Raw genomic sequence first — 56526 nt, 5'->3', positions numbered from 1 at the left:
CACTTCGACGTCATGCAGGCCGAGAACCTTGATCGGCTGGCGGATGATGACCTGCTTGCGGTCGACCGAGAAGCCCTGCTCGGAGGCGATGTTCGCCGCGTCACGGGTGGTGACCGAACCGTAGAGGTTGCCGCCGTCCGAGGCCGAACGGATCACGACGAAGGTCTCGCCGTCGAGCTTCGACGCCAGAGCTTCGGCTTCTTTCTTGGTTTCGAGGTTGCGTGCCTCGAGCTGGGCCTTGCGCTCTTCGAAAGCTTTGATGTTGCCTTCGTTGGCGCGCAGCGCCTTGCCCTGCGGCAGCAGGTAGTTGCGGCCGAAGCCGTCCTTGACGGTGACGACGTCACCCATCTGGCCGAGCTTGGCCACGCGTTCGAGAAGGATCACTTCCATCGGTCGGTCTCCTTATTTCACGGCGTAGGGGAGCAGGGCGAGGAAACGGGCGCGCTTGATTGCGCGGGCCAGTTCACGCTGCTTCTTCGCCGAGACGGCGGTGATGCGGGCGGGGACGATCTTGCCGCGCTCAGAGATGTAGCGCTGCAGAAGACGGGTGTCCTTGTAGTCGATCTTCGGCGCGTTCTCACCCGAGAACGGGCAGACCTTGCGACGGCGGAAAAACGGTTTTGCCATGGTGTCTACTCCTGTCTACCGATCAACGGCGCTCGCGACGGTTGTCGCGCTCGTCGCGTTTCTGCATCTGGACCGAGGGGCCCTCTTCGTGCTCGTCGACCTTGATGGTCATGACGCGCATCACGTCGTCGTGCAGACGGGCCAGACGCTCCATTTCCTGCACGGCGGCCGACGGGGCGTCGGTGCGCAGGTAGGCGTAGTGACCCTTGCGGTTCTTGTTGATCTTGTAGGCCATGGTCTTCACGCCCCAGTACTCGGAATCGACGACTTTGCCGCCGTTGTCCGACAGGACCGTGGAGAAATGTTCGACAAGGCCTTCGGCCTGCGCGTTGGACAGATCCTGACGCGCGATGAGGACATGCTCGTAAAGCGGCATGCGAACTCCTGTATTTCGAGGCGGCTTCAACGTTGGGCGATGATACTTCCGCATCCCAACACGAGAGGCTCCGCCGGTTCATAGCAAACGCGGAAGATGCGGCCTTATACGGGATGGGCGCAGGGATGCAAGGAAAAATCCGGGGGCCTGCGGGGCGCATTTGCGCCCTGCCCTGCCCGGCTCAGTCCAGCTCACCCGCGGCGAGGATGGGACCGGGCAGCGGGCCATGTTCGCTCGCCAGGGATTCCTGAACGATCACCACGGCGGGCGCGTCCCCGTCGACATCGACCGAGAGCGTAACCGGCTTGCGCCCGTCCCATTCGGCGATTCCGGTCAGGCTGGTGACGATGTTCTTGTAGGTCACCGTGCGCCCGGCATTCTCGCCGCGCAGGATGTCGACCGTGGCGGAAGGCTTGTAGCGCACGAGCTGCACCATTGCGGGCGTCTCCAGCGCGTCGACCGGGGTCAGCTCGATCTCGTAATGATCGCCCTCACCGGTGATCTTCAGATCGACCTCGGGATGGACATCGGTCTCGCGCAGGATCGCATTGTTGAGCGCCGCTTTCTGCGGTCCGACCAGCGTCTCGCGGCCGGCGATGATCATCTGCGGCGTGTAGACCGTGCGCTCACCGGCGGCGATCGCATAGGATTTCTGGCGCGCGGAGAATTCCGGCTTTCCGAAGGGATCCTTCCAGCCGAGGTAGTCCCAGTAGTCGACATGCAACGCCAGCGCGATCACGTCGTCGCGGTCGGCAAGCTCCTTGAGAAGCGCGTCCGCCGGCGGGCAGGACGAACAACCCTGCGAGGTATAAAGCTCGACCACGACGGGGTTTTTCTCCTCGTCGTCATTCGGGTCGGGATTCGCGGGCGCAGCCTTGGCGGAGGGCTCGGATTTGGCAGGCGCCATCTGATCGAGCAGCGCCCCGGACGCATCGAGACGCATCCCAGGCGGCGCATCTGCCGCCCCTTGCGCACAAGCGATTACCGCGGAGCTGACCAGCCCCACGGCACATGCAGCTCCGATCGCGGTCAAACGTCCTGCGCGCACTCGAAAAATTCTCCTCAATTCGCCGTCTTTATACTTAGCGTTTCTGCTCTGGCCATGCCTAATCAATGTTTTGAGAGTTTTCTTTCTGTCCGAACGCGCAAAACGATATAAATCAAACGTATCCGGCTCGGGATTGGATCAAAGTGACGCGAGGTCGCCTGAGAGGCCGCTTTTGTGTGCAACGGTATACAAAAAATGGTCCGACCCTCTTGAACGGATCGCGCGCTTGGGGCAAACACACGCCAGCGACACCCTTAGGACCCTTGAAGGGAGGCCATTCTCATGCCCATCGTTACCGGTAAGGATACCGCGAAGACCCGCCGCGAACTCAGCGTCGGCTCGAAGACCTATGCTTATTACTCGATCCCCGCCGCCACCGAGGCTGGCCTGGGTGATTTCTCGAAGCTGCCCGCCTCGCTGAAGGTGGTTCTGGAGAACCTTCTGCGGTTCGAAGATAACGGCTTCACGATCTCGACCGACGACATCAAGGCCTTCGGCGAATGGGCCGAGAAGGGCGGCAAAAACCCGCGCGAGATCGCCTACCGCCCCGCCCGCGTGCTGATGCAGGACTTCACCGGCGTTCCCGCCGTGGTCGACCTCGCCGCGATGCGTGATGGCATCAAGGGTCTGGGTGGCGACGCGCAGAAGATCAACCCGCTCGTGCCCGTCGACCTCGTGATCGACCACTCGGTCATGATCGACGAGTTCGGCAACCCGCGCGCGTTCCAGATGAACGTTGACCGCGAATACGAGCGCAACATCGAGCGCTACAAGTTCCTCAAGTGGGGCCAGACCGCGTTCGAGAACTTCCGCGTGGTTCCGCCGGGCACCGGCATCTGCCACCAGGTGAACCTCGAATACCTCGCCCAGACCGTCTGGACCGACAAGGATCAGGACGGCACCGAAGTCGCCTATCCCGACACGCTCGTGGGCACCGACAGCCACACCACCATGGTCAACGGCGCGGCCGTTCTCGGCTGGGGCGTGGGCGGTATCGAAGCTGAAGCCGGCATGCTCGGCCAGCCGATCTCGATGCTGATCCCGGAAGTCGTGGGCTTCAAGCTGACCGGCGCGATGGTCGAAGGCACCACCGGCACCGACCTCGTGCTGAAAGTCGTCGAGATGCTTCGCGCCCATGGCGTGGTCGGCAAGTTCGTCGAATTCTACGGCGACGGCCTCGACCACCTGCCGCTGGCGCAGCGCGCGACCATCGCCAACATGGCCCCCGAATACGGCGCGACCTGCGGCTTCTTCCCGGTCGATGACGAAACCCTGCGCTATCTCGAGCAGACGGGCCGCGACAAGGACCGCATCGCGCTGGTCGAAGCCTATGCCAAGGAAAACGGCATGTGGCGCGACGCGGATTACGCGCCGATCTACTCCTCGACGCTCGAGCTGGACATGAACACCATCGTTCCGGCGATCTCGGGCCCGAAGCGTCCGCAGGACTATGTCGCGCTGACCAAGGCGGCCGACGCCTTCGAGAACGTCGTGGCCGATTATCGCGGCATCGACATCTCGGAAGACGCCAAGGACATGGCCGACGAAGGCCCGGCCGCGACCAAGTCGGTCTCGATCGGCAAGACCGCCAAGGTCGAAGGCGAGGATTACGAGCTGCGCGACGGCTCGGTGGTGATCGCCTCGATCACGTCCTGCACCAACACCTCGAACCCCTACGTGCTGATCGGCGCGGGCCTCGTGGCGCGGAAAGCGCGTGAACTGGGCCTCAACCGCAAGCCCTGGGTGAAGACCTCGCTGGCACCTGGCTCGCAGGTCGTGTCGGAATACCTCGAAGCCGCTGGCCTTCAGGAAGACCTCGACGCGGTTGGCTTCAACCTCGTGGGTTACGGCTGCACCACCTGTATCGGTAACTCGGGTCCGCTCCAGCCGGAAATCTCGAAGGCGATCAACGACAACGACCTGATCGCGACCTCGGTGCTCTCGGGCAACCGGAACTTCGAAGGCCGGATTTCGCCTGACGTGCGCGCCAACTACCTCGCCTCCCCGCCCCTCGTGGTGGCCTACGCGCTGGCTGGCGACATGAACATCGACCTGTCGAGCGAGCCGATCGCCCAGACGCCGGATGGCAAGGACGTCTACCTGAAAGACATCTGGCCGACCGACAAGGAGATCGCCGATCTCGTCGAGAAGGTCGTCACCCGCGAGAAGTTCCAGTCGAAATACGCCGACGTCTTCAAGGGCGACGAGAAGTGGCAGGCTGTGGAAGTCGAAGGCGGCGAAACCTATGACTGGCCCGCCAGCTCGACCTACATCCAGAACCCGCCCTACTTCAAAGGCATGTCGCCGGAAGCAGGCACGATCTCGAACATCAAGGGCGCGGGCATCCTCGCCGTGCTGGGCGATTTCGTGACCACCGACCACATCTCGCCGGCGGGTTCGTTCAAGCCCGACACCCCGGCCGGGAAATACCTGGTCGAGCGTCAGGTCGCGCCGAAGGACTTCAACAGCTACGGTTCGCGCCGTGGCAACCACGAAGTCATGATGCGCGGCACCTTCGCCAACATCCGCATCAAGAACGAGATGCTGGACGGCGTCGAGGGCGGCTTCACCAAGGGCCCCGACGGCGAGCAGACCACGATCTTCGACGCGGCGATGGCCTATGAGAAAGCCGGCAAGCCGCTGGTGATCTTCGGTGGCGAGCAATATGGCGCAGGCTCCTCGCGCGACTGGGCGGCGAAGGGCACCAACCTGCTCGGCGTCAAGGCCGTGATCGCGGAGAGCTTCGAGCGTATCCACCGCTCCAACCTCGTCGGCTTCGGCGTGATCCCCTTCGAGTTCACCGAAGGCCAGACCCGCAAGGATCTGAACCTGACCGGTGAAGAAGAGGTCTCGATCGAAGGTCTGGAAGGCGAAATCAAGCCGCAGTCGATCGTGCCCTGCACCATCACCTACAAGGACGGCACCACCAAGGAGATCAAGCTCAAAAGCCGGATCGATACCGCGGTGGAGATCGAATACCTCAAGAACGGCGGCGTGCTGCACTACGTGCTGCGCAACCTCGCCAAAGCCTGAGGCTGACGGTCACAGAATTGGAGAAGGCCCCGCGAGCGCGGGGCCTTTTTCGTTCGGGAGGAGCGATCCGACTTTCGCCCGGGCGGCCAGCCCGGGCCGCGCCCGACCTCCCCCCCCCGGGAGGTCGCGACTGCACTGCACCACTGAGACTAGGCCGTCGGGGTGATGGAGAAATAAAGTTCCCCCGCCCACATCTCACGGGCGCCCACCCGAGGTCGGGCGCGGCCCTCAGCGCGCGATTCCCGCCATTCGCCCGGTCTGTGCTATACTCGGCCTCTCACGAAGGGAGGACGACGCGATGAACAGACGCGAGATGTTGGCCCTGACAGTCGGAGCGATGACGGCGGGAGGCGCGTTGGGAGGCTCGCGGCCCGCGAGGGCGGAGGCGGTGATGGGCGATGGCGGGCTCTACCGGCAGCCCTTCTTCCACGAAGGGTTCCTCGATCTGGGAGAGGATCTTCAGGAGGCTGCGGATCAGGGCAAGGGGCTGATGGTGCTCTTCGAGCAGCGCGGCTGTCCCTATTGCCGCGAGATGCATCTGGTGAATTTCGCCAAGCCAGAGATTACCGGGCTGATCGAGAAGAGCTATCTGGTGGTGCAGCTCGATCTCTGGGGCGCGCGCGAGGTCACCGATTTCGACGGCGAGGCCTTGGAGGAGCGCGCGCTGGCGCAGAAATGGGCGGTGAACTTCACGCCGACGCAGGTGCTGATCCCCGCCGCGAATGCGGGCGCGCAGAGCCTGCGCGAAGCCGAGGCATTCAGAATGCCGGGCTATTTCAAGCCCTTCCATCATCTGGCGGGACTCGAATACGTGGCCAGCGGCGCCTATGCCGACCAGCCGTTCCAGCGCTTCCTGCAGGACAAGTTCTCTGAACTCAGCGCTAAGGGCATCGACCCGGACGTCTGGTAAGGCCCAAATGAAAACGGCCCGCGCGATTGCACGGGCCGTCTCAAACCGTCACACGGGCTCAGCTTACGCGAGCGCGAGGTTACCTGCCGACTGGCGGCCGTCACGGCCGGTTTCCAGATCGTAGGTCACTTTCTGACCGTCATCGAGACGCTGGATGCCAGCGCGCTCAACGGCGGAGATGTGAAGGAAGATGTCCTTGCCGCCATCGTTCGGTGCGATGAAGCCATAACCCTTGGTGCTATTGAACCATTTCACGGTGCCTTCGGCCATCGTGAGTCTCCTATTAAATTATGCTGCCTGCGAAATGCGTCAGCTCGGCGTAGTCAGTTCTTGAAAGCAAACTGAAGCCGTAAGGAGACAGTGCATCTGGGAATCAAACGTAGCGAGAGAAGACATAAGGCGAACGGGCGAAAATTGCAATCGTCAAAGCGGGCGCGCCTCCTTGCGCACCCAATATCTTCGACGGCGACGCGCGGCTTCTCGCCGACGCCGGTCCGGGCGAGAAATCGAAGAGATTTTGGACCTTTGCCAAGGCGCCCGCGTTACTCCCTAGCGAACACAGAGATCTTCAGTCGCTGAAGACCCAGGAGGACCCCCATGACAGCAGCTCCGCTTGGCCCCGGCCAACTCAACGCAATCGACCATGGCGGCTCGGGTCGGCCCGTGGTCCTGATCCACGGCTGGCCGCTCTCGGGCAAGGCGTGGGAACGGCAGGTCCCGGCCCTGCTCGACGCCGGCCACCGCGTCATCACCTATGACCGCCGAGGCTTCGGTCTGGCGGAAAAACCCACTGAGGGCTTCGATTACGACACGCTCGCCGCCGATCTCGATGCCCTCATCACGGCGATGGATCTGCATGACGTGACACTGGTGGGCTTCTCGATGGGCGGCGGCGAGGTCGCGCGCTACATCCGCAATCACGGCGAAGGCAGGCTGCGCGCCGCTGTGTTCGCCTCCGCCGTGACTCCCTATCTGATGCAGAGTGACGACAACCCCGACGGCCCGCTGACCAAGGAGGCCGCCGAGGAGATGGAGCAGGGCCTGCGTGATGGGCGCGAGAGCTTCTTCCCGCAATTCGTAGAGACTTTCTACAGCGCCGGCGGCGAGCTCAAGGCCTCGGACGAGGATTGCGAAAAGGCGGTAACGCTGTGCAACCAGTCCGACCAGAGCGCGGCGCTCGGCTGCATGGAAGCGTTCGGCACGACCGATTTCCGCGCCGACCTGGAGGCCGTGCGGGTGCCGGTTCTGGTGATTCACGGCGACAGCGACGAGATCGTTCCGCTCGAAGGCTCGGCCGCGCGGACCTACAAGGCGATCCCCGACAGCCAGTTCTTCACGATCAAGGGCGCGCCGCATGGCTGCAACGTCACCCATTCGGAAGAGTTCAACATCGCGCTGATGGAGTTCCTGAAGTAACGCACCCCGGGCTTCGGCCTTCTATCAGTCCGGCCCGCGATCCCTTGCGGGCCGGGTTTCTATTGTCTAAAATGTTCATGTTTTGTTTTCACCACCCCTCTCTGTCGCTGCGACCCGATGACCACGCCCCACCCTTTCCCCCTGCGCGAAGGCCGCACCCATGAGGTCTGCGGCATGGGCACCACGAGCTTCGCCTGCGCGGTCTGCGCCAGCACCACGGGGCCGATCCTCTGGGTGAACGAACGCCATCGCCGCGAAGGGCTCAATCCGCGCGGTCTGGTGAGCTTCTTCGACCCGGCGCGGCTTCTGCTGGCGCGCGGCAAGGACCAGACCGACACGCTCGCGGTGATGGAAGAGGCGCTGCGCGACGGCTCGGTGCCGCTTGTGATCGGGGAATTGCCGCGCGAGATCGGGCTGACGGCGGGGCGGCGGCTGCAACTGGCCGCCAAGGAGGGCCGCGCGACGGGGCTGTGCCTGATCCTGCCCGATGGCGGCTCGAACGCGGCGGAGACGCGCTGGCACGCGATGCCGATCTACGACAAGCTGCTGCGCGAGGGCGTGGACTCGCCGCGTCTGCGCTGGCGGCAGCTGAAGAACAAATCCGGCCCCTGCCGCGCCTGGGAGGTGGAGTGGAACGCGAAGACCCGCACGCCCGAGATCCTGTCGGTCAATGACTGCGCACCGTCGAGCGTACCGGTGTAGCCCTATGCCTCAGAGGTCGAGCTTGTCCTCGATCGCGCCGATCTGGGCGACCGGATCGACGGGCCACTGGCTGATATTCTGCAAGCCGCGATCTTCCAGCACCTCGCTTCCCGGATGATCTGCCAGCCATGCCTCGATCTGTGCATCGCGTGCGCGCAGAAGAGCTGCGAATTGCGGACGATAGAGCGTGACCATCGCGCTCAGCCAAAGGTTCACCGCCCAGTTCGGATGCGCCAGTTCGATCGCGAAATGATCGAGCAGCCGGATCATGTCTTCGGCGCGATAGAGGCATTCGTCCGTCACCCAGCGATTGGTGGTGAAAATGCGGATCGCCCGGCCCTTCGCATCCACGCTGATCGCGCCGATATGGACGAAGCGCGCGGACCTGTCCTCGGGGATTTTCGCACCGGGCAGATCCCACGGCTCCAACTCCGGAATGATCCCTTCGGGGCGCATGAACAGGTGGAAATGCCCGTTCTCTTCCTCGGCCATCTCGCGCGCGTCATGGGCATGGTAGAAATAGTGGCAATGCGTCTCGGTATCGAAGACATCGCCCTGCGGGTAGCGCGACCAGACAAGGAAATCCCCCTGCCCGCGCAGCACTTCCGAGACGACGCTCATTCCCGATTTCGCCAGCACCGTCTCGCATTCGAGAACGGTCTCGGCCGCGTCATGCATCTCTTCCAGTCGGGCACGAGGCAGCCCCTCGATCCCCGGATCGGCGATGCGCAGCGTGGGCGCTGGCGTCGCCGGGTTGGCACTGTCGGGTGACATCTCGGAGGATGTTTCGGGTCGAGTCATCGGTCTCTCCTCATGCGAACGGGGCCAGCCTAGGCGCTGACCCCGTCCTTGTCATCGCGGCATCTGCGCTCAGAGCGGCTCCATGCCGAGCATCTCACGCACAGCCGGTTCACGCGAGGTCTTCAGACCAATCTGGCGGCCTTCCTGCACGGCGATCTCGTTCGGAACGCCTTTCGAGGCACGGTAGAGCGCCCACATCGCGCCCACCCGGTTCGCGCTCTCGCAATGCAGCAGGATCGGGTAGTTCGCCGGGTCTTCGACGATCTTCGCGAATTCGGCGACCTGTTCCTCGGTCGGCGCCTTGGTCGGCACGGAGATCTGGATATAGTTCATCCCGGCCCTCTGCACGAGATCGCCTTCGTTCGGCGCGCCCTCGTCAGGCTTGAGCAGACTCACGACGGTCTTGAAGCCGAGCATTTTAAGCATCGGGATGCCCGTCGGGTCGATGAAGCCACCGGTGCCGACATAGGGCGTCGCGCGCAGGTAGTTGTCGACGATCGGGGGCATCTTGTCGCCATAGGGCGCCTGCGTGGCCTTGACGGTAGTGTCATAGGGCCCGCTGGCCATCGGTGCCGCGTCGTTGCCCGCATCCGCAGCCTTTGCCGCCGAGGGCGCGCAGGGGTTCGCCGCGGCGGGCGCGCAGGGGTTGGCCGCCGCCGGAGCGCAAGGGTTGGCCGGAGCGCAGGGGTTCGCGACCGCCGGCGCACAGGGGTTGGTCGCCTGCGCGCTGGAGGTGGCGGGAACCGCGGCGCTCATCGCGACCGCCGTCACCGGCACCATCGCGGCGCGCAACAGGCTCTTGCGTTTCTTGTGCAGTTTCATGGACTTTGTCCTCCCTAGGCTATCGTCCGTGTTAATACTGGTTACCCACGCGCGTTTGCTGATGTCAGGGCGAACTCGTCGGCCTCGTCATCCGGGGCGCATACCTCTTCGGCGGTGAACGGACCGCCACGCGACCGCTCGAGGATCGTGCCGAGGCGGAAGCCCACAGCGGCGATGATGATCAGCGCCAGCAGGATCACCCATTCCGGCAGCCCGAAGAGCTGCGGCAGGGTCTGCGCCGTCGGCCCCTGACCTGCGAGGTAGAAATCCTTGATCGGGTCGAACACCCAGGCGAAGACCGAGGTGCCGAGCACCATGCCGATCGCGAAGACCACCGCGTCGATCCGGCCCGAGGCCACACCGACCACGGAGGTGCCCGGGCAGTAGCCGCCCACAGCAAATCCCGCGCCGATGAAGACACCGCCCAGCAGGATCGCCCAGAAGAAGAGCGTCGGGATGAAGACCGCGGCCGGGCCCATCCAGCCCATCGTCCGCAGCACGTAGAGCCCCACGGCGCAGACGATCACCGCGGTGAACATCACCTTGAAGACCGAGAAGTCGCGCAGCGTGAACTGCCCCGTCAGCTTGCGCGGAGAGCCGAAGCCCGCAGCTTCCAGCGCATAGCCGAACAGGATGCCCGACAGGAGCCCCGAGGCTATGCCGCTATCGTAAAGAGGGATACTCATTGCCAGATCCTCCGCATCATCATCGAGACGGCGAAGCCCGCCGCGAAGAAGCCGATCAGGAAGACGAAGCCCGCCACGGCGAGCGTCGCGCTGCCCGACAGACCCAGACCCGAGGTGCAGCCGCGCGCCAGACGCGCGCCGAAGCCCACCAGCGCGCCGCCCAGCAGCGCATAGACGAGGCGATTGCCGGAACTGGTGCGCGGCCCGCGCTCCACCTTGACCGAGATCCGGCCCGCGCCTTTCGCGCCGAGCCACGCCCCGATCAGGACGCCCACCACTTCCCAGGTGATCCAGCTCAGAAGCGGGCTGCCTGCCGCCATGAAAGGACCGAAATAGGAATTGCTGGCGGTCGCCTGCGGGGCGATCCAGTCATTGGCCTGCGCCGCGAAGCGGGTCACGAAGCCGGATGCGCCGAGCCCGTGCCCGGTCACGATGAAGGTCAACAGCAACGCGAGGCCGAGCGCAGTGCCGGCGGCGAGCGGTGACCAGAATGGTTTTGGAGCGTCTCTCATGAAAACCTCCGATCCTCCCATAATCATATTCAAAGATGATGATACAACACACCCGAACCGTTTCAACATTTTTAACCGCTGCAAGGCGGCAAATGACATATTGTCGGAAGGCACCCTACCCGCCCGCCAGAGAAAACCACCGAAAGCCAAAGCCTTGCCCCAATCCCCCGCCTCCTTCACCGCGACGATTGATCGCGACGGTCGCTGCGAATTGGCGCGGTCGGGGGGGCGGCTTTTTCCCTATTGGAGCTTCACCAAACCGGTGATTGCGGCTCTGGCGCTGATGCTCGAGGCCGAGGGGTGGCTCGACCTGCGCGCGCCGCTCGACCTGCCGGAGCTGCCCGGTCGCATCACCCTCGCCCGTCTGCTCGACCACAGCGCGGGCCTGCCCGATTACGGCACCCTGCCCGACTATCACGCCGATGTCGCCGCCGGACGCGCACCGTGGCCACGCGATCTGCTGGTGGCACGGGTTTTGGCGCAGCACTCGCGCGACGAGTGGCGCTATTCCAACCTCGGTTACATGCTCGCCCGCGAGGCGATCGAACGGGCAGCGTGCCGGAGCCTCGCGGAGCTGGTACGAGACCGGATCGCTGGACCGTTGGGGCTTGAAAGCGTGCGGCTCGCGGAGGCGCCTGCCGATTTCGCAGAACTTCACTGGCCCGAGGCGCGCGACTACCATCCCGGCTGGGTCTATCACCGCACGCTGATCGGCACGGCGGGCGATGCGGCGCGGCTGTTGCGCGGGCTGAGCGATCTGCTCTCGCAAGACGCATTCGCCCGCATGACCGCCTGTCGCGAGCTGGGCGGCGCGCTGCCGGAGCGACCTTGGACGCGGCATGGCTACGGGCTGGGGCTGATGTGCGGCGACTGGGGCGAGACGCGCGTTTTCGGCCATTCCGGCGCGGGGCCGTTCAGCGCCAACGCGGTCTATCACTGCCCCGAGACAGGCCGCACCGTCGCCGCCTTCACGCATGGCCCCTTCGAGGGGCCGGCGGAGATCGCAGTGGCAAAGCTCGTGGTGGGGCGGTGAGGGCTGCGCCCGACCCTGGGTGGGCGCATGCGCTCCCTAGGTGGATTTCCGTTTATCGCTCCACCTCTCCCTAACTTGCGTTCGCGCGGCTCCGGTGCAGATGCGCCCTCCCGGAGGGAGGGTTGGGCGCAGCCCGGGCTGACCGCCCGGGCGAAGGCACGGTTTCAGACGCGTCCGAAGCCTCCGGCGCATACCTTCGTCGCCAAAAAGAAAGGCGGCAACCTCCGTCGCCGCCTCTCCCAAGATACCGGGAAATCTGATCTCACACGCCGCTGTCGAAGGGCTCGAACGCCTCGGCGCGGGCACGCTTCCAGCGCTTGAGATAGCCGAAGCGGTCGTCATCCTCGCGCAAAAGGAACCCTTCGGGCATGTAGTGATAGATCTCGTCGCCCACTTTGAAATCCCGCTCGCGGTCGCGCACCAGCAGGTGATGCGGCAGGAACTGGCCCGGATGGGTGAGGCCCGCAGCCCCCGTCATTTCGGCCAGCGCCTTCATCGTGTTGCGGTGGAAATTGGCCACGCGGGTCGCCTTGTCCGGCACCACCAGCGCGCGCTGACGGATCGGATCCTGCGTGGTGACGCCGGTCGGGCAGCGGTTGGTGTGGCACGACTGCGCCTGAATGCAGCCGATCGAGAACATGAAACCGCGCGCCGAATTCGCCCAATCCGCGCCGATCGCGAGAACCTTGGCGATGTGGAACGCGGTGACGACCTTGCCCGAGGCCCCGATCTTCACCTGATCGCGCAGCCCCGCACCGCGCAGCGTGTTGTGCACGAAGCTGAGCCCTTCCACGAGCGGGAAGCCCATGTGGTTGGCGAATTCCAAAGGCGCGGCACCGGTGCCGCCTTCCTTGCCGTCGACGACGATGAAATCGGGCGTGATACCGGTCTCGAGCATCGCCTTGACGATGCACATGAACTCGCGGCGATGCCCGACGCAGAGCTTGAAACCCACTGGCTTGCCGCCCGACAGTTCGCGCAGTTCGCCAATGAATTCCATCATCTCGATCGGCGTCGAGAAGGCCGAATGCGAGGCGGGCGAGATGCAGTCGCGATCCATCGGGATGTCGCGTGCCTCGGCGATCTCGGGGGTGATCTTTGCGGCCGGGAGCATGCCGCCGTGGCCCGGCTTCGCACCCTGGCTCAGCTTCAGCTCGATCATCTTGACCTGCGGGTCCTGCGCGCGCTTGGCGAATTTCTCGGGGTTGAAGCTGCCATCGTGATTGCGGCAGCCGAAATAGCCCGAACCCACCTCGAAGATCAGATCGCCGCCCTCGCGGTGATAGCGCGAGATACCGCCCTCACCGGTGTCATGCGCGAAGCCGCCCATCTTCGCGCCTCTGTTGAGCGCCATGATCGCGTTCGCCGAGAGCGCTCCGAAGGACATCGCCGAAATATTGTAGATCGACGCCTTGTAGGGCTGTTTGCAGGTCTCGCCGCCGATCTCGACGCGGAAATCGCTATCCTCGATGTGGCGCGGCTTCACCGAATGGGTGATCCACTGATAGCCCGATTCCGAGACACGCATCCGCGTACCGAAGGGCTTGGCGTCCTCGATATCCTTGGCCCGCTGGTAGACGATCGTGCGGGTGGCACGCGAGAACGGCACCTCCTCGTCGTCGCCTTCGATCAGGTATTGCCGGATCTCGGGGCGGATCTCCTCGAAGAAGAAGCGCAGATGGCCGAGGATCGGATAGTTCCGGGTGATGGCGTGGCGGCCCTGGATCAGGTCGTAGATGCCGACCAGCGTCAGGAAACCGAAAAGGATCGCGGCGACCAGGAACCAATCTGTCAGGATCAAGCCGGAAAGCGCGAAGAGCGTCAGCAGGGCTGACAGGACGAGCGGAGAAAACCGTATGAAACGCGTGAACATGCCCCCTCCCGCGGGGTTTTTTGTCTTGTGTTCGCTTTGCCCGCCCACTCTAGCGTGCGCGGGTTCTATGTCGAAGAACAATTACGCCCGCAACCCCGGATCGGACCAGATAGCCGCCTCGAGCGTATCTAGGCCGTCGGTCAGCGCGGCGGGGCCCGGTTGCAGAATGAGGGTCGATTTGACCTCGTGCAGCCGGTTTCGCGCAACAGCCGGAACGTCCTGCCAGCCTGGCCTTGCGGAAACTTTCTCGGGGCGGAATTTCTTGCCGCACCAGGAGCCCACGATGACCTCGGGCGCGGCTGCGATCACTTGTTCGGGAGCGACGATGCGATCCTTGGCTTTGCCCTCTTTCGCCAGCTCGGCGAAGACATCGCGACCACCCGCGATCTCGATCAGCTCCGACACCCAGCCGACGGCAGAGATCAGCGGCTCGTTCCATTCCTCGAACCAGACGCGCGGACGGCTCGGGCGCGGCTTTGCGGCGATCTCCGCCAGACGCGTCTCGTAGCCTGCGGCCAACAGTTCCGCCCGCTCGGTGCAGCCCACCAGCGCGCCCACCGTGCAGATCATGTCGAGGATGCCGGCGACCGAGCGCTGGTTGAACGCGTGCACGGCCACGCCCTCGCGCACCAGCCCCGCGACGATGTCGGCCTGAAGGTCCGAGAACGTCAGGACGAGGTCCGGCTCCAGCGCAAGGATCTTCGGTAAATCGGCGGAGATGAAAGCGGAGACGCGCGGCTTTTCCTGCCGTACCCGTTTGGGCCGCACCGCGTAGCCCGAGACGCCGACGATGCGCGCGTCCTCGCCCAGAAGGTAGAGCGTCTCGACCGTTTCCTCGGTCAGGCAGACGATGCGTTCAGGAGGAAATGCCATCAGATCCCCAATGTGGAAAGTGGTTGAAAAACCGGGCCTTCCGACGTGATTTTAAAGTGCGCGCGGATGTGAAAGACCTGCGCCAGAAGCGTCTCGGTCAGGACCTCGCCGGGCGGTCCATCCGCCACAAGCCGCCCGCGATCCATCACCCAAAGCCGGGTGCAATGGCGCGCGGCCAGCCCCAGATCATGCAGTGAGGTGACGACGGCGCCGCCCGCCTGCGCGTGGGCGCTGAAGACCTGCATCGTCGCGATCTGCGCCGCCGGATCGAGCCCGGCAATGGGCTCGTCTGCGAGGATCAGCGGGCTTTCCTGCGCGAGCGCCCGGGCGATCAGCACCCGCGCCTGCTCGCCGCCCGAAAGCTGCGTGGCGGCGCGGTCTCGGTAAGTGTCGAGCCCCATCCGGCGCAGCGCTTCTTCCACCGCCGCCGCCCCGCGCGTCGCGTGATCGCGGCCATGCGGCAACCGCCCCAGCGCGACAAGATCGGCAACCGACAGCCCCCAGGCGATTTCGCGCGCCTGCGGCAGCCACGCCGCCGCCCGCGCCCGCGCCATCGGATCGAGCGCCGACAGCGAGCTGTCCCCGCGATGCGACAAGAGCCCCATCGCACCGCGCAGCAGCGAGGTCTTGCCCGCGCCGTTGGGCCCGATCAGCCCGATCAGCTCGCCCGGCGCGACCTGCGCCGAGACGTGATCGACGACCGGGCATTCGCCCCGCAGAACGATCAGGTTTTCCAGCTTCAGCATCAGCCCTCGCGCCCCATCTTGCGGATCATCGACAGGAAGAACGGCGCGCCGACCAGCGCGGTCAGCACCCCCAGTTTCAGGTCGCGCTCAGGCGCGATCACCCGCGTCGCGATATCGGCCAGCGTCAGCATCGCCGCCCCGCCAAGCGCCGAAGCCGGAAGCAGCCGTGAGGGCCGCGCGCCCACGGATTTGCGCAGCAGATGCGGCACGACGAGGCCGACGAAGCCGATCGCACCCGCGACCGCCGTGGCCGCACCGACCATGAGCGCGGTCCCGAAGACGACCTGAAGCCTCAGTTTTTTCAAAGAGATACCAAGCGAAGCTGCAGCATCCTCCCCAAGGCTCAGCGCATCCAGCCCGGCCCCTGCGCGCAGCAGGATCAAAGCGCCCACGATCAGGAACGGCAGTGCCAGGGCGACATGGGTCATCGACCGATCGGCAAGCGAGCCCATCATCCAGAACACGATCTCGGCCGCGGCATAGGGCGACGGAGCGAGGTTCAGCACCAGCGCGGTCGCCGCCGCCGCCAGCGCGGAGACGGCGATGCCTGCAAGGATCAGCACCAACGCCCGGCCCTCGCGCCCGGCAAGGATCAAGATCAGCGCGACGGCCACGCCCGCGCCCGCCAGCGCGGCGAGCGGCAGGGCCAGGGCGAAGAGCGCGTAGAGCCCGGTCTGGATCGCGATGACCGCGCCAAGCGCCGCCCCTGCAGAGGTGCCGATCAGCCCAGGCTCGGCAAGCGGGTTGCGCAGGAAGCCCTGCATCGCGGCGCCAGACAGCCCCAGCGCGGCGCCAACGCCGATACCGAGGATCGCGCGCGGCAGGCGCAATTCGCGCATCACCAAGCCCGCCGCGCCATCGCCGGAAATGAGCGCGGATATCCCGTCGAGCGGCGAAATCCCCGACGGTCCGATCAGCAGCGACGCTGCGAAAAGCACCGCGCAGAAGGCTGAGAGGAGAATGAGGATCGCGCGATAACTCATTGCGTCAACTTCTCTTTCTCGATCTTGCGCCCAAGCGTCGCCAGTTGCCCTACCGCATTCAGCATCGCCGGTGCGCCGCAGGTCCAGCTCGCATCGCGCAGGCCCCGCACGACCGGAAGATCGCGCAGCACCGGGTGCGCCAGCACCTCCTGCGCGCGGCTCGTGCCGGTGCCGCCTTGCGAGCCCCCCACGACCACCAGATCGGGGCGATCCATCACCAGATCCTCCAGAGGCAACCGCCCGCCCCAGTCGAGCCCCGGCCCGCTGACGACGTTCTGAAATCCTGCCATTTCAAGGATTTGCCCTTCAAGGGTTCGCGGCCCGTAGCCATAGCCCGAGGGCCCGATGATCGCAGCTTTCAGCCCCGGCGCGGGTGTCTGGATCGCCGCCAGCCGCGCATCGAAATCCGCGAGCATCTTCGCCGCGCGACCGGGATGGCCAAGAAGCTTCCCCATCGTCTCGATCCGGCCGCGGATCTCGGGCAGCGAGGTGCCGGGCGGCAGTTGCTCGACCCGGATCCCGAGTGTGCGCAACATGCGGATCGTGTCGGGGTTCGACCAGGTATCGGCCAGCACGAGATCGGGATGGAGAATGGAGATTTCCTCGGCGCGCCCGAAGTTTACGGGAACGTCTTCAGCCTGTTTCCAGTGCACCGACATCGACGGGTCGGTCGCGAAATGGCTGACCGAGACGATCTGCGACGGATCGGCCAGCGCCAGCGCCAGCTGATCGGTGCAGAGGTTCATGGAGACGACCCGCCGCGGCACATCTCCCGCAGGCTCTTCCGCCCATGCGGAGGAGGTCGCCGCCAGGGCGGCGAAAAGGGCGGCGCAAACCGCCCCTTTCAGATCAGAACCGCGCACGCAGCCCCACATAGGCGGCGCGACCCGAGGTGCCGTAGCCCGGCCAGAGCTGGTAATCGGTGTCGGTCAGGTTCTCGATGCGCAGATAGGCCTCCTTCTCGTTGCCCAGATCGTAGGTCATCTGCGCGTTCAGCAGGCCGTAATCGGGCTGGCTCTGACGATCGGTGACCACACGCATATCGGCGGCGAGCGTGATCTTGTCGGTCACCTGCGCGTCGATGCCCGCGGTCAACGTATGACGCCCGAAGGCCGAGTTCCACGTCGATCCCGACGACAGCCCGTCGGGGTTCTTCCAGTCGAGATAGGTGTAGCCGAGGCTGTAGTTGATCTTGCTGGTGATCGGCCCTTTCAGCCCCAGCTCCAGCCCCTGCCGCTTCGCGGTGCCCGAGGTCTGGTAGTAGGTGCCGTCGTAGTCGATCAGGTCGTCCACCTCGATATGGAACAGCGTCGCGGTCAGCTTATGCGCACCGAAGTCACGCTCGACGCCGAGATCGTAGCTCAGCGATTTCTCAGGCTTGAGGTCGGGATTGCCTACGTAGCCGCCATAGAGTTCATAACCCGACGGCGCGCGGAAGCCATTGCCGATCGACGCCCGGTAGAGCGTCGCGGCGTCGGCCTGCCACGTCACGCCCAGACGACCCGTGGTGTTGCCGCCGAAATCCGAGTGATCGTCGTGGCGCGCGGAGGCGGTCACGTTCACCCCGTCCATCGGCGAGAAAGCGTATTCACCGAAGATACCCGTATCCGCCGTCAGGACGTGGCCCGAGACATAGGTGCCTGTATAGGTTTCCAGCGTGCGATCCGCCCCGAAGGTCAGCCGCCCCGGCCCGAGATCGGTCGAGGCTTTCCAGTCGAGTTTGCGGCGCTTGCCCTCGTAGCCATAGTCATAGACCGGATACCAGCGCGAGGTCGTGTAATAGGTCAGACCGAGCTCGTGATCGAGCGGGCCGGTCACGAATTTCGCGAAGAGACGTCCGCCCCGCTCCTTGTGGATCGTGTATTCCCCGTCGTCGGAGGGCGGCGAGGTGAAGGCATTGTCGAACTCGCCCCGATCGTTCTGCGCGAACCCGTTGAAGCCGATCAGCAGATTGTCGGAGATGCGCTTCTGCACGCGCAGGCTGACACGGTCGGCGCGGTAGCCGTCCTTCTCGGTATTGCCGTTCTTCTTGTCGGCGGCCGAGAAGCCTGCAGTGTAAATTTTCGACAGCTGAATCGCGAGCTCGTCATCGCCCTTCTTCCAGCCGAAATTATAGGCCGCATTCGCGGTGTGGTAGGAGCCGAGCTCGAGCTTGACGCTTTGGCTCACGCCATCCTCGGTCGGGCGCGGCGTGTCGAGGTTGATCACACCTGCAACCGCCTGCCCGCCATAGACCGCCGATTGCGAGCCGCGCATGATCTCGACCCGGTCGTAGTTGAACGTGTTGAACCGGCCCAGGTCGGGCAGCACCTGCGTCGCCGACGGATCGGAGACGTCGATCCCGTCCACCATGACCTTCACGTAATTCTGCGACACGCCGCGAATGGTGAAGCCGGTCTGCGCGCCCATCGGCCCGCGCGACAGGATGCCGACGCCCGGCGACTGCGCGATCAGGTTGGCGAGACGGGTCTGGCCCGAACGCTCCAGCTCCTTGCGCGACAGCACGGTGACCGCCTGCGCGGTCTTGTCCGACGATTGCGGCTCGAGCGCGCCGTGATAGATCACGATCTCATCGAGTTGGTAAGGTTGCGCATCTTGCGCGAGCGCGGGGCCTGCCAGCGCTGTGGTGAGCATCAGGCCCACGGTCAAACGGGTGCGGATCATATCCAATTCCCTCGTGCCGCGACTCTGCGGTCGCGTGAACTTCGTATTGCAAGTCTTTGGAAATTTGGAATTTCCGCCGACGGTGAAAAATGTCACCACTGACGGAAGACCGCCTCCGCTGCGCGCCCCGCACAGGCAGAAAGGATGAGCGCCTCGGCAGGTCTCCTGGCTCGCGGGTCCTGGTTCCGGCTGGCCTTCCCGGGTCTCCCCAGTGGCTCAGTCAGCCGTCACTCGCCGCTCACAGTTGCGGGGGCAGCCCCGGAATGAATGCACGCATCGCACCGGGTTCCCTTTTCATCCGCTTTCGCGGAACCGAAGTGCCCCTGCTGTGCCGCGCGCGCCGCACTGAGTCAAGAATATTTCAGCTTTCCACAGCGCGTCGGCAGCGCCGGTTGAACCGGATCGAGGATAGCAGCGCGAGACCGATCAGCCCGGCCCCGATCAGGCCGGTGATCACCTCGGGCACTTCCACCAGCGTCTGCGCGAACATGACGACGGAGAGGATCAGGATCGACCAGAAGGCGCCGTTCTCGAGATAGCGGAATTCGCTGAGCGTGTTGCGCTCCACCAGCATCAGGGTCATCGAGCGCACATACATCGCACCGATCCCCAGACCGATCGCGATCAGGAACAGGTTCTGGGTCAGCGCGAAGGCCCCGATCACCCCGTCGAAACTGAAGGACGCATCGAGCACTTCGAGATAGAGAAACGCGCCGAGGCCCGCCTTGGCCGTCTCGGCGGCGATATTCGTCCGGTCGAGCACGTGGCTGAGCACCTCGACGCCGAGAAAGGTCGCAAGGCCGCAGATGGAGGCGAAGAGGAACTCGTCCTCGCGCCCCTCCGGCAGAATCCAGGTGAAAAGCAGAACGACGACCAGCACGAAGCCGATCTCCAGACCTCGGATCGACGCGAGCGCGCGCAACCGGCGCTCCAGCGCGCGGATCCAGTCGACCTCCTTGCCCTCGTCGATGAAATAGGTGAGCGCGACCATCATCAGGAAGGCGCCACCGAAGCCCGCGATCGACAGATGCGCGTCCTCGATGATCTCGGCATATTCGGCCGGGTGTTTCGCAGCCAGAAGAACCGCATCCCAAGGTCCGATGCCCGCGGCGATCACGACGATCAGAAGCGGGAAGAGGATACGCATCCCGAACACCGCGATCAGGATGCCCCATGTCAGGAAACGACGCTGCCATTTCGGCGTCATCTGGTGCAGCTTGTTGGCGTTGACGATGGCGTTGTCGAAGCTCAGCGATATTTCCAGCACGGCCAGCACGGCAGTGATCATCAGGAAAGAGACCGCGCCGCCAAGCCCTCCGGTCTGGGCGAACCCCAGCGCGAAGGACCCGACCAGCCCTGCCACCGTGACGGCGATGGCCCAGGAAAAATAACGATACATGATGGTCATGCTGGCTCCGGCTGCATGAGGCCTCACTTAGGCTTCGCCCCCTGTCTTCGCAAGGGAGCGCACTGTCAGAGTTGGTCTGTGTGACCCTACGGCGTGGGGCGGGTGGGCGGAAAAACGCGGCGCAAGACACCCTGCGCACGGCGGGTCGCGCCCGCTAGAGCCCGACCTCGTCGAGCCAGCCCTTGATCCGCGCCTCATTCACCCCGAGATCGGATTTCCCGTAGACGAGGTGCCCGCGGATCTGCAGCGTATCGCCTTCGATCCAGAGCGTGGTGACATCGGGAAAGCCCCAGACGGCCGAGCGCGTCACATAGGCCGCGTAGCCCTCGTCGGCGCTGCCCGCGACGCGCTTGGTGCGCGCGGTGCCCCGGATGATCTTGTCGAGCGCGGCCATCTGCGCCGGCGGATCGGAGACGTCGCGCACGGCCTGAAACCCGCCTGTCTCCGGGTGGTCACCGGGCGCTTTCGCCAGCCCGTCGACATCGAAGCGCGCCGGATCAATCGGGGCGAGGCGCACCCACCCGTCGGCCGCCACCACGACGGCGAGCCCGAGCGCGAGGATCGTCACGGCCCGTTTCATGCCGCCCTCTCCCGCATCGCCCAGCCCGCAAGGGCGATCAGCTCGGTCGCGACATGAGCCCCGGCGATCGCCGTCACCCCGGTCGGATCGTAGGGCGGAGAGACCTCGACCACGTCGCCGCCGATCAGGTTGATGCCCTTCAGCCCGCGCAACAGCTCTGCCGCCTGCCAGCTCGCCAGACCGCCCCAGACAGGCGTACCGGTGCCGGGCGCGAAGGCCGGGTCCAGACCGTCGATGTCGAAGGTGAGGTAGCAGGGTCTATCACCCACCACCGCGCGGATGCGTTCGAGCGTGGGACCGATCCCTTCGCGATGCACGCTCGGCGCATCCACGATGTTCACGCCCAGCGTATCGGGATTGTCGGTACGGATGCCGACCGAGACCACATTCTCCGCCCGCAAGACGCCCGACTTGATCGCCTTGTAGAGGAAAGTGCCATGGTCGATCCGGTCCATGTCGTCATCGGCCCATGTGTCGGAATGGGCGTCGATCTGGATCAGCGCGATCTCGCCATGCGCGGCGACTGCCGCGCGCAGGATCGGCAGCGTGATGAAGTGATCGCCGCCGAGCGTGATCGGCGCCACGCCCGCCCCGAAGATCGCGCCGAGATGCGCCTCGATCCGACCCGGCACCTCGGGTACATTGGCATAGTCGAAGGGCATGTCACCGTAATCGACGATCGCCAGCTCGGAGAGCGGGTCATAGCCCCAGCCATAGGGCGCATCGAAAGCCTGCAGCGTCGAGGCTTCGCGGATCGCGCGCGGCCCGAACCGCGTGCCGGGGCGGTTGGTCACCGCCTGATCGAAGGGGATGCCGGTCACGGCGATCTGCGCGCCTGCGAGGTCTTTCGTGTAACGCCGCCGCAGGAAGCTGGTCGCGCCACCGAAGGTATTCTCGAAGCTCAGACCGCGCGCATCTGCGCGCGTAAAGGCCTGATCCACTTGGGTTTTCGCATCTTCCAGAGCCATGGTCGCCCTCCCTTTCGCCCGCGAAATCTGCGCCAGCCCTCGCAGGAGGTCAAGTTGCCCCGCAAGGCGACGAGGGACGTGTCCGAATCCGCGCACTCCGACAAGGGCCCGCCTGGGGCGATCCGGGCCGGGCAGTGCCCGCAACCGCGCGAACCGGGCGCAGAAGACCGAAGCTCTCATTCGCTCACGCCACCGTGTGCCGCGACTTCACCGAATGGACGCGCCCGCCGCGCCGGCCCGGCAGCCCCGCCTCACCCAACCGATATTGGCCCGCGTGACAACGGCGCGGCAAAATCTCGCCTCGGCGCGAAAATTTCCAATGAATGTGACATAGGTCAAACTTGCGAGGCAAACTTATCTATATCACCGCCGCGTGAGCTGGAGGAGTTACGATGCGTTTGACCACTCGAACCAATCTCGCGATGCGTGTGCTGATGTTCTGTGCGGTCAATCCGGACCGCACCGTGCGCAAGCACGAGATCGCGGAAGCCTGCAATGCGTCCGAGAACCATCTGGCGCAGGTGATCAACACCCTTGCGCATGAGGATTTCATCACCACCCTGCGCGGCCGCGCCGGTGGCATGAAACTTGCGCGCCCACCCGAACAGATCGGCGTCGGCAACGTGCTGCGCGCCTTCGAGGCCCGCCTGCCTTTCGCGGAATGTTTCGACACCGAGACCAACACCTGCCCGCTGCGCGACGCCTGCCTGTTCCGCGATGCGCTGAGCGAGGCGCTCGAGGCGTTCTACGGAACGCTCGACCGCAAGACCATCGCCGATCTGGTCGAGAACAACACCGCGCTGGAGGCGATGCTCAGCCTACCCGGCCTGCAACCCATCCCGATCTGCACGGCGGCGCGAGCTGCGCGATAGCCCTTTGAAACAAGGCTCCGCGCAAGCGGCCACGATAGGTCCGAATTCTTGACGCACTCGCGCCAAAATCCGCGCTTTCGTGTCGGCGACGTCACAGTTTCAGACGGTCGCTCACGCCAATGCGACCAAAAATCAGTTTCGCTTGACCGACCCTTTTCTCGGCGAGAGCCTGTGGCTACTTGTCGCAGCAACGGGAAGACCCCGCTAGAACGCGACTCATCACAAGGCTTAGGTCATGCAACAGCAATCGGGCAATCAATCAGGCCAGCAACAGCAAGGCGGCACGAACCGTCCTGGCCAGCAACAAGGCCAAACGGGCAATACGACCCAACAGAACGGCACCGTATTCGACGATTGGGCGTCCATCTGACGCCCTCTCTCGCGCCGCGATGATAGCGGCGCAGGCAGGCCCCGCAACCGGCATCTTCATCCACCGCCGGTTTTCGCGCCGCCCGCCATTCGATCTCTCCTTCGCGCTGCTCTTGCGTGGCGCGAAGTCCAGCTTCAGACTGCGACGATCCGCCAAACCGTCGCGCTGCCCTTGCCGCGCGGCCCAAAGGACCGTCCGGCACGATGAGCACCTCTCTCACCTCCATCAAGGGGATCGGCCCCGCCACCGCCGAAGGCTTCATGCGCGCCGGGATCACCTCGGCGGAAGACCTGCGCGAGATCGGAGCGGACGCCGCCTATGCCGCCTGGATCGAGGCCGGGAACCCCGCCCATTTCATCGGTTACTACGCACTGCACATGGCGCTGCAGGGTCGGCCGTGGAACGACTGCCGCGGCGCCGAGAAGGCCGCATTCCGGAAGAAATTCGACGCGCTCAAGGCGCGGATCGCAGCGGAGGACAGCTCCGCGCCTTCCGCAAAAGAAAAGGGCCGCGCCCGGCTGGACGCGGCCCTCTCGGAAATTGGTCTGATCGCGAAACGCTAGATCAGCCGACGATCTCGAGACCCGAGAAGAAGAACGAGATTTCTTCCGCAGCGGTTTCCGGAGCGTCGGAGCCGTGCACCGAGTTCTCACCCACGGAGAGCGCGTATTCCTTGCGGATGGTGCCCTCGTCGGCTTCCGCCGGGTTGGTCGCGCCCATCACTTCGCGGTTCTTGGCGATCGCGCCTTCCCCTTCGAGGACCTGAACGACGACCGGCTCGGACGCCATGAATTCGCACAGTTCGCCGTAGAAGGGGCGCTCTTTGTGCACTTCATAGAACTTGCCGGCCTGTTCCATGGTCAGCTGGATGCGCTTTTGCGCGACGATGCGCAGACCCGCTTCCTCGAACTTGGCATTGATCTTGCCAGTGAGGTTGCGCTTGGTCGCGTCGGGTTTGATGATGCTCAGCGTGCGTTCGATGGCCATGTGTGACCCTTTCCTTGTGTTCGCGGCCGGAAAGCCGGTCCGAAATATCCCGCGCCTGCTATCATGCAGGGGCTGGCTTGAAAAGCCCTCATGGGCGGGCCCGGGGCGAGTCTAGCGCGGTTTCGTGACCGTTTGGTCAAGGTAGACCGGCGGGCCGCCGGGCTTCACGCGCCGAAGGACGCCTCCGGCGGGGATATTTTTGCCAAGCCGAAGGGGCGCGGCGCGCAGCAGCGATTGACTGTCGCGCGCCCCTGCGCCAAGTCAGGCCCCATGTTGCGCATCTCCGATATCTCTTTTTCGATCGAAGGCCGTCCGCTCTTTGCGAACGCCTCCGCTACGATCCCCGAAGGCCACAAGGTCGGCCTCGTCGGCCCCAACGGCGCGGGCAAGACCACGCTGTTTAGGCTGATCCGGGGAGAGCTGACGCTGGATGGCGGCGAGATCGCCCTGCCCTCGCGCGCCCGCGTCGGCGGCGTCGCGCAGGAGGTGCCGTCTTCTTCGACCTCGCTGCTCGACACCGTGCTGGCCGCCGATGAGGAACGCGCCAGTCTTCTAGCCGAGGCCGAGACGGCGACCGATCCGCATCGCATCGCCGAAGTGCATGCGCGGCTCGCTGATACCGACGCATGGTCGGGCGAGGCGCGGGCCTCCGCCATCCTGAAGGGGCTCGGCTTCGACATGGAGGCGCAGAAGCGCCCCTGTTCGGATTTCTCCGGCGGCTGGCGGATGCGCGTGGCGCTGGCGGGCGTGCTCTTCGCGCAGCCCGACCTGCTGCTTCTGGACGAACCGACGAACTATCTCGATCTCGAAGGCGCGCTCTGGCTGGAAAGCTACCTGATGCGCTACCCGCATACGGTGATCGTGATCTCGCACGACCGCGATCTGCTGAATCGCGCGGTGGGCTCGATCCTGCATCTCGAGGACAAGCAACTGACCCTCTATCAGGGCGGCTACGACACCTTCGCGCGCACCCGCAGGCTGCGCCGCGAGGCGCAGGCCGCGCAGGCCAAGAAGCAGGACGCGCGCCGCGCCCATCTGCAAAGCTTCGTCGATCGGTTCCGCGCGAAGGCCACCAAGGCCAAGCAGGCGCAGGCGCGGGTCAAGATGCTCGAGAAGATGGAGCCGATCACCGCGCCGGAAGAAGCGGCCAAGCAGGTCTTCACCTTCCCCGAGCCCGAGCAGCTCTCGCCGCCGATCATCGCGATGGAAAGCGCCGCTGTCGGCTATGGCGGCCCGGCGATCCTGAAGCGTCTCAACCTGCGTATCGATCAGGACGACCGGATCGCGCTTCTGGGTCGAAATGGTGAGGGGAAATCCACGCTTTCCAAGCTCTTGGCGGACAAACTTCAGGTGATGGAGGGCAAGATCACGCGGTCCTCCAAGCTTCGGATCGGCTATTTCGCCCAGCATCAGGTGGATGAGCTTGACCTTAAGGAAACGCCGCTGACCCATCTCAAGCGCGAGCGTCCCGACGAGCATCCCGCCAAGCTGCGCGCGCGGCTCGCTGGCTTCGGCCTCGGCGCGGATCAGGCGGAGACGGCGGTGGGCAAGCTCTCGGGCGGACAGAAGGCGCGGCTGTCGCTCCTGCTGGCGACGCTCGACGCGCCGCATCTCTTGATCCTCGACGAGCCGACCAACCACCTCGATATCGAAAGTCGCGAGGCGCTGGTGACTGCGCTCACCGAATATTCCGGCGCGGTGATCCTTGTCAGCCACGACATGCACCTGCTGGGCCTGGTCGCGGACCGGCTCTGGCTGGTCAAAGGCGGCGCAGTCGCGCCCTATCAGGGCGATCTGGAAAGCTACCGCGCCGAGCTGCTGGCGCCGCCGCCCGAAGACAAGCCCGCGAAGCCCGCAGCACCGAAAACGGCCAAGCCCTCCCGCGATGCGATGACGGCAATGAAGCGCGAGGTGCGCGACTGCGAGGCCCGGGTCGAGAAGCTTAGCGGCATGCTGGAGAAGCTCGACGCGAAACTCGCCGATCCCGCGCTTTACGAGCCGGAAAAGGCAAAGGACCTCGCGGTCTGGCAGGCGAAGCACACCGAGGCGACGCAGGCGATGGAGAAGGCCGAAGCACTCTGGATGGCGGCCTTGGAAAAGCTGGAAACCGCTGAGCAAAATTAAGATCGTCGAAGGGGCCGCCCGCCCCTTCCTCTTGACCCAAATATCCCCGCCGGAGGCGCCTGTCCTTTCGGCAAGCGCTTCGGCTCACAGCTTGTAGATGCCTTCGAATTTCCGCGTGAGATAAGCCAGCAGCGGCGTCTCGGTCGGCTCGGCCCCGCAGGCATGCCGGATCGTCTCGCGCGGCGTGCGCAACCCGCCGTGGACGCGCAGGTTTTCGTCGAGCCATTGTTTCGCGGGCGTCGCATCGCCCTCGGCGAGGGCTGCGTCGATCCCGGGCGTGACCGCGCGCATCGCCTCGTCCAGACAACCGGCATAGACATTGCCGAGCGCATAGGTCGGGAAATAGCCGAACAGCCCCACCGACCAGTGTACATCCTGCAGGAAACCCTGGCTGGGCTTGGTGACCTTCACGCCGAAATCCTGCTCGAAGCGGGCATTCCACGCCTCTTCGAGATCGGCGACCTCCAGCTTGCCCGAGATCAGGTCGCGCTCCAGATCGAAGCGCAGCATGATGTGGAGGTTGTAGTTCAACTCGTCCGATTCCGTGCGGATGAAGCCCATGTCGACGCGGTTGACCAGCGCGTGGAAGGCCTCCCTATCCATGCCGAGATCGCCGAACGCATCGGTCATGCGCTGGTGCAGCCAGCCGGTGAACGGGGCCGAGCGGCCAAGCTGGTTCTCGTAGATCCGGCTCTGGCTCTCATGCACGCCCATCGAGACGCCATGGCCCAGCGGCGTGAAGCGATAGGCCGGGTCAATCGCCTGCTCGTAGGTGGCGTGGCCGACCTCGTGGATCGTCGAGTAGATATTGCCGAACGGGTCGCTTTCGGAGATGCGCGTCGTGATGCGCGCATCGTCGCCGCCGCCCGAGGAGAACGGGTGGACCGACATATCCAGCCGCCCGCGCGTCCAGTCATAGCCGAAGGCGGAGGCGCATTTACGCGCGAGCCGCAGCTGGGCGTTCTCGGGGAAGACCTTGTCGAAGGGCTGCGGCGAGACCTCCGAGCCCAGCACCCGGTCGCGCAACTCCACCAGCGGGCCGCGCATCCGGTCGAAGACGGTGGCGATTTCCTTGGACGTCGCGCCCGGCTCATAGTCGTCGAGCAGTGCGTCGTAGAGATTGCCCTCGGACAGGCATTCCGCCTCCTCGCGCTTCAGGCGCACAACCTCTTCCAGCGTCGGCAGGAAGGCGGAGGCATCCTCATTGGCGCGGGCCTCGGCCCAGATGCCTTGCGACAGCGAGGTCAGCCGCGCCATCTCGGTCGCGAGGCGCGCCGGGATACGGGTCGCGCGGTTGTAGCTGCGCCCGACCAGATCGAGGATGCGCGCGCTCACCGCGTCGTCGGCCTCGGCGCGGGCCAGCCAGTCTTCGATACGCGGATCGGTGCGGCGCGCATGCAGCACCGATTCCAGCGCCGCGGATTCCTCGGCGCGCTGATCGGCGGCGCCGCGCGGCATCATCACTTCCTGATCCCAGCTCAGCAGCCCGGCGATATTGCCCAGCGCTTCGGTTTCGCGCTGATGCGCGAGCAGGTCCTGATAGGCGCTCATACGCGGCCCTCCCGGATGGAACGAACAAGGGGGAAGCGCGCCATGTGACGCGCGCGGATCACGAGGACCCATGTAATAACGGCACCGAACTGATGGATGAGACCCAGCCACCAGTAATTCACCAGCTCAAGCGCGGTGCTGATGCCCAGCACCATCTGGAAGAAGATCATCGCGGCCATCAGCGCGAAGGCTTCCTTGGTGCGCGGATGGGCCGAGCTGCGCGCGCGCCATGCGGCATAAAGGCCCGAGGCGAAGACGAGATAGCCGACCATCCGGTGCAGGAATTGCACCAGCGCCGGGTTCTCGAAGAAGTTGCGCCAGATCGGCGTGTAATCGAAGCTCTCCGACGGCAGGAACTGTCCGTTCATCGAGGGCCATGTCGGGAAGGCGAGCCCTGCGTCGATCCCCGCGGTCAGCGCGCCGAGGATGATCTGCACGAACACGAGCCCGATCAGCACCGAGCCGATCCGGGTCAGGCGCGGTTCGGCCAGTCTACGTGCCTGCAACAGCGCCGATTCCGGGCGCGAGAGTTGCAGCGCGAACCAGGAGATCAGACCAAGGATGATGAAAGCGAGGCCGAGATGCGTGGCCAGACGATAAGAGGCGACCGACGTCATCCGCCCCACGAGGCCCGAAGACACCATCCACCAGCCGATCGCGCCCTGCAAACCGCCCAGTATCCCGAGACTGAACAGTCGACCCGTCCAGCCGGTCGGGATTTTCTTGGTCAGCCAGAAGCCGATGAAGCCGATGAACCAGACCATGCCGATCAGGCGGCCCAGCTGCCGGTGCCCCCATTCCCACCAGAAGATGCCCTTGAACTCGGACACGGTCATGTTCGGGTTCATGTATTTGAACTGCGGGCTCTCTTTGTAATGAGTGAATTCCGCCTGCCAGTCCGCATCGCTTATCGGGGGGACCGCCCCCGAGATCGGGTCCCAGCGCGTGATCGACAGACCGCTATCGGTGAGGCGCGTTGCCCCGCCTACCGCGATCATCGCCACGACCAGCGTGAACAGCACGAACAGCCACATCCGGATCGCCCGGCGCGCGCCGCGCGGCTTGGCGTCGATCATGCCTCCCTTGGGCTCGGCCCGTTTGGCACTGCCCTCGGCTCCGACTTCCTCGAAGATGCTGCGTTTTTCGGCCATGCGTGCGGACCCCCGGCTTGTCTGTCGGCTTTACTCGGCAAGAATTTGCGCGAGGGCAAACTAGGCCGCCCCCTTACCGGGGGCAAGGGGGCGGGAGAGCGCGGGATGCGCGGGCCGAGGCCACTTAGGCGTGATCGCGATGCGTCAGTCGAGATCTTCGCGAACGATGCGGTCTTGCGAGACGCCGAGCTCTTTCAGCGTGGCCTCGAGCTCGTCCACCATTTCGTGGGGGCCGCAGACATAGAACTTGCCGCTCTCCTTCTCGACATAGGGCGCGAGGAAGCCGCGATCGATCTTGGCGGTTTGCACGCCCGCGCCGGGATCGTCCTGCTTGGTCACGGTCCAGACGGTCTCCAGCCCCGACATCGCCTCGAACTCGTCGCGCAGGATGATGTCGTCCTCGGTCTTGTTGGAGAAGATCAGGCGGCAACCCTCCAGCGTACCTTCGCGGGCCAGTCGCGCGCGCAGGATCGAGATGAAGGGCGTCACCCCCGCCCCGCCCGCGATGAAGGTGCCGGGGCCCTTGTCCTTGATAGCGCCCCACGGGTCGGAGACTTCCACCGCCTCGCCGGGCTTGAGCGTCGCGATCTGCTCTGTCACGCCGTCATGGTCCGGATAGGACTTTATGACGAATTCCAGCGTGTCGCCGTCCACCGGGTTCGTGAAGGTGAAGGGACGCTTCTCGTCGGTCCAGCCCTCCCGGGTGAGGTTCAGCTCGACCGCCTGACCGGGGTCGAAGTCGAACCCGTCGGGGCGCGGGAAGACGAGGTGATGCGTGTCATGGGTGACGGGGCTGATACTTTGCAATTCGAGACGGGTACTCATGAACGGCTCCTTTCGTTGAAGAGCGAACGCGAGGCTTTGCGCAGGCGTTCCCATCCGATCCGCGGAATGCGCAAAGAAAAGGGCCGCGCGATTGGATGTCGCGCGACCCTTGGGGATTTCGAGGGGTAGCGGCGCGATCAGAAGCCGAGCGCCGCGCGGATCTGATCGACCACCCCTTCCACGAGTTGCGGATTGTCGCGGGCGCTTTGCACCGCCGTGCGCAACTGCGCCTTCGTGGCCTCGGGCAGCTCGGACGTATCGACGATGTCGATCACCCTGTCGGCGTCGAACCCTTCCACGGTCAGCGCCTTCGCGGCGCTCATCACGCCCTGGCCCTGCACCGGCGTCTGGGTATCGCCACCGCTCGCGGCGCCTGCGGGGGCTGCCGCCTGCGTCGCATTGGTGGCGGCGGCCGCGGCGTCGGCGGCGGCATTCGCGGCTTGGCTGGCGGCCTCGGCGGCTGCTTGCGCCGCAGAACTCGCCCCCTCGATCGCGGTCTCGCTCGCATCGGCCTGCGCGCCGCTGGCGGCGGACGCCGCCGCGTTCGCAGCCTTCGCGGCCGCTTCCGCTGCCGCCGTCGCGGCCTTCGCGGCATCGGTGGCGGCAGCACTGGCCGCATCGCTGGCGGAATTCATCGTGGCTTTTGCAGCCTCGTTCGCAGCCGAAGCGGCGTCCTTGGCGGCACTGGTCGCGTCGCTCGCCGCCTGCTTGGCTGTATCGGTCGCTTTCGAGGCGGTATCGGCAGCGCTCTGGGCGGCATCGGAGGCAGCAGTTTGCGCCTGATCGGCCCCCTTCTTCGCGGCCTCTTTCGCGGCATCCGCCGCATCCGACGCCGCGTTCGAGGCGGCATCCGTCGCGCCTGCCGCCGTGTCCTTCATGCTTTCCGCGGCATCCGAGGCGGCCTGCGTCGCCTTGTCGGCCGCGTCGGAAGCGGCTTGGGTCGCCTTGTCCGCGGCGGCCTTCACCGACTCGCTTGCGGATTTCACCGCATCGCTGGCCTTGTCGGCCATGGTCTTTCCGGCGCTCTCGGCGCTCGTAGCGGCCTCCGGCGTCGCATCGGTCGCTTCGGTTCCGTCCGAGATATCGGTATTCAGGATGATCAGTCCGGCGGCCACCCCCAGCACCACGATCACTGCTGCCACAAGCTTGTTCATCACGCTATTTCCCTTGATTGTCTTGCTCTGCGGGCCCTCTTCGCCCGACCACGATCTTCGAACGCAGCGGCCCGCGAGGCCCGCGATCGCGCGGCAAACGCCTTGGCCCTGCCCGGCGGGACACAACGCAGATCCTCCCTGCCCGGTTCCCGTGCCTTTGCGGTTGAATACGGCGGCACTCGGGACTATCTTTTCCGCCCGAAATTACTCAATGGCTACAGAAGGATTCCCACCATAGCCCGCAGACCCCACAACGCCCCGCCGACCCGTGATACCGGCCCCCGAGTGAACGGACGCATTCGCGCGCCCGAGATTCGCCTGATCGGTGCAGAGGGTGAGAATGTCGGCGTGGTTTCCCCGCGCGAAGCGATGGCCATGGCCGAAGAGGCCGGGCTCGATCTCGTGGAGATTTCGCCCAACGCCAACCCGCCCGTCTGCAAGATCATGGATTTCGGCAAGTTCAAATACGAACAGCAGAAGCGCGAAGCCGAAGCCCGCAAGAAGCAGAAGACGATCGAGATCAAGGAAGTCAAATTCCGCCCGGGCACCGATGTGCACGACTATGACGTCAAGATGCGCAACGTGGTGAAGTTCCTCGAGAACGGCGACAAGGTGAAGGTCACCCTGCGCTTCCGCGGCCGCGAGATGGCGCACCAGGATCTGGGTCTCGAGTTGCTCAACCGCGTCCGGAGCGACGTGGGCGAGTTGGGCAAGGTCGAGAACATGCCCAAGCTCGAAGGCCGCCAGATGGTGATGATGATCGCCCCGGCCAAATAAGCGGCCGAGCCTTCCGAGACGGTTTGAACCCTCCCCTCACCGGGAGGGTTTTTTCATGGCCCGTGGCGGGCGGCGGGCGCATCTCGAGGGGGTGAAAAATTAAAGCGCCGCGGGAGGGAGACCCGCGGCGCGTTTGGGGAAAGACGAGGGAGAACGTCTGTTCCTCTGGTCGGGTTCTGTGCGGCGTCGACCGCGTCAGGGAGATCAAGAACCCGATGCACTTGTGATATGGGAGTATCCGTGTGCTGAACTTGACTTAGGTCAAAACTCATCGCGTTTGAACTGCGACAAACTGTTCCAATGGTCACGTTTCTGGCAGGCTCGGTGAGGCGGGCGTGAGGAGAACCACACCCGTCGTCGATCCACCCTCCTGCAAGGCTGTATTTTCGGGCTCTGAGAGCACACGACGCGCTCACGCAAGCGCCTCGCCCCGCGCCGTCATTGGGGGGCTTTTTTCGCGGTCTGATCCGCTGTCGCGCGCGCTCCGCCGCGATTGCCCCGGTTTCGCCATTCCCATCGCGCGAAATCGCCCCGTTCGGAGGCGACATCGATTCCCGGACGCGCGGGTTCGCGTGGCCTTTATTGCGTCGCCCCCTGCATGCTAGTTGCAACGAAAGGCAGTTTCGAGATCGACATGGGCAAGCAACGAGTGATCCGGCGCAGGATGGAGGCGCAAACGGGCAAGCCCGCGCTGCTCGACGCGGTGGGCTGGACCGACGAGACCGATCTCGGCCCCCGTCACCATCTGCGCGCATTCTTCGCCGCCCCTTCGCAGGCCGAGGATCTGAACCTCGACCCGGTGCCCGGCGCCGCGCATCTGGCCGAGGCGCGCAATGTCGCGGGCGCGGTGATGGGGATCTATGAACCGACCGCGCCGGGACCGATCCAGGCCGCGATGGCCGGGCCTGATGGTCCGGAATTGCGTGAGATCACCCCTGCCGCGCCAGATTGGGACATGTTCGAGGGCCGCAACTGTCTGTTTGGGCTTCGGCTGGAGGAAAGCGTCGAGACGGTGCTCGATTGGCTCTGCTGGCATCACGACCATCACGGCGCAACGGGCGCGGTGATCGTGAACCGCGCGCCCGAGAGCAGTCCGGCAGGTAGCGGCGAAGCTTTCGCCGACGCGCTGGAGGCGGGCATGGCGCTGCGCGAGCTGGACCTGCCGGTCGCGATCCTTGAAAGCCCGCTGCCGCTCGGCAAGCCGGGGATAGGGCCGGAGAACCATGTCTTCCTCGCCCCGGACGCGCCCGGCAAGGACCGGATGGAGCCGCCCGCCCCCGATCCGCAGCTGAGCCCGCTGGGCCAGGCGCTGATCTTCGAGATCGCGAAATGGCGGTTCTTCGCGAAGGCGGCCTCGGTGCTGGTGCTCGACGTGACCGATCTTCTGGCGGCGCGCGAGCCGGGCCAGCCCTCGGCTTTCGAGGCCACGCAACAGGCCGAGAACGGCGTGATCCTTCTGGTGGGCCGCCGAATCTACCCTTGGCGCGTGCGCAACGATCAGCCCGCGCGCTTCCCCGACCATATCTGCCGTCAGTTCGACGCCCGGCGCGGCATCGCGCGCTGGGGCTGCGCGCCGGCCAAGGCCGGACTGGACAATACGTGGCGGCTGCTGCGCGTCAGCTATTGCCGCCCCGATTCGGGGCTGACCTATGGCTTCTGGCGCGCGATGGCGCTGCGGGTGCCGGGCACCTCGCCCGCGGAACTCGCGCCCAAGACCTCGCTGGTGGAAGACCCGCGCCTACTGCAGATGTCGCGCGATGTCTGGGGATTCAAGCCGGTGCGCCCACCGGTCTCGAAGGTGAAGGACGCGCCCGCGCAGGCGGTCGAGGCAGGCCGCACCGCCATCGTCACCACGATGAAGAATGAAGGCCCCTTCATCCTCGAATGGATCGCCTATCACCGCGCGATCGGGGTGGATGATTTCCTCGTCTATACGAACGACTGCACCGACGGCACCGATACGATGCTCGATCTGCTGCAGGCCAAGGGCTACGTCCAGCACCGCGAGAACCCGTTCCGCACGATGGTCGATATGAAGCCCCAGCACGCGGCGCTGGCGGCGGCGGAGACCGAGCCGGTGATCACCAAGGCGGGCTGGTCGATCTGCATGGATGTGGACGAGTTCATCAATGTGAAGATCGGCGACGGCACGCTGAAATCGCTGTATAAGGCGATGGGCGAGGCGAACATGATCTCGCTCACCTGGCGGCTGTTCGGCAATAACGACGTCCACGCATACGAGGACAGCTTCATCACCGGGCAATTCACCCGCTGCGCCCCCGAGATCGTGCGCAAACCGCATCAGGCCTGGGGCTTCAAGACGCTGTTTCGCAATATCGCGCTCTACAAGAAGCTGGGCGTTCACCGCCCCAAGGGGCTGAACCCGGACCTCTGGGATCAGGTGAACTGGCTCAACGGCTCGGGCCAGCCGATGCCGCGCGAGATGTTCCGCAATGGCTGGCGCTCGACGCTCGACACCTATGGCTATGACTGGGTGCAGCTGAACCATTACGCGGTGCGCTCGGCCGAGAGCTTCCTCGTGAAGCGCGACCGCGGCCGGGTGAACCATGTCGATCGCGATCAGGGGCTGAACTACTGGTTCCGGATGAACCATAACGCGGTCGAGGATCGCTCGATCCAGCGGATGCTGCCTGCGGCCCGCGCCGAGTTCGACCGGATGATGGCCGATTCCGAGATCGCGGCGGCGCATCACCACGCTGTCGCCAGCCACCTTGCGAAGATCGCGGAGCTGATGGCGCGCCCCGACCAGCGGGAGTTCTACGAGACGCTGACATCGGAGCGGTTCGAGGCGCTCTCGCGGATGCTGCATGTCTTCGGCTCTGCCGTGTTCAACACCGGCCCGCACGTAATCCCCGACGACCTGCATGCCCGAGACCTGCCCGCGGATTTCTTCTTTACCGTCGAAGCTCCGGACGAGGCCGCGCACTAGGCGCGCCGCCTTTACCCAGGCGCGCCCTGACCTAGCTTTCCGGTCAAAGGAAAGGATACCAAACATGGCACGCATTTTCGTCATCGGCGCGACAGGCGGCGTCGGGCATCGGCTGGTCCCGCTTCTGATCGACGCAGGCCACGAGGTTACGGCGCTGCACCGCAAACCCGAGCAGGCCGACAGCCTGCGCGCGATGGGAGCCACACCCGTTCAGGGCGATCTGATGGAACTCACCGCGGGCGATTTCGAACCGATGTTCGAGGGACAGGACGCGGTCGTCTTCTCGGCGGGGGCTGCAGGCTCCGGGCTCGAACGCACCACCCGGATCGACGGCGACGCGCCGCTCGACGTGATCGCCGCGATGAACCGGATGAGCGTGCCGCGGCTCTACCTCGTCTCGGTCTTCCCCGATGCGGGGCGCGGCAAAGAGATCAAACCGGGCTTCGAGCATTACATGCTGGCGAAGAAGACCGCCGATGCCGCCGTGGTGGCGAGCGGGGTCGACTATGTCATCCTGCGCCCCGGCACCTTGATGGATGAGGATGGCGACGGTCGCGTGGCGCTGGCCCATGCGCTGAATTACGGCTCGGTCGCGCGCGGCCATGTCGCGGCGGTGCTCGCGGCCCTGATCGACACCCCCGAGGTGAGCCGTGAAATCCTCGAGCTGACCGACGGCACCGAAGAGATCGCTGCAAGCGTGGCAGCCCTGCCGCGCCGCGTCACCGTGTGATCCCAACCACTTGCGAGCGCGCGCGGCCCCTCTAGAGTGGCGCAATGCGTGCGCTCGCGATCACATCCGTCAAGAATGAAGGCCCGTTTCTGCTGGAATGGCTGGCCCATCACCGCGCCATCGGCTTTACGGATTTCCTTGTCTTTTCCAACGACTGCGACGACGGCACCGATGCGATGCTGGATCGGCTGCAGGAGATCGGCTGGCTGACCCATGTGCCCAATCCCGGCCCGTGGAAGGAAGGCCCTCAATGGGCCGCGCTGAAACAGGCCGATGCGCATCCGCTGGTGGCCCAGGCCGACTGGATCGCGGTGATCGACGTTGACGAATTCGTCACCATAAAGACGGGTGACGGCACGCTGGACGCGCTGATCGAGGCCGAGCCGCAGGCGACCGCCTTTGCGATGACATGGCGACTGTTCGGCAATTGCGGCGTGGTCGGCTTCGAGGATCGCCCCGTCACGCAACAGTTCACTCGCTGCGCGCCGCCGGACATGCTCTGGCCGTGGCGCGCCTCGATGTTCAAGACGCTGTTTGCCAATACCGGCGCCTATACCAAGCTCGGCGTTCACCGCCCCCGTGCACCACAGGACGACAAGCTGGCAGGCACGCTCTGGGTCGACGGATCGGGCCGCAAACTGCCGCCGCACTATCAGCGCCAGAAGCTGTTCACCCCACCGGGTAGCGCGCCCTACGACCTCGTGCAGCTCAACCATTACCCGCTGGGGTCGATGGAAGGCTACCTCGTGAAATGCGACCGGGGCCGGTCGAACCGGCGGGCCGGCGCCTTCGACATGTCCTACTGGGTGGAGCGCAATTTCTCGGAGGTGGAGGACGATTCGATTCGTCGCCACGATGCGGGCACGCAGGACGCTCTTACAGAGCTGAGCGCCGATCCCGAGCTGACCCGCCTGCACAATGCGGCAGTTCTGTGGCGCAAGGAGCGGGCCCGCACGCTTTTGCGCGAAGAAGCCTACCGCGGGCTTTTCGGCCGGCTTCTCCTGTGCCCGCCGAGCCGCCCGCTCTCGCCTCAAGCCGCTAAGCTCATGGTGCGCCTTGCAAAAGCGGCCGCGGCCGAAAACCCGTAAACAAACATCCGAAAATGGGCCAATTGTCGCCGGTTAAGAAATGTGGCGGCAGATTCCTCGCTTGGCTCCTATTTGTGCCCCTTTCTTGCGGTGATACGTTGGGAGAGCAGAATTGGCGGTGTCCCGCCCGCATCCGCAACCCGCGAGATGCGCACGAAAGCTGAAAGAGGCGAAGGTGAGCAAGGCAGACACGGAGTGGCGCGCACGGCTGGAAGAGATCGCGGACGAGACCGGCTATTACGAGCCGCTCGGCACCGATCACGAGGTGCTGTTCCATGACGACTCGCCCGTCCTGATCGTCAGCTTCGAGACCCGAGCCCAGATCGAGGCCGATGCCGACGAGGCCCTGCCCTTCGGCTACAAGATCGCCCGCGACGAAGGCTGGTCCGCGCTCAGCGTGATCGCTTCGGACGAAAGCTGGTTCCGGGATTCGGCGGTCTATGCCTATTTCGACCGACTCGTCGACGAGGCCTTCTTCGAAGATTTCGACCGGGTGGTCTTCTACGGTGCGGGCCCCGGCGGCTACGCGGCGGCGGCTTTCTCGGTCGCGGCGCCCGGCGCCACGGTGGTCGCGCTCGCCCCGCAGGCGACGCTCGATCCGACGCTCGCGGGCTGGGACGACCGTTTCCCGCAGACCCGCCGGATGTCCTTCACCGATCGCTACGGCTTCGCGCCCGAGATGCTCGACGGCGTAGCGCAGGCGTTCATATTCTATGACCCGTTCGAGCGACTCGACGCGATGCACGCAGCACTGTTCGCGCGGCCTTGCGTATCCTTGATGCCCTGCCGGCATATCGGCCCGGACCCGACGACGGCGCTGCTCGACATGGATATTCTCGACGAGGTGCTGATCGCCGCTGGCGCTGGCAAGCTGACCCCGTCGCTGTTCTGGACTTTCTTCCGCGCGCGGCGGCTGTCGAGACGCTATGTCTTCCGCCTGCTCGACCACCTGCGGAGGGCGCGCCGTCCGGTACTGGAGGCGATCATGTGCCGCGCGGTCGGGACGAGCCAGAACCGCCCGAAATTCCGCAATCGCTACGAAGCGCTCGCACAGAAGCTCGCCGAAGAAGGGATCGAGTTGCCCGAGCCGTTGCAACGCGCGGGCGCCGCCTGAAACCCCGAACAGTATTGCAGACATGTAAAAAGGGCGCGCCCGGCGGGGGGCACGCCCTTTTTCAATACGTGGCGCTTCGGCGCCCCGGACCGGGTTCAGATGTAGAAACGGTCGCGGAACACGTGGCGCACGATGCCGTCACGGGTCAGACCCATATCGGCAAGCTCAGCGTCGCTTTTCGCGTCGAGCGCGCGGATTTGGTCTTGGCGCGACTGGCGCTCCATGTAGGCGACGAGGCCTTGTGCGATTGCTTGGCCCATACGAGCGAAGATCGATTGTCCGCCATGGGCGGTGGTAACGAATGCCATGGAAACCTCCTGAGGGTTTAGCGTACAGGTTCGTTTCCTCCCTTGGCGATGAACTTAGGTCAGCCTCGCTGCCTCTACTACCGCCATCTGCGCATCCCCGCCATGCATATGCTGCAGCGCGGCATGCGCGCACCCTCTGGATTCGCGCGCGACCTCGGGCTAAGGACTTTTCCCATGAACTCGATCACCCTGCCCCGCCCCGATGACTGGCACCTGCATCTGCGCGATGGCGCGATGCTGGAAGGTGTCGCCCCCGAAACCGCTCGCGATTTCGCCCGCGCGATCATCATGCCGAACCTCGTGCCGCCGGTGGTGCGCGGGGACGATGCCGCCGCCTATCGCGAGCGCATCCTGAAGGCGCTGCCGGAAGGGAGCGATTTCGAGCCGCTGATGACGCTCTACCTGACCGAGAAAACCGACGCGGAAGACGTGGCCAGAGCCGCAGCCTCCGGACTGGTCAAGGCGGTGAAGCTTTATCCGGCGGGCGCCACGACGAACTCCGATTCCGGTGTGCGCGATTTCGACAAGGTGCGCGGCGTGCTGGAGAAGATGGCCGAGATTGGCCTGCCGCTTTGCGTCCATGGCGAAGTGACCCGCCCCGAAGTCGACATCTTCGACCGCGAAGCCGTGTTCATCGAAACCGTGCTCGACCCGATCCGGCGCGCGACGCCCGGTTTGCGCGTGGTGATGGAGCATATCACCACCAAGGACGGCGTCGATTACGTCTCCTCGCAGGGCGAGGACATGGGCGGAACGATCACCACGCATCACCTGATCATCAACCGCAACCATATCCTCGTGGGCGGGATCAAGCCGCATTACTACTGCCTGCCGGTCGCCAAGCGCGAGACGCATCGGCTGGCGCTTGTCGCCGCCGCGACCTCGGGCAATCCGCATTTCTTCCTCGGCACCGACTCTGCGCCGCATGTCGACGCGGCCAAGGAAAGCGGCTGCGGCTGCGCGGGCTGTTTCACCGCGACCAACACGATGCCGCTTCTGGCGCATGTGTTCGAGGCCGAGGGCGCTCTCGATAAACTGGAGGCCTTCGCCTCGCGCAACGGCCCCGCCTTCTACCGGCTTCCGGTCAACGAGGCGACGCTCACGCTCGAGAAGACCGACGAGCCCAACAACTGGCCCGCCAAGATCGAGACCGGCGCGGGCCCCGTCACCCTCTTCGATCCGGGTTTCCCGGTCCATTGGCATGTAAAACGCTGATCTTCGCCTTGGCGCAAATATCCCCGCCGGAGGCTCCCAGGCCCGCCGGCGGACGCTCCGCGGGGGATATTTAGACCAAGCCGAAGCCAGTCTTGATAAGGACGAGATGATGATCCCCAGCTCCTTCCCCAGCAAAGAAGAAATCGCCCGCCTGACCGCGCGGATGCTTCTGGAAATCGAAGCGGTGCATTTCAACGCCGACGAGCCCTTCACGCTCGCCTCCGGCCTGCCCTCGCCGACCTATATCGATTGCCGCAAGCTGATCTCCTTCCCGCGTATCCGCTCGACGCTGATGGATTTCCTCGCCGTGACGGTGATGCGCGAAGCCGGCTTCGAGGCGTTCGACAATATCGCGGGCGGCGAGACGGCGGGCATTCCCTTCGCCGCGATGGTGGCGGAGCGTCTGGCACTGCCGATGACCTATGTGCGCAAGAAGCCGAAGGGCTACGGGCGCAACGCGCGCATCGAAGGCGCGATGACCGAGGGTCAGCGCGTGCTCTTGGTCGAGGATCTGACGACCGATGGCGGCTCGAAGTTGAGCTTCGTCGATGCGATCCGCGACACCGGCGCGACCTGCGGCCATACCGCGGTGATCTTCTATTACGGAATCTTCCCGGAGACGGTCCCGAACCTGCGCGAGCATGGCGTCGAGCTGCATCACCTGTGCACCTGGTGGGACGTTCTGGCCGAGGCGCGCGAACAGGGCAGCTTCTCGAAAGAGACGCTCGACGAGGTCGAAGCCTTCCTGAGCGATCCGCGCCCGTGGCAGGACGCGCGCAAGGGCTGAAACGGCCCGAGATTTCTGTGGATGAAGCTGTGGATGCTCTGGGGAGCATTTTCGCCCGCGACTCTCGCTAATCGCGCCCACTCGCGAAATGTGGTAGGTTCGGTCGCGACCGCACACTATAAATTCCGAAGACTCCGCTGAAACAGCGGGGTTTTCCCCAATCTTATCCAGATTCCTATTCCCCCCGACTGCGGTTAAAAGACCGCCTGAGGGACGGGGACACCGAGGCAGGAACATGAACGATCAGGCACAACGCCCCGATGAGGGGCAGCCCGGAAATTTGCCCGCAGAGGGCACCGCGCTGCCCCATAATATCGAAGCCGAACAGCAGCTTCTGGGTGCGATCCTCACGAATAACGACATCTTCGACCGGATCGCCTCCGTCATCAAACCGGAGCATTTCTACGAGCCGGTCCACCAGCGAATCTACGAGGTCGCGGCGGCGAAAATCCAGAAGAACGCGCTCGCCTCGCCGGTGACGCTGAAAGCCTATCTCGAGGACGATGCGGGCCTTCAGGAACTGGGCGGGCCGGCCTATCTGGCGCGTCTGGCGGGGGCGGCAATCTCGGCCTATGCGGCGCGCGACTACGCGCTGATGATCTACGAGATGGCGGTGCGGCGCGGCCTGATCGAACTGGGTCAGGACATCTCGTCGCGCGCGGGCAAGCCGCAGATCGACGACGATCCGAAAGAGCAGATCGCGGCGGCCGAACAGCGGCTCTACACCTTGGCCGAAGAGGGTCAGGCGCAGAAGGGCTGGACCTCGTTCCTGTCGGCTGTGACCGAGGCCGTGCAATCGGCCAATGCCGCCTATCAGCGCGATGGCGGTCTGGCAGGCGTCTCGACGGGGCTGCGCGATCTCGACAAGAAGCTCGGTGGCTTCCACCCTTCGGATTTGCTGATCCTCGCGGGGCGTCCCTCGATGGGGAAAACCTCGCTTGCGACCAACATCGCCTTCAACATCGCCAAGGCCTACAAGAAGGGCATGCGCCATGACGGGGTTGAGGGCGCGATCGAAGGCGGCGTTGTCGGGTTCTTCTCGCTCGAGATGAGCGCGGAACAGCTGGCCGCGCGTATCTTGTCCGAAGCCTCCGAAGTGCCCTCCGAGCGCATCCGGCGCGGCGACATGACGGAGAGCGAATTCCGCCGCTTCGTCGAGGCCGCGAAAGCGCTGGAGAAATGCCCGCTCTATATCGACGACACGCCCGCCCTGCCGATCGGTCAGGTCGCCGCGCGCTGCCGCCGACTGAAGCGGACGCACGGGCTCGACGTGGTGATCGTCGACTACCTGCAGCTGCTGCGCGGCTCAGGCCGGGGCGACAACCGCGTGCAGGAGATCGGCGAGATCTCGATGGGTCTGAAGGCCATCGCAAAGGAATTGAACATCCCCGTGGTCGCGCTGTCGCAGCTGTCGCGGACGGTGGAAAGCCGCGAGGACAAGCGCCCGCAGCTCTCCGACCTTCGGGAATCCGGCTCGATCGAACAGGATGCCGACGTGGTGATGTTCGTCTATCGCGACGAATATTATCACGAACGCCTCAAGCCACCGGAAGACGACCCGAAATTCGCCGAATGGATGCAGAAGGCCGAGCGCGTACACGGCAAGGCCGAGGTGATCTTGGGCAAGCAACGTCACGGGCCGATCGGCACGGTGGAATTGGCCTTCGAGAGCCAGTTCACGCGCTTCTCGGATCTCGCCAAGCCTTGGCAGGGCGACGGCAGCGAAGGGTTCTGATCGGGGTAGCGGGGGGCTCTGCCCCCGTCCCTTGCGGGCCTCCCCCGGGATATTTGCGCAAGCCCGAAGGACGACCTCCGAGATAGGAATAATCGAGCAGAAACGAGAAAGGGGGGCGAGCGCCCCCCTTTTTTACTGTCGGTCGGTTTTGACGCGTGGTGCGCTCAGTAGAGGCCGCCTGCCGAGAGCGAGCCGAAATCGGCCTTCTTCTTCGGAATGACCTTCTGCTGACCCGTCGAGGTGGTGACCGTGGTAGAGCCCGCGTCGTCACGCTCGCCCTGCGCGAAGAGCGGCAGGTTGGAGCCCATCGCGAAGCCGCCATCGACGACCAGCGAGCCGAGGCCCGACATGTCCTGACCGGGGCGCAGATATTCGGCTTGGACGAATTCGCCGGTGGCGGAGTCGGACAGACGCTCGCCGGTATAGCGGTTGAACTTGGCCCAGGTGCCACCCGGCGGAACCTTGAACTTCGAGCCGCCGAATTCCTTGATCGCCTCGCGCATGAACTCGTTGAACACCGGGACGCAGAGTGTACCGCCATAAGCGTGACGGCCCAGCGAGCGCGGGTTGTCGTAGCCCATGTAGCACGAAGCCACGATGTTCGAGCTGAAGCCGGTGAACCAGACGTCTTTCGCGTCATTCGTGGTGCCGGTCTTGCCCGCGATCGGAACCGGCAGGTCGACGCCGTAACCGGAGCCGCGCTTCACCACGCCCTCCATCAAGGAGATCATCTGGTAGGCGGTGATCGGGTCGATGATCTGGTCGCGGTGGCTGACGATCTTCGGGCCCTGCCCCTCGGGCAGGTTCGGATCGTCGCAATTGTCGCAGCTGCGCTGGTCGTGACGGTAGATCGTGCGGCCGTAGCGGTCCTGCACGCGGTCGACCAGCGTCGGCTCCACCCGCTCGCCGCCATTGGCGAACATCGCGTAGGCCGAGATCAGGCGGAACATCGTGGTTTCCTGCGCGCCGAGCGCGTTGGCTAGGAAGCGGCGCATATGGTCGTAGACGCCGAATTTCTCCGCATAGGCGGCGACCGTGTCCATGCCGATTTCCTGCGCGATCCGGATCGTCATCAGGTTGCGCGAATGCTCGAGACCGGTGCGCATCGGCGTCGGGCCGTAATACTTGTTCGAGGCGTTCTTCGGGCGCCACATGCCCTGCGGCGTGTTCACCTCGATCGGCGCGTCGACCACGATCGTCTCGGGCGAGAAGCCGGAATCAAGCGCCGCCGCGTAGACGAAGGGTTTGAAGTTCGAGCCCGGCTGGCGCATCGCCTGCGTCGCGCGGTTATAGACCGAAGCCTGATAGGAGAAGCCGCCCTGCATCGCCAACACGCGGCCGGTATTCACGTCCATCGCCATGAAGGCACCTTCGACCTTCGGCACCTGGCGCAGCGTCCAGCGGATGAAGGAGCCGTCGCTATCGCTCGTCATCGCCCGGACCTCGACCACGTCGCCGGTCTCCAGAAGGTCCTGCGCCTGCTTCGCGCGCGGGCCGAGCTTGCCGTCCTCTTTCAGCTTGCGCGCCCAGGTCACGTCTTCCGGCGGAATCCAGTGGCCGTCTTTGTCTTCCTCGATACCCTCGATGCCGATCCGGGCCGAACCGCCCTCGAAGCCCAGCACCACGGCCGGGTGCCATCCCTCGATGTCGCGCGGCGCCTTCGCGGTCGAGACATCGTCGAGCGCGGCGCGCCAATCGGCTTCTTTCTTCAGCTTGTCCTCGGCGATCTTCGCGCCGGTGCCGCGCCAGACGCCCTGCTCGCGGTCGTATTTCTCCAGCGCGTGCTGCAGCGCCTTCGTCGCATGGGACTGAAGATCGGGGTTCACGGTCGCGCGGATGGTCAGGCCACCGCCGAAGAATTCCTCTTCGCCAAAGCTTTTCGACAGCTGGCGGCGGATTTCGTCGGTGAAATAGTCGCGCGGCGGGAGCTGTGCGCGGAACGGGGCGTAATCGCCGTTCTGCACGGATTTCAGCGGCTTGTTCTGCTCCGCTTCCATCGTCGCCTTGTCGATGCGGCCATCCTCGTACATCCGGCGCAGCACATAGTTGCGGCGATCCACGGCGGTTTTGTAGTCGCGCACGGGATGCAGATCGGCGGGCTTCTTCGGCAGCGCCGCGAGATAGGCGGCCTCGCCCACCGTCAGATCGGCGAGCGGCTTGTTGAAATAGGTCTGCGCCGCGGCAGCGACCCCGTAGGAGTTCTGGCCGAGATAAATCTCGTTGAGATAAAGCTCGAGGATACGGTCCTTGCTCAGCACATGTTCGATGCGCGAGGACAGGATCAGTTCCTTGATCTTGCGCTCCACCGAGCGGTCCGAGGACAGAAGCAGGTTCTTCGTCACCTGTTGGGTGATCGTCGAGGCCCCGCGCACGTCGCGCCCGCCCGATTTCACGGCGGTGAACATCGCCGCGGCGATCCCGCGCGGATCGAAACCGGGGTGGATGTAGAAATTCTTGTCCTCCGCCGAGACGAACGCGCCCTTCACCCGGTCGGGAATGTCGCGGATCGGTACGAAGAGGCGGCGCTGCTCGGCGAATTCGTCAATCAGGCGGCCGTCGCCGTTATAGATGCGCGAGATGGTCTTGGGGCGGTATTGCGCAAGCTGGTCGTAGCTCGGCAGATCGCGCGAATAGATCCAGAAGATCGCCCCGATGGTGAGCGCCGCAAAGAACAGCCCGGTCACAACCCAGGAAAACACGCCGCCGATCGAGCCGAGAATGAAACGGATCACAGATACACCCCTTGCCTCGGGGCAGTTTACCCCATCGCGCCAGCCTATACATCGCGCCTTCGTGACGGTCAAAGTAATGTGCGCTCACGCTTCCGAGAAGACGCCGCGTGGTCATAATCTCGCCGAATGGGCGGATGACCGCGCGTCAGACCTGGAAAAACACGCGATTACTGGCGCAAAAGCTTCGCCTCGGCGGCATCGGCCTGCGCCCAGGTCTCGACACCCTTGGTGATCGCCGCAGCCATCCGGGCGCGCCAGTCGGGGTCTTTGAGCCGCGCCCGATCGGCAGGCGACGACAGGAAACCCAGCTCCACGAGGACGGACGGAATATCGGGCGATTTCAGCACCGAGAAATTCGCGCCCTGCACCGGGCGTTTGTGCATATGCAGCCCCGCTCCCTTGATCGCGCCCGCCAGCACCTGCGACAGCCGGACCGAGCGCGGCTGCGTGTCACGCCGCGCCAGATCTACGAGGATATGGGTGATCGCATCGCCCTGCCCGTTCAGATCGACACCTGCAAGGATATCGTCGCGGTCGTGGCGCTGGACCAGCTTGCGCGTGGCCTCGGTCTCGGCGTGATCGTCGAGCCGGTAGATCGTGGAGCCCGTCGCCCGGCCTTCGGCGATGGAATCGGCATGGAGCGAGATGAAGATATCCGCCCCCGCCGCGCGCGCGACCGTCACGCGGGTCTCGAGCGGCACGAACACGTCCTGATCGCGGGTCATGACCACCTGCATCCCCGCCCGGCGCATCGCGTCGCGCAGCTGACGCGCGAAGCCGAGCACGATATCGGCCTCATGCGCGCCGCCATCCTCCGCACCCGGATCGATGCCGCCATGGCCGGGATCGAGCACGACCTTCAGCGGCCGCGTCCCATCCTGACGGCGGTGCGGCGCGGGTGTCGGCGCGGGCTGCGGCAAGTCCCAGAGTGCGGAATCGGCTGCCCCCTTGCGCGGGGTGAACTTGGCAGCGGGGACTTTTGCGAGAGTCAGCGCGATTTGCGGGTCGCCCTTGGTGCGCTCTTCGGAGCTCACGAGGCGCATCGGATGGGCCAGTTCGGCCACCATCCGCGACCAGCCGGGCCGGAACTTGCCCCATCGCAGACCTTTGATCGCATCGCTGCCTTTCAGCAGATTTTCGGGCGGGTTGGCCCCGAAATTCAACTCGCGGAAGTCGATGACCAGCCGGTAGGGATCGGCCAGCAGAAAGGCGCGATACGGCACCGGCTGGCTGATCCCGAGCGTAATCGCGAGCTTGTCGCCGCTTTGCGCGATCTGGCTGCGCGCGGGTGCGTATTGCGCCAAGGCCGACAGATCCTGCGCGCGCGCAGGCAGAGCCAGCGCGAGAGACATCGCGAGAAGAAGAATGAACCGCCCGATCATACGCGCCCCGTTTTTATGCGCTTTCGTTTTGCGGGCACTATAGCGGCCGGGTTCGCGCGGAGCAAAGGGCGAATGGGGCCGCCCTTGGCAGGGGCGACCAGCCCGGGCCGCGCCCGACCCTCCCCAATGGCAGGGCGCAATGGCGATGTCACCTCGAGCACGACCAACTTGCGGGCCTGCGGGATAAAGCGCCCGGCCACCAACGATACGACGCGCCCACCCAAGGGTCGGGCGCACCCCTCATCGCAACCTCAGCGGTTCTCCATGAAGCTCCGCAGCCGTTTGATGCCCTCTGCCACCCGCTCGGGGCTTTGTGCGTAGGAGAAGCGGAGGGTCTGGGCGCCGCGATGGGGATCGAAATCCATCCCCGGCGTGACCGCCACCCCGACGCTCTCGAGGATTTCCGCAGCGAAAGCGGCGCTATCCTCGGTCAGCTCCGAGACATCGGCATAGAGGTAGAACGCCCCGTCGGGCGGCGCGATCCGGGTGAAGCCCATCTTCGGCAGCTCTTCGAGCAGCATCTGCCGGCTCTGCCCGTAGCGCGCGACATTCTCGGCCATCTCGTCGAGGCTCTCGAGCGCGCCCAGAGCCGCGACCTGACTCGCATGAGGGGCGCAGATGAACATGTGCTGCGCGAGACGCTCCACGGTGCGCAGATGGCTTTCCGGCACCACCATCCAGCCCACGCGCCAGCCCGTCATCGAGAAATATTTCGAAAACGAATTGATCACGAAGACGTCGTCGCTGATCTCCAGCGCCGAGACCGCACGACCCTCATATTGCAGCCCGTGATAGATCTCGTCCGAGATGAAAGCGATGTCGCGGGCCTGACAATGCTCGATCAGCGCCTGCAGCTCCGGCTTGCCCAGCATCGTGCCTGACGGGTTGCCCGGCGAGGCCACGATCAGCCCGGCCAGATCGTCCGGGATTTCCTCGGGCGTCGGCTGGTAGCGGTTCTGCGCCTCGGTCGGAATGCCCACCGGCTCGATCGAGAGCGCCTTGAGGATCTGGCGGTAGCTCGGATAGCCCGGCTCGCCCAGACCCACCTTGTCGCCCACATCGAACAGTGCGGTGAAGGCCAGCTGGAACGCCCCGGACGACCCCGAGGTGATGACCACGCGCGCGGGATCCAGATCGATGTCGTACCAACGCTTGTAGAGCTTCGCGATCCCCTCGCGCAGATAGGGCAGCCCCAGCGCAACGGTGTAGCCCATCGGCTGGCTCTCCAGCGCCTCGGCCAGACGACGCTTGGCGGCTTTCGGTGCGGAAGTTCCCGGCTGGCCCACTTCCATATGCACGATGTCGCGGCCCGCAGCCTCCGCCTCGGCTGCCATGCGCAGCACATCCATCGCGATGAACGGTTCCACCTGCCCGCGTTTCGACTGCCGCATCCTGCCAACTCCTTGCCGCTTGAGATTTCGCCCACGGGGTTAGGCCGAAGCCGCCCGAGCGTCAATGCGCCCGCATTTCGCCCTGCGCGATAACGCCCACTTGATCCCGCGCGTCCGAGCGGTCAGTTTGCTTGCGAACCAACAGGACCCGATCCAAAGGAAATGCCCATGCTCCGCACGCTTCTGGCCGCGACCGCCTTCGCCGCGCTCGCCACGGCCGCCCCGCTCACCCCGGCAGCAGCCCAGGATTTCGACTTCGCCAATATGTCGGACAGCCAGAAATCCGCATTCGGCGACGCCGTGCGCGAATATCTGATGGCGAACCCGCAGGTTCTGGTCGAGGCGATCAACGAGCTGGAGGCCAAGCAACAGGCCCAGCAGGCCGACAATGACAAGAAGCTCATCCAGACCAATGCGAAGGACATCTTCGAGGACGGTCACAGCTGGGTCGGCGGCAATCCCGATGGTGACATTACCATGGTCGAGTTCATGGATTACAAATGCACCTACTGCAAGAAAGCCTATAGCGAGGTCTCGGACCTGATCTCGAAGGACGGCAATATCCGCTTCATCGTCAAGGAATTCCCGATCCTCGGCCAGCAATCCGAACTGGCGGCGCGCTTCGCGGTGGCGACGAAGCAGATCAACGGCGACGACGCCTATGCGAAGATGCACGACACGCTGATGACCGCGCGGGGCGACCTGACCGTCGAGAGCCTGAGCCAGATCGCGAAGGATCAGGGTCTCGATCCGCAGCCGATCCTGAAGCAAATGAACGACGACTCGGTCACCGAGGTTCTGCGCCAGAACTACCAGCTGGCACAGCGCATGGCGATTTCGGGCACCCCGGCCTTCGTGATCGGCGGCCAAATGCTGCGCGGATATGCCCCCGAAGCCGCGATGGCGAAAATGGTCGCCGAAGAGCGCCAATCCGAGTGATCCGCACCTGAAGAACGCCGTGCAAAGCCTTCTTCAGGTTAATTTTTCGAGATTGTCAGCGCCGCCCGATTCGATCACGATCCGGGCGGCGTTTTCCTGTCGTTTGCCGTGACTCTCCACAGCTTTTGCGCGTTAGGCGGTCCTCGGTGGGTCGCGCATCGCGGCGGCGCGGCGCACCAGCGCCAGCAAGGTAAAAATGCCCCCCATAAAAGAACCGGCGCGATGACGCGCCGGCTCTCATGTCGCTTTCCGTCTCGGGGCCTTACGAGGCCGGGACCACGTAGACGATCGCGCGGTTGTCGGGATTCACGAAGACCGTGCGGTCGTTAATGTTGCCGTAGGCATAGGTGCTGTCGGGCACCGGCGTCAGCGTCACCACGTCCGGGACGACCTTGCCGGTCGCGACCTCGCCTTTCAGATAAACCGGTGCGACAGGGTGCTTCTCGACCCAGGTGATCGTGGTGGGTTCGGGCTTGGCGGCAGCGCCGACACCTGCGGCACCGACGAGCGCGCCGACCACGGCCCCCACGGGACCGCCCACGGCCGCGCCGGCCGCACCACCCGCGGCAGCACCGGTCAGCGCCGCGGCACCCTGAGCGTCCTTGTTGGCGTTATCGCCCGGGACCTGAATCTGGTTCACCGTCACCGATTGCGGGTTCGTCGACAGAAGCGCCAGCTGGCCGTCGACCATCACACCCAGCTGGCTGGCAGGGGCATAGCCGTTCATGCCGTCATAGGTAACCTGGCAGATCGTGCCGTCGGGCAGGCAGCCTTCGACAGGAATGGTCGAGCCGGCCATCACGGTCGCAACGGTTTTCGACGAGGCTTCGACCCCGGCATGGATCGTCACGTCGCCCTGCGCCGTCGCCATAAGCGGCGGGCTGGTTTCAGCAAAAGCGGTGCCGGCGATCATCGTGGTGCTGGCAGCAGCAGCGAGAATAGTAGCGAGTTTGCGGGTCATTGGACTTACCTCCGTTATTACCCTGACCGTCATCAGCGACGGCCTCTCTCCGTTTGTGGAGAGGGAAATGTGGAGGGGGCCAAATCGTTCCGCGCCCACCTCATCACGCCAGCGTGAGGTGGGGCGAATTCAGGAGGCCGGAGGCGCTTTTCCGCTTACTCGGCGGCAGCTTTCTCCGCTTCGATCTCTGCCGATTTTTTCTCAACCAATTCAACGATATGGTCGATCATGTCCGCGTTGGACTGCTTGTGATCCTGCTTGCCGGCCATGTAAACCATGCCCGATCCGGCCCCGCCGCCGGTAAAGCCGATATCGGTCATCAGCGCTTCGCCGGGACCATTCACGACGCAGCCGATGATCGACAGAGAGATCGGCGTCTTGATGTGTTCGAGCCGTTGCTCGAGCTCTGCGACGGTCGCGATCACGTCGAACCCTTGCCGCGCGCAGGACGGGCAGGAGATGATCTGCACGCCGCGGGTGCGAAGCCCGAGCGATTTCAGGATCTCGAAACCGACCTTCACCTCTTCGACCGGATCGGCCGAGAGCGAGACGCGCAGCGTGTCGCCAATGCCCATCCACAGCAGGTTGCCCAGCCCGATCGCGGATTTCACCGTGCCGGAGGTCAGGCCGCCCGCCTCGGTGATGCCAAGGTGGATCGGCGCGTCGGTGGCCTCGGCGATGCCCTGGTAGGCTGCGGCGGCGAGGAACACGTCCGACGCCTTCACCGAAATCTTGTATTCGCGGAAATCGTGATCCTCGAGAATGCGGATATGGTCCATAGCGCTCTCGACCATCGCCTCGGGGCACGGCTCGCCGTATTTCTCCAGCAGGTGCCTCTCGAGAGAGCCCGCATTCACGCCGATCCGGATCGAACAGCCGTGATCCTTTGCGGCGCGCACGACCTCGGCCACGCGCTTCTCATCACCGATATTGCCGGGATTGATGCGCAGGCAGGCAGCTCCCGCCTCCGCCGCTTCGATCGCGCGTTTGTAGTGGAAATGGATGTCGGCAACGATCGGCACCGGGCTCTCGCGGCAAATCTCGCGCAGGGCGCGGGTGCTCGATTCATCCGGGGTCGAGACACGCACGATATCCGCGCCGACATCGGCCGCGCGGATCACCTGATCGAGCGTCGCGCGCACGTCCGAGCTGTCGGTATTGGTCATCGTCTGCACCGAGATCGGCGCATCGCCCCCCACGGGGACATTGCCGACCATGATCTGACGGGACTTGCGGCGATAGATATTGCGCCACGGGCGGACCGGGTTGAGAGACATGCAAACGCTCCTTCGAGACCTCGGCTCCTGATACGCCAAGGCCCGCTGCGGTGCAACGGGCCGGGGCGGATCGTGATCTGCGGATTATTGCTGGTCGGTTGCCGCCTGCGTCGCAGCATCGCCCGCATCGGCCACGGCGATCATCTTCGCGAGGTCCTTGTCCTGCGAGAGATTGGCGACCGGATAGGTCTCGTCGAGCGCAGCCGAAGACAGCTTGATGTTCTTGGTGACCTGGCCGCGCTTGCCGACCGGGCCATGCGTCACGCCGTTGACCGCGAAATAGATCGCGCCGGATTCACCCGTGCGCATCGTCGGCGGCTCTTCGAGCTTGGGCAGCACGTAGCGTTCGCCCGCATCCATGACCTTCTCGAACAGCGTCGCGCCATCGGCGGATTTGATCCGCACCCAGGAGGGGCGCACGGCCAGCACGACGACGTCGGGCTGATCGGCTTCGAGCGCCTTGGCGACGGCGGATTGGATGTTGTTCTCGGGGCCCGCCGCGGAGGCGAGCTGCGTGCTTTTGGGCGCATCGTTGTTCTGCGCCAGACCGATCAGATTGGGCGTCAGGCCCGGAGCGGCTGCGCCCACCCCCTGCCCGGCCAGCGCGCCGGTCGCATTGGGGTCGATCGAGGCGATCGGCCCGTCACGCGAGACCAGCACCGGCGCGTCGAGCGCAGCCGGGCGGTAGATGCGTGCGGAGCGCTCGGGCTGGTTGACCTCGGGCAGCGTGTCATCGGCCTGCGCCATCTCCGGCCCGTCCTTGACCGAGTCGAGCGGGTCGAGATCGGCCATCACGCCGGGCGCCTGATCCACCGGGGTCAGCTGCACGCGCTGCACTTCCTGCAGCACGGTCCAGCCGCCATAGCCGATCCCGCCACCGATCAGCGCCAGCACGAAAAGCGCACCGACCGCGCGCGGTTCGATCTTGCTCCAGATCGATTCCTTGCGCGGAATGAAAGCGGGATTGGCGAGCGCCTCGGCCATGTCCTTCGGGTCGCGCTGCGGCTTGGGGCCGGAGGCGGCCTCCGACATGCCGTGGGCGGGCGAATAGCCAGCCTCGTTGCAGAAGCGCTGGAACGACCATTCCGGGTCGAGACCGAGGTAACGTGCATAGGAGCGCACATAGCCCGCGATGAAGGAGGGCGTGTCGAAAGCTTCCACATCGCAGGCTTCAATGGCCGCGATATAGGCTGCCTTGATCCGGAGTTCGCGCTGAACATCAAGAAGAGATTTGGCGAGCGTCGCCCGCTCGCCGCGCATCACATCGCCAAGACGAAGTTCGAAATCGTCAAACCCTTTAGGTTTGACTTCGTCCTCCGTCGAAGGTTTAGCCCTTCGCCCGATCATGCTGCCTGTCCCTGCCGTTTTCCCGCCTGCGTCGATTCGGAGCCAATAGCCCCTTCGATTAACAAAGGCTTATCACAAGCAAGCGAGCCGCGCACGCGCCTATGTCGCTCAGGCGCTCGCTTCGGCGCGATTTAGCTCACAGCGCGCCCAAAGCGCATCCATGCCCTTGACCAGAGCGTCAATCATACCGGTGTCGTGCACCGGCGAGGGCGTGAAGCGCAGACGTTCGGTCCCGCGCGGGACGGTCGGGAAGTTGATCGGCTGGACATAGACGCCGAACTCGTCGAGCAGCATGTCCGACAAGGCCTTGGTATGCTTGGGATCTCCGATGATCACGGGCACGATATGCGAGCCGTGGTCGATGATCGGCATACCCATGCCCTTCAGGCGCATCTTGAGAATCTTCGCGTGCAGCTGCTGCTTGTCGCGCAGCTCCTGACCGCCCTCGCCTTTCAGGAAAGCGATCGACGCGGCAGCGCCAGCCGCGACCGCCGGCGGGATCGAAGTGGTGAAGATGAAGCCCGGCGCATAGGAGCGCACCGCGTCCACCATCTTGGCCGAAGCCGCGATATAGCCGCCGAACACACCGAAAGCTTTACCCAGCGTACCGTTGAAGATGTCGATCCGGTCCATCTCGCCCAGCTTCTCGGCGATACCGGCGCCGCGCGGGCCATACATGCCGACCGCGTGCACTTCGTCGAGATAGGTCAGCGCGCCGAATTCCTCGGCGAGGTCGCAGATGTCCGAGATCGGACCGAAATCGCCATCCATCGAATAGACCGACTCGAAAGCGATCAGCTTCGGCGCGGCGGGATCGTCTGCGGCCATCAGTTCGCGCAGATGGGCGACGTCATTGTGGCGGAAGATACGCTTGGCGCCACCGTTGCGGCGGATGCCTTCGATCATCGAGGCGTGGTTCAGCTCGTCCGAATAAATGATCAGGCCGGGGAACAGCTTGGGCAGCGTGCTCAGCGTCGCGTCATTGGCGATATAGGCCGAGGAGAAGACCAGCGCGGCCTCCTTGCCGTGCAGATCGGCGATCTCATGCTCCAGCCGCTTGTGATAGACCGTGGTGCCGGAAATGTTGCGCGTCCCACCCGAGCCTGCGCCGGTGGCGTCCAGCGCCTCGTGCATCGCCGCCAGCACAGCCGGATGCTGGCCCATGCCCAGGTAGTCGTTGCCGCACCAGATGGTGATGTCCTGCTTCGATCCGTCCGGCTTGGTCCAGACGGCATGGGGGAAATTGCCCTTCTCGCGCTCGATGTCGATGAAGACGCGATAGCGGCCTTCCTCGTGCAGCTTGTCAATCGCCTGATCGAGTGCGCGGTCGTAATCCATCTTATGCTTCCCTTGCATGACTGTTCGCTGGGTCTGCCCTAGAGGGCTCCACAAAGCGCGACATTGATAAATGTCAAATTCCTCTCCCTGAAGCGTAAAAATGTCGCAGATAGTCATGAAAAGCAAACATTCACTTTTCGCAATTTGTCGCACCCTTGCGTCACCCCCTCTGGACAGTCTCGCGCGCGGCCCTAGGCTGTGGCAAAAATAAAGGAGGCCTGCATGGCACTGAACGAGGTTCTCACCGAAATCGACAATGGTCTGGACGCCGCGATGGAGCGGCTGTTCGAGTTGCTGAAAATCCGCTCGATCTCGACCGATCCGGCCTATCGCGAAGAGACCCACGAAGCCGCGGAATGGCTCGTCAAGGAGTTGAAATCGCTTGGCTTCGACGCGGAGCTGCGCCCGACCACGGGCCATCCGATGGTGGTCGCGCATTCCAAGGGCGACGGCCCGCGCCTGCTGTTCTACGGCCACTACGACGTGCAGCCGGTGGACCCGCTGGAGCTGTGGGACACGCCCCCCTTCGAGCCGCGCATCGAGGACACCGAGAACGGCCGCGTCATCCGTGGCCGCGGGGCCTCCGACGACAAGGGTCAGCTGATGACCTTCATCGAGGCCTGCCGCGCCTACAAGGCCGTGAACGGCGAATTGCCTGGCAATCTCGTGATCTTTCTTGAAGGCGAGGAAGAATCGGGCTCGCCCTCGCTGGTGCCCTTCCTCGAGAACAACCGCGAGGAACTGACCTGCGATCTGGCGCTGATCTGCGACACCTCGATGGTCTCCCCCGGCGTGCCCTCGATTGCGGGCAGCCTGCGCGGGATGCTGAAGGACGAATTCACCCTGCACGGTCCGCGCATCGACCTGCATTCGGGCCATTACGGCGGCCCCGCGCTGAACCCGCTGCGCGAGATTTCCAAGCTGATCGCGAGCTTCCATGACGACAAGGGCCGCGTCGCCGTCGAGGGCTTCTACGAAGGCGTTCACGAAGTGCCTCAGGAGCAGCTCGAGGCCTGGAAGACCTGCGGCTTCGACGAGGAGGAATACCTTCACCACGCCGGGATGACCGTGCCGCACGGCGAAGAGGGTTACACGACGCTGGAGCAGCAATGGGCACGTCCGACGCTGGAGATCAACGGTCTCTGGGGCGGTTATCAGGGCGCGGGCTCGAAGACCGTGATTCCGGCCGAGGCGCATTGCAAGATCACCTGCCGTCTGGTGGGCGACATGGACCCCGCACATGTGCGCAAGGTTCTGCGTAAACATGTCGAGGACCGCCTGCCCGTCGATGCGCGCATCACCTGGGACAACGATATCGATGGCGCGCCGGCCTCCGTCATGGACACCTCGCGCCCGGAATTCGAAGCCGCGCGCCAGGCACTGAGCGACGAATGGAACCGCGAGGCGGTGATCGTCGGCATGGGCGGCTCGATCCCGATCGGCTATTACTTCAAGTCGATCCTCGGCATGGATGCGATGCTCGTCGGGTTCGCCAATGACGACGACGCGATCCACTCGCCGAACGAGAAATACGACGTCAAAAGCTTCCACAAGGGGATCCGCTCCTGGGCGCGGATTCTCGACCGGATTGCGAAATAAGCCTGCGGCGAGGGCTTCGCGGCCCTCGCACAGCCGCGCTTCAGTCACCGGCCATTCGCCTCTCGCGAATGGCCGGAACCGTTTCAGCTCCCGGATCGCGCCGGAGGCGGCCTCTACTGCCCGTCCCGCGCCGCCTGCACCGCCTGCAGCCGCTCGGGCCATGTCGAGCGGATGAAGCCGAGGATGTCGAGGATTTCCGCATCGCTCAGCGTTCCGCCGAAACCCGGCATCCCACTCGGGAAATCGGCGACCCCACGCGCGGCCAAAGCTACCGCCCCGCCCTGCTTGACGTAATCGAACAGCAACGCGGTCTCGTGGTGCCACGTGTGGCCGGTGGCATCATGCGGCGGCGCCGGCAGAACCCCATCGGGCCCCGCCTCGCGCCAGTCCGGCTGCCCCTCAAGATCGGCGCCATGACAGCTCGCGCAATGGGTCGCGTAAAGCTGCTTGCCCCGAGCGATATCGCGCCCTTCAAGCGAGCTGGCGCCCGCCGGAGACAGGGCAACGCCCCCTGTGATCGCGAGGCTGAGAAGGAATATCCGCCCCATCACGCCACCTCGATCCAGGACGTCATCCCCGCGGCCGCATGGGCCAGCATGTGACAGTGCAAAAGCCACTTGCCGGGGTTATCGGCGGTGAAGGCGATCTCGTGGCTGCGCCCCGGGATCGTCAGCACCGTGTCGCGCATCGGGCCGAGGCTTCCATCCTCGCGCAGCTCGCGGAAATGCATTCCGTGCAGGTGCATCGCATGCGGGAAAGCGGTATCGTTGACGAAGCGCAGCCGCACCTGTTCGCCCTGCGACAGCTTCGCGAATGGCGCATCGCCGATTCCGGCCTGACCGGCCAGCGTCCAGAAATTGCCGCGCTGCATCAAGGCCTGCATCCGATTGCGTGACATTCGGCCCATCGCGCCGCCTTCGATCTTCATCTCCAGCGGACGGGCCTGTGTCAGATCGGGCGGGTCCATGTTCGGATTGGGCGGCAGGGCCGCAGGCGGATCGCGCCGCGTTCGGCTGGCCTCGCCCGAGATCGCGAAGCCGACCTGACGCTGCCATTGCTGATCATTGCCGAGCCGCTCGATCGCGGCCTCGGCGCCATCGCTGGTCACATCTACGATCAGGTCCACGCGCTGCGCAGGCGCGAGCACCAGTTCCTCGGGAATAGCCTCCGGCGCAGGCAGCGGCATCCCGTCGAGCGCCACCTGCCAGGCCGAAAGCCCGGTCAGGCGCAGCACGAAAATCCGCGCATTGGCGGCATTGATCAGCCGCAGGCGTAACCGTTCATGGCGCTTCGCCGTCAGGGTCAGGGCGTAATGCCCGTTGGTGCCCACGAGATTGCCGAAACGCCCGCCATGGCTGAGGTCCATCGGATGGGTGAAATCCGGCTCCAGCTGCGCAGTATCGGGGTCGAGCAGCCAATCGTCGAGCAGCAGAACCTCGTCGCGATCGACATCTGGCGCCTCCGGCTCCTCGACGATCAGCGCACCGGAGAGACCGCGCGCGACCTGCTCCATCGACTTGGTATGCGCGTGATACCAATAGGTGCCCGCGTCCGGCACACGGAAATCATAGTCGAAGGTCTGGCCGGGCGGCACCGCGTCCTGCGTAAGCCCGGCCACGCCATCCATCGCGTTGTCTATGCGGATGCCGTGCCAATGCACCGAGCTTGGCACGGCGAGCTTGTTGACGAAGCGGCGTTGCAGCCGCACCCCTTGGGCCACCCGAAGCTCCGGCCCCGGCAGCGTGCTGTCATAGGACCAGA

The 56526-nt window shown here is 64.8% G+C and carries 51 protein-coding genes and 1 riboswitch (2 of these 52 running past the window's edge); of the genes, 18 read left to right on the top strand and 33 right to left on the bottom strand.

Annotated elements, in window-relative coordinates; all coding sequences use genetic code 11:
* The 4 genes from rplI to B6V75_RS01040 form a co-directional block, all read right to left on the bottom strand.
* A protein-coding gene (rplI, locus tag B6V75_RS01055) for a 50S ribosomal protein L9 (protein ID WP_075775049.1) crosses the window boundary here: on the bottom strand, positions 1–390 show its 5' portion. It extends 234 nt beyond the left edge of the window; 390 of the gene's 624 nt are visible here — the first part of the coding sequence; it begins with the start codon at positions 388–390; its stop codon lies off the left edge, out of view.
* 12 nt (positions 391–402) lie between these two features.
* The gene (gene rpsR, locus B6V75_RS01050; protein ID WP_038073027.1) at positions 403–627 is read right to left on the bottom strand and encodes a 30S ribosomal protein S18; all 225 of its coding nucleotides are present in this window, start codon (positions 625–627) and stop codon (positions 403–405) included.
* Positions 628–649: 22 nt separating this feature from the next.
* Entirely contained in the window at positions 650–1003 is a 354-nt protein-coding gene (gene rpsF, locus B6V75_RS01045; RefSeq protein ID WP_075775050.1) for a 30S ribosomal protein S6, read from the bottom strand.
* A 181-nt stretch (positions 1004–1184) separates the two neighbouring features.
* A complete protein-coding gene (locus B6V75_RS01040) occupies positions 1185–2051 on the bottom strand; it encodes a DUF1223 domain-containing protein (RefSeq protein WP_240496881.1) in 867 nt (288 codons plus the stop codon).
* Positions 2052–2333: 282 nt separating this feature from the next.
* Here B6V75_RS01040 and acnA point away from each other — a divergent pair, with 282 nt between their 5' ends.
* Entirely contained in the window at positions 2334–5084 is a 2751-nt protein-coding gene (acnA, locus tag B6V75_RS01035; protein WP_075775052.1) for an aconitate hydratase AcnA, read from the top strand.
* 298 nt (positions 5085–5382) lie between these two features.
* Complete coding sequence (locus B6V75_RS01030) at positions 5383–5994, top strand: thioredoxin family protein (protein WP_088718453.1); 612 nt, start codon at positions 5383–5385, stop codon at positions 5992–5994.
* A gap of 63 nt (positions 5995–6057) precedes the next feature.
* On the opposite strand, the gene B6V75_RS01025 is transcribed toward B6V75_RS01030, so the two are convergent.
* Positions 6058–6264 (bottom strand): cold-shock protein, encoded by a 207-nt coding sequence (locus B6V75_RS01025; protein WP_075775053.1) that lies wholly within the window; start codon positions 6262–6264, stop codon positions 6058–6060.
* A gap of 327 nt (positions 6265–6591) precedes the next feature.
* Here B6V75_RS01025 and B6V75_RS01020 point away from each other — a divergent pair, with 327 nt between their 5' ends.
* Together B6V75_RS01020 and B6V75_RS01015 are read left to right on the top strand one after the other, a co-directional pair.
* Positions 6592–7410, top strand: a complete 819-nt coding sequence (locus B6V75_RS01020; protein WP_088718452.1) for an alpha/beta hydrolase — start codon at positions 6592–6594, stop codon at positions 7408–7410.
* Between the two features lie 117 nt (positions 7411–7527).
* The gene (locus B6V75_RS01015; protein ID WP_088718451.1) at positions 7528–8112 is read left to right on the top strand and encodes a hypothetical protein; all 585 of its coding nucleotides are present in this window, start codon (positions 7528–7530) and stop codon (positions 8110–8112) included.
* Positions 8113–8121: 9 nt separating this feature from the next.
* Here B6V75_RS01015 and B6V75_RS01010 read toward each other — a convergent pair whose 3' ends face one another.
* From B6V75_RS01010 to B6V75_RS00990, 4 genes are all read right to left on the bottom strand, one after another.
* Positions 8122–8913 (bottom strand): hypothetical protein, encoded by a 792-nt coding sequence (locus B6V75_RS01010; protein ID WP_146735096.1) that lies wholly within the window; start codon positions 8911–8913, stop codon positions 8122–8124.
* 69 nt (positions 8914–8982) lie between these two features.
* Complete coding sequence (locus B6V75_RS18400) at positions 8983–9735, bottom strand: protein tyrosine phosphatase family protein (RefSeq protein WP_146735095.1); 753 nt, start codon at positions 9733–9735, stop codon at positions 8983–8985.
* Positions 9736–9776: 41 nt separating this feature from the next.
* A complete protein-coding gene (locus B6V75_RS00995; RefSeq protein WP_088718449.1) occupies positions 9777–10421 on the bottom strand; it encodes a DUF6691 family protein in 645 nt (214 codons plus the stop codon).
* Positions 10418–10933 (bottom strand): YeeE/YedE thiosulfate transporter family protein, encoded by a 516-nt coding sequence (locus tag B6V75_RS00990; RefSeq protein ID WP_088718448.1) that lies wholly within the window; start codon positions 10931–10933, stop codon positions 10418–10420. Before B6V75_RS00990 ends, B6V75_RS00995 begins: the two co-directional genes overlap by 4 nt.
* Before the next feature lie 154 nt (positions 10934–11087).
* On the opposite strand from B6V75_RS00990, the gene B6V75_RS00985 reads away from it, so the two are divergent.
* Positions 11088–11966 (top strand): serine hydrolase domain-containing protein, encoded by an 879-nt coding sequence (locus B6V75_RS00985; RefSeq protein WP_240496880.1) that lies wholly within the window; start codon positions 11088–11090, stop codon positions 11964–11966.
* 262 nt (positions 11967–12228) lie between these two features.
* On the opposite strand, the gene B6V75_RS00980 is transcribed toward B6V75_RS00985, so the two are convergent.
* The 9 genes from B6V75_RS00980 to speB all read right to left on the bottom strand — a co-directional run bounded on the left by B6V75_RS00980 (position 12229) and on the right by speB (position 22061).
* Positions 12229–13839 carry an FMN-binding glutamate synthase family protein gene (locus B6V75_RS00980; protein ID WP_088718446.1) on the bottom strand — a complete coding sequence of 537 codons (1611 nt, stop codon included), beginning with the start codon at positions 13837–13839 and terminating at the stop codon, positions 12229–12231.
* An 81-nt stretch (positions 13840–13920) separates the two neighbouring features.
* Positions 13921–14712 carry a cobalamin-binding protein gene (locus B6V75_RS00975; protein ID WP_206198459.1) on the bottom strand — a complete coding sequence of 264 codons (792 nt, stop codon included), beginning with the start codon at positions 14710–14712 and terminating at the stop codon, positions 13921–13923.
* A complete protein-coding gene (locus B6V75_RS00970) occupies positions 14712–15458 on the bottom strand; it encodes an ABC transporter ATP-binding protein (protein ID WP_088718444.1) in 747 nt (248 codons plus the stop codon). Before B6V75_RS00970 ends, B6V75_RS00975 begins: the two co-directional genes overlap by 1 nt.
* Positions 15458–16441, bottom strand: coding sequence for an iron ABC transporter permease (locus B6V75_RS00965; RefSeq protein ID WP_088718443.1), 984 nt, complete (start codon positions 16439–16441; stop codon positions 15458–15460). The genes B6V75_RS00970 and B6V75_RS00965 overlap by 1 nt, the downstream gene beginning before the upstream one ends.
* The gene (locus tag B6V75_RS00960) at positions 16438–17187 is read right to left on the bottom strand and encodes an ABC transporter substrate-binding protein (RefSeq protein ID WP_168174419.1); all 750 of its coding nucleotides are present in this window, start codon (positions 17185–17187) and stop codon (positions 16438–16440) included. Before B6V75_RS00960 ends, B6V75_RS00965 begins: the two co-directional genes overlap by 4 nt.
* A 103-nt stretch (positions 17188–17290) precedes the next feature.
* Entirely contained in the window at positions 17291–19105 is a 1815-nt protein-coding gene (locus B6V75_RS00955; protein WP_088718441.1) for a TonB-dependent receptor, read from the bottom strand.
* Between the two features lie 137 nt (positions 19106–19242).
* A riboswitch (cobalamin riboswitch) is annotated at positions 19243–19437 on the bottom strand.
* A gap of 29 nt (positions 19438–19466) precedes the next feature.
* Positions 19467–20513, bottom strand: coding sequence for a DUF475 domain-containing protein (locus tag B6V75_RS00950; protein WP_075775064.1), 1047 nt, complete (start codon positions 20511–20513; stop codon positions 19467–19469).
* Positions 20514–20667: 154 nt separating this feature from the next.
* Positions 20668–21093: a DUF1499 domain-containing protein gene (locus tag B6V75_RS00945; protein ID WP_088718440.1), complete on the bottom strand. Its 426-nt coding sequence runs from the start codon at positions 21091–21093 to the stop codon at positions 20668–20670.
* Positions 21090–22061 (bottom strand): agmatinase, encoded by a 972-nt coding sequence (gene speB / locus B6V75_RS00940; RefSeq protein ID WP_088718439.1) that lies wholly within the window; start codon positions 22059–22061, stop codon positions 21090–21092. Before speB ends, B6V75_RS00945 begins: the two co-directional genes overlap by 4 nt.
* 392 nt (positions 22062–22453) lie before the next feature.
* Between speB and B6V75_RS00935 the strand changes: the two genes are divergently transcribed.
* Both B6V75_RS00935 and B6V75_RS00930 read left to right on the top strand, forming a co-directional pair.
* Positions 22454–22933, top strand: coding sequence for an Rrf2 family transcriptional regulator (locus B6V75_RS00935; RefSeq protein ID WP_075775067.1), 480 nt, complete (start codon positions 22454–22456; stop codon positions 22931–22933).
* 573 nt (positions 22934–23506) lie between these two features.
* Positions 23507–23866: a TfoX/Sxy family DNA transformation protein gene (locus tag B6V75_RS00930; protein WP_088718438.1), complete on the top strand. Its 360-nt coding sequence runs from the start codon at positions 23507–23509 to the stop codon at positions 23864–23866.
* A gap of 1 nt (position 23867) precedes the next feature.
* Here the strand turns inward: B6V75_RS00930 and ndk are convergent, their stop codons facing one another.
* On the bottom strand, positions 23868–24290 hold the full coding sequence (gene ndk, locus B6V75_RS00925) for a nucleoside-diphosphate kinase (RefSeq protein ID WP_075775069.1): 423 nt from the start codon (positions 24288–24290) through the stop codon (positions 23868–23870).
* Positions 24291–24560: 270 nt separating this feature from the next.
* Here ndk and B6V75_RS00920 point away from each other — a divergent pair, with 270 nt between their 5' ends.
* On the top strand, positions 24561–26414 hold the full coding sequence (locus tag B6V75_RS00920; protein WP_088719350.1) for an ABC-F family ATP-binding cassette domain-containing protein: 1854 nt from the start codon (positions 24561–24563) through the stop codon (positions 26412–26414).
* 84 nt (positions 26415–26498) lie between these two features.
* On the opposite strand, the gene B6V75_RS00915 is transcribed toward B6V75_RS00920, so the two are convergent.
* The 4 genes from B6V75_RS00915 to B6V75_RS00900 form a co-directional block, all read right to left on the bottom strand.
* Positions 26499–27965: a carboxypeptidase M32 gene (locus tag B6V75_RS00915; protein ID WP_088718437.1), complete on the bottom strand. Its 1467-nt coding sequence runs from the start codon at positions 27963–27965 to the stop codon at positions 26499–26501.
* Positions 27962–29116 (bottom strand): heme A synthase, encoded by a 1155-nt coding sequence (gene ctaA, locus B6V75_RS00910; RefSeq protein ID WP_088718436.1) that lies wholly within the window; start codon positions 29114–29116, stop codon positions 27962–27964. Before ctaA ends, B6V75_RS00915 begins: the two co-directional genes overlap by 4 nt.
* Before the next feature lie 144 nt (positions 29117–29260).
* Positions 29261–29941, bottom strand: a complete 681-nt coding sequence (locus B6V75_RS00905; RefSeq protein ID WP_088718435.1) for an FAD-binding oxidoreductase — start codon at positions 29939–29941, stop codon at positions 29261–29263.
* 137 nt (positions 29942–30078) lie between these two features.
* Complete coding sequence (locus B6V75_RS00900; RefSeq protein WP_088718434.1) at positions 30079–31095, bottom strand: hypothetical protein; 1017 nt, start codon at positions 31093–31095, stop codon at positions 30079–30081.
* 234 nt (positions 31096–31329) lie between these two features.
* Here B6V75_RS00900 and infC point away from each other — a divergent pair, with 234 nt between their 5' ends.
* From infC to B6V75_RS00875, 5 genes are all read left to right on the top strand, one after another.
* Positions 31330–31872: a translation initiation factor IF-3 gene (infC, locus tag B6V75_RS00895; RefSeq protein WP_075775147.1), complete on the top strand. Its 543-nt coding sequence runs from the start codon at positions 31330–31332 to the stop codon at positions 31870–31872.
* A gap of 634 nt (positions 31873–32506) precedes the next feature.
* The gene (locus B6V75_RS00890; protein ID WP_088718433.1) at positions 32507–34822 is read left to right on the top strand and encodes a glycosyltransferase family 2 protein; all 2316 of its coding nucleotides are present in this window, start codon (positions 32507–32509) and stop codon (positions 34820–34822) included.
* A 64-nt stretch (positions 34823–34886) separates the two neighbouring features.
* A complete protein-coding gene (locus tag B6V75_RS00885) occupies positions 34887–35552 on the top strand; it encodes an SDR family oxidoreductase (RefSeq protein ID WP_088718432.1) in 666 nt (221 codons plus the stop codon).
* Between the two features lie 44 nt (positions 35553–35596).
* Entirely contained in the window at positions 35597–36640 is a 1044-nt protein-coding gene (locus tag B6V75_RS00880) for a glycosyltransferase family 2 protein (protein ID WP_088718431.1), read from the top strand.
* 175 nt (positions 36641–36815) lie between these two features.
* On the top strand, positions 36816–37754 hold the full coding sequence (locus B6V75_RS00875) for a phosphoadenosine phosphosulfate reductase (protein WP_240496879.1): 939 nt from the start codon (positions 36816–36818) through the stop codon (positions 37752–37754).
* A gap of 95 nt (positions 37755–37849) precedes the next feature.
* Here the strand turns inward: B6V75_RS00875 and B6V75_RS00870 are convergent, their stop codons facing one another.
* Positions 37850–38062 (bottom strand): DUF1127 domain-containing protein, encoded by a 213-nt coding sequence (locus B6V75_RS00870; protein WP_075775077.1) that lies wholly within the window; start codon positions 38060–38062, stop codon positions 37850–37852.
* Between the two features lie 174 nt (positions 38063–38236).
* Between B6V75_RS00870 and pyrC the strand changes: the two genes are divergently transcribed.
* The 3 genes from pyrC (at position 38237) to B6V75_RS00855 (ending at position 41799) form a co-directional block, all read left to right on the top strand.
* Entirely contained in the window at positions 38237–39277 is a 1041-nt protein-coding gene (gene pyrC, locus B6V75_RS00865; protein WP_088718430.1) for a dihydroorotase, read from the top strand.
* A gap of 109 nt (positions 39278–39386) precedes the next feature.
* Entirely contained in the window at positions 39387–40064 is a 678-nt protein-coding gene (locus B6V75_RS00860; protein WP_075775149.1) for an orotate phosphoribosyltransferase, read from the top strand.
* 235 nt (positions 40065–40299) lie between these two features.
* On the top strand, positions 40300–41799 hold the full coding sequence (locus tag B6V75_RS00855) for a replicative DNA helicase (RefSeq protein ID WP_075775079.1): 1500 nt from the start codon (positions 40300–40302) through the stop codon (positions 41797–41799).
* A 164-nt stretch (positions 41800–41963) separates the two neighbouring features.
* Here the strand turns inward: B6V75_RS00855 and B6V75_RS00850 are convergent, their stop codons facing one another.
* The 3 genes from B6V75_RS00850 to B6V75_RS00840 form a co-directional block, all read right to left on the bottom strand.
* Positions 41964–44531: a PBP1A family penicillin-binding protein gene (locus tag B6V75_RS00850; RefSeq protein ID WP_075775080.1), complete on the bottom strand. Its 2568-nt coding sequence runs from the start codon at positions 44529–44531 to the stop codon at positions 41964–41966.
* 167 nt (positions 44532–44698) lie between these two features.
* Positions 44699–45913 carry an N-acetylmuramoyl-L-alanine amidase gene (locus tag B6V75_RS00845; protein ID WP_075775081.1) on the bottom strand — a complete coding sequence of 405 codons (1215 nt, stop codon included), beginning with the start codon at positions 45911–45913 and terminating at the stop codon, positions 44699–44701.
* A gap of 251 nt (positions 45914–46164) precedes the next feature.
* Positions 46165–47304: an aminotransferase class I/II-fold pyridoxal phosphate-dependent enzyme gene (locus tag B6V75_RS00840; protein ID WP_088718429.1), complete on the bottom strand. Its 1140-nt coding sequence runs from the start codon at positions 47302–47304 to the stop codon at positions 46165–46167.
* A 168-nt stretch (positions 47305–47472) separates the two neighbouring features.
* Between B6V75_RS00840 and B6V75_RS00835 the strand changes: the two genes are divergently transcribed.
* Positions 47473–48243 (top strand): DsbA family protein, encoded by a 771-nt coding sequence (locus B6V75_RS00835; protein WP_088718428.1) that lies wholly within the window; start codon positions 47473–47475, stop codon positions 48241–48243.
* Positions 48244–48505: 262 nt separating this feature from the next.
* Here B6V75_RS00835 and B6V75_RS00830 read toward each other — a convergent pair whose 3' ends face one another.
* The 4 genes from B6V75_RS00830 to hemA all read right to left on the bottom strand — a co-directional run bounded on the left by B6V75_RS00830 (position 48506) and on the right by hemA (position 53166).
* A complete protein-coding gene (locus B6V75_RS00830; RefSeq protein WP_088718427.1) occupies positions 48506–49204 on the bottom strand; it encodes a DUF1236 domain-containing protein in 699 nt (232 codons plus the stop codon).
* A gap of 155 nt (positions 49205–49359) precedes the next feature.
* A complete protein-coding gene (gene ispG / locus B6V75_RS00825; RefSeq protein ID WP_075775085.1) occupies positions 49360–50481 on the bottom strand; it encodes a flavodoxin-dependent (E)-4-hydroxy-3-methylbut-2-enyl-diphosphate synthase in 1122 nt (373 codons plus the stop codon).
* A gap of 84 nt (positions 50482–50565) precedes the next feature.
* Entirely contained in the window at positions 50566–51828 is a 1263-nt protein-coding gene (locus tag B6V75_RS00820) for a helix-turn-helix domain-containing protein (RefSeq protein ID WP_088718426.1), read from the bottom strand.
* Between the two features lie 108 nt (positions 51829–51936).
* Entirely contained in the window at positions 51937–53166 is a 1230-nt protein-coding gene (gene hemA, locus B6V75_RS00815) for a 5-aminolevulinate synthase (protein WP_075775087.1), read from the bottom strand.
* A 222-nt stretch (positions 53167–53388) separates the two neighbouring features.
* On the opposite strand from hemA, the gene B6V75_RS00810 reads away from it, so the two are divergent.
* Positions 53389–54765: a dipeptidase gene (locus tag B6V75_RS00810; RefSeq protein ID WP_088718425.1), complete on the top strand. Its 1377-nt coding sequence runs from the start codon at positions 53389–53391 to the stop codon at positions 54763–54765.
* Positions 54766–54878: 113 nt separating this feature from the next.
* On the opposite strand, the gene B6V75_RS00805 is transcribed toward B6V75_RS00810, so the two are convergent.
* Positions 54879–55313, bottom strand: coding sequence for a c-type cytochrome (locus tag B6V75_RS00805; RefSeq protein WP_088718424.1), 435 nt, complete (start codon positions 55311–55313; stop codon positions 54879–54881).
* Positions 55313–56526, bottom strand: the 3' portion of a protein-coding gene (locus B6V75_RS00800; RefSeq protein WP_088718423.1) for a multicopper oxidase family protein. The gene runs 157 nt beyond the window's last position; only the last 1214 of its 1371 coding nucleotides appear in the window; its start codon lies beyond the right edge, outside the window — the gene reads right to left on this strand; the stop codon is at positions 55313–55315. The genes B6V75_RS00805 and B6V75_RS00800 overlap by 1 nt, the downstream gene beginning before the upstream one ends.

This window comes from Thioclava sp. F1Mire-8 (genome assembly GCF_002213165.1).
GTDB classification, from domain to species: Bacteria; Pseudomonadota; Alphaproteobacteria; order Rhodobacterales; family Rhodobacteraceae; genus Thioclava; species Thioclava nitratireducens.
The sequence above is the reverse complement of the archived record's forward strand: the minus strand, read 5'-3'. Positions and strand labels throughout refer to the sequence as shown.

Bases quoted from the DNA above. Each gene is read 5' to 3' on its own strand.
- rpsR (WP_038073027.1), bottom strand. From the start codon at position 627: ATGGCAAAACCGTTTTTCCGCCGTCGCAAGGTCTGCCCGTTCTCGGGT.
- rpsF (WP_075775050.1), bottom strand. From the start codon at position 1,003: ATGCCGCTTTACGAGCATGTCCTCATCGCGCGTCAGGATCTGTCCAAC.
- acnA (WP_075775052.1), top strand. From the start codon at position 2,334: ATGCCCATCGTTACCGGTAAGGATACCGCGAAGACCCGCCGCGAACTC.
- B6V75_RS01030 (WP_088718453.1), top strand. From the start codon at position 5,383: ATGAACAGACGCGAGATGTTGGCCCTGACAGTCGGAGCGATGACGGCG.
- B6V75_RS01025 (WP_075775053.1), bottom strand. From the start codon at position 6,264: ATGGCCGAAGGCACCGTGAAATGGTTCAATAGCACCAAGGGTTATGGC.
- B6V75_RS01020 (WP_088718452.1), top strand. From the start codon at position 6,592: ATGACAGCAGCTCCGCTTGGCCCCGGCCAACTCAACGCAATCGACCAT.
- B6V75_RS01015 (WP_088718451.1), top strand. From the start codon at position 7,528: ATGACCACGCCCCACCCTTTCCCCCTGCGCGAAGGCCGCACCCATGAG.
- B6V75_RS01010 (WP_146735096.1), bottom strand. From the start codon at position 8,913: ATGACTCGACCCGAAACATCCTCCGAGATGTCACCCGACAGTGCCAAC.
- B6V75_RS18400 (WP_146735095.1), bottom strand. From the start codon at position 9,735: ATGAAACTGCACAAGAAACGCAAGAGCCTGTTGCGCGCCGCGATGGTG.
- B6V75_RS00995 (WP_088718449.1), bottom strand. From the start codon at position 10,421: ATGAGTATCCCTCTTTACGATAGCGGCATAGCCTCGGGGCTCCTGTCG.
- B6V75_RS00990 (WP_088718448.1), bottom strand. From the start codon at position 10,933: ATGAGAGACGCTCCAAAACCATTCTGGTCACCGCTCGCCGCCGGCACT.
- B6V75_RS00980 (WP_088718446.1), bottom strand. From the start codon at position 13,839: ATGTTCACGCGTTTCATACGGTTTTCTCCGCTCGTCCTGTCAGCCCTG.
- B6V75_RS00975 (WP_206198459.1), bottom strand. From the start codon at position 14,712: ATGGCATTTCCTCCTGAACGCATCGTCTGCCTGACCGAGGAAACGGTC.
- B6V75_RS00970 (WP_088718444.1), bottom strand. From the start codon at position 15,458: ATGCTGAAGCTGGAAAACCTGATCGTTCTGCGGGGCGAATGCCCGGTC.
- B6V75_RS00965 (WP_088718443.1), bottom strand. From the start codon at position 16,441: ATGAGTTATCGCGCGATCCTCATTCTCCTCTCAGCCTTCTGCGCGGTG.
- B6V75_RS00960 (WP_168174419.1), bottom strand. From the start codon at position 17,187: ATGAACCTCTGCACCGATCAGCTGGCGCTGGCGCTGGCCGATCCGTCG.
- B6V75_RS00955 (WP_088718441.1), bottom strand. From the start codon at position 19,105: ATGATCCGCACCCGTTTGACCGTGGGCCTGATGCTCACCACAGCGCTG.
- B6V75_RS00950 (WP_075775064.1), bottom strand. From the start codon at position 20,513: ATGACCATCATGTATCGTTATTTTTCCTGGGCCATCGCCGTCACGGTG.
- B6V75_RS00945 (WP_088718440.1), bottom strand. From the start codon at position 21,093: ATGAAACGGGCCGTGACGATCCTCGCGCTCGGGCTCGCCGTCGTGGTG.
- speB (WP_088718439.1), bottom strand. From the start codon at position 22,061: ATGGCTCTGGAAGATGCGAAAACCCAAGTGGATCAGGCCTTTACGCGC.
- B6V75_RS00935 (WP_075775067.1), top strand. From the start codon at position 22,454: ATGCGTTTGACCACTCGAACCAATCTCGCGATGCGTGTGCTGATGTTC.
- B6V75_RS00930 (WP_088718438.1), top strand. From the start codon at position 23,507: ATGAGCACCTCTCTCACCTCCATCAAGGGGATCGGCCCCGCCACCGCC.
- ndk (WP_075775069.1), bottom strand. From the start codon at position 24,290: ATGGCCATCGAACGCACGCTGAGCATCATCAAACCCGACGCGACCAAG.
- B6V75_RS00920 (WP_088719350.1), top strand. From the start codon at position 24,561: ATGTTGCGCATCTCCGATATCTCTTTTTCGATCGAAGGCCGTCCGCTC.
- B6V75_RS00915 (WP_088718437.1), bottom strand. From the start codon at position 27,965: ATGAGCGCCTATCAGGACCTGCTCGCGCATCAGCGCGAAACCGAAGCG.
- ctaA (WP_088718436.1), bottom strand. From the start codon at position 29,116: ATGGCCGAAAAACGCAGCATCTTCGAGGAAGTCGGAGCCGAGGGCAGT.
- B6V75_RS00905 (WP_088718435.1), bottom strand. From the start codon at position 29,941: ATGAGTACCCGTCTCGAATTGCAAAGTATCAGCCCCGTCACCCATGAC.
- B6V75_RS00900 (WP_088718434.1), bottom strand. From the start codon at position 31,095: ATGAACAAGCTTGTGGCAGCAGTGATCGTGGTGCTGGGGGTGGCCGCC.
- B6V75_RS00890 (WP_088718433.1), top strand. From the start codon at position 32,507: ATGGGCAAGCAACGAGTGATCCGGCGCAGGATGGAGGCGCAAACGGGC.
- B6V75_RS00885 (WP_088718432.1), top strand. From the start codon at position 34,887: ATGGCACGCATTTTCGTCATCGGCGCGACAGGCGGCGTCGGGCATCGG.
- B6V75_RS00880 (WP_088718431.1), top strand. From the start codon at position 35,597: ATGCGTGCGCTCGCGATCACATCCGTCAAGAATGAAGGCCCGTTTCTG.
- B6V75_RS00870 (WP_075775077.1), bottom strand. From the start codon at position 38,062: ATGGCATTCGTTACCACCGCCCATGGCGGACAATCGATCTTCGCTCGT.
- pyrC (WP_088718430.1), top strand. From the start codon at position 38,237: ATGAACTCGATCACCCTGCCCCGCCCCGATGACTGGCACCTGCATCTG.
- B6V75_RS00860 (WP_075775149.1), top strand. From the start codon at position 39,387: ATGATCCCCAGCTCCTTCCCCAGCAAAGAAGAAATCGCCCGCCTGACC.
- B6V75_RS00855 (WP_075775079.1), top strand. From the start codon at position 40,300: ATGAACGATCAGGCACAACGCCCCGATGAGGGGCAGCCCGGAAATTTG.
- B6V75_RS00845 (WP_075775081.1), bottom strand. From the start codon at position 45,913: ATGATCGGGCGGTTCATTCTTCTTCTCGCGATGTCTCTCGCGCTGGCT.
- B6V75_RS00840 (WP_088718429.1), bottom strand. From the start codon at position 47,304: ATGCGGCAGTCGAAACGCGGGCAGGTGGAACCGTTCATCGCGATGGAT.
- B6V75_RS00835 (WP_088718428.1), top strand. From the start codon at position 47,473: ATGCTCCGCACGCTTCTGGCCGCGACCGCCTTCGCCGCGCTCGCCACG.
- B6V75_RS00830 (WP_088718427.1), bottom strand. From the start codon at position 49,204: ATGACCCGCAAACTCGCTACTATTCTCGCTGCTGCTGCCAGCACCACG.
- ispG (WP_075775085.1), bottom strand. From the start codon at position 50,481: ATGTCTCTCAACCCGGTCCGCCCGTGGCGCAATATCTATCGCCGCAAG.
- B6V75_RS00820 (WP_088718426.1), bottom strand. From the start codon at position 51,828: ATGATCGGGCGAAGGGCTAAACCTTCGACGGAGGACGAAGTCAAACCT.
- hemA (WP_075775087.1), bottom strand. From the start codon at position 53,166: ATGGATTACGACCGCGCACTCGATCAGGCGATTGACAAGCTGCACGAG.
- B6V75_RS00810 (WP_088718425.1), top strand. From the start codon at position 53,389: ATGGCACTGAACGAGGTTCTCACCGAAATCGACAATGGTCTGGACGCC.
- B6V75_RS00805 (WP_088718424.1), bottom strand. From the start codon at position 55,313: ATGGGGCGGATATTCCTTCTCAGCCTCGCGATCACAGGGGGCGTTGCC.